This window comes from Kitasatospora sp. NPDC059722 (genome assembly GCF_042733235.1).
Classification (GTDB): domain Bacteria; phylum Actinomycetota; class Actinomycetes; order Streptomycetales; family Streptomycetaceae; genus Kitasatospora.
The window spans coordinates 1-56,372 of sequence record NZ_JBHWGD010000039.1 but is presented as its reverse complement, the minus strand read 5'-3'; the positions used below and the strand labels follow the sequence as shown (position 1 = coordinate 56,372).

50 protein-coding genes (1 of these 50 running past the window's edge) are annotated in these 56,372 nt (G+C 74.1%); 28 read left to right on the top strand and 22 right to left on the bottom strand.

Translation table 11 applies throughout. From position 1 onward, the window contains the following. The 4 genes from ACFV4F_RS24100 to ACFV4F_RS24085 all read right to left on the bottom strand — a co-directional run. Nucleotides 1-1,275, bottom strand: partial view of a hypothetical protein gene (locus tag ACFV4F_RS24100; RefSeq protein ID WP_380437447.1) — the 5' portion only. The gene continues 702 nt to the left of window position 1, outside the view; only the first 1,275 of its 1,977 coding nucleotides appear in the window; it begins with the start codon at nt 1,273-1,275; its stop codon lies off the left edge, out of view. Nucleotide 1,276: 1 nt separating this feature from the next. Beyond that, nucleotides 1,277-2,227: a hypothetical protein gene (locus ACFV4F_RS24095; RefSeq protein ID WP_380437449.1), complete on the bottom strand. Its 951-nt coding sequence runs from the start codon at nt 2,225-2,227 to the stop codon at nt 1,277-1,279. A gap of 202 nt (nt 2,228-2,429) precedes the next feature. Continuing rightward, nucleotides 2,430-3,032: a hypothetical protein gene (locus ACFV4F_RS24090; RefSeq protein ID WP_380505356.1), complete on the bottom strand. Its 603-nt coding sequence runs from the start codon at nt 3,030-3,032 to the stop codon at nt 2,430-2,432. 9 nt (nt 3,033-3,041) lie between these two features. Continuing rightward, on the bottom strand, nt 3,042-3,923 hold the full coding sequence (locus ACFV4F_RS24085) for a class I SAM-dependent methyltransferase (protein WP_380505353.1): 882 nt from the start codon (nt 3,921-3,923) through the stop codon (nt 3,042-3,044). A gap of 111 nt (nt 3,924-4,034) precedes the next feature. Between ACFV4F_RS24085 and ACFV4F_RS24080 the strand changes: the two genes are divergently transcribed. Beyond that, nucleotides 4,035-4,625 carry a DinB family protein gene (locus tag ACFV4F_RS24080; RefSeq protein WP_380505350.1) on the top strand — a complete coding sequence of 197 codons (591 nt, stop codon included), beginning with the start codon at nt 4,035-4,037 and terminating at the stop codon, nt 4,623-4,625. Nucleotides 4,626-4,947: 322 nt separating this feature from the next. Here ACFV4F_RS24080 and ACFV4F_RS24075 read toward each other — a convergent pair whose 3' ends face one another. Continuing rightward, on the bottom strand, nt 4,948-5,412 hold the full coding sequence (locus ACFV4F_RS24075; RefSeq protein ID WP_380505347.1) for a hypothetical protein: 465 nt from the start codon (nt 5,410-5,412) through the stop codon (nt 4,948-4,950). Nucleotides 5,413-5,546: 134 nt separating this feature from the next. Between ACFV4F_RS24075 and ACFV4F_RS24070 the strand changes: the two genes are divergently transcribed. The 4 genes from ACFV4F_RS24070 (at nt 5,547) to ACFV4F_RS24055 (ending at nt 9,512) form a co-directional block, all read left to right on the top strand. Continuing rightward, the gene (locus tag ACFV4F_RS24070; protein ID WP_380505344.1) at nt 5,547-6,545 is read left to right on the top strand and encodes a hypothetical protein; all 999 of its coding nucleotides are present in this window, start codon (nt 5,547-5,549) and stop codon (nt 6,543-6,545) included. 93 nt (nt 6,546-6,638) lie between these two features. Beyond that, on the top strand, nt 6,639-7,853 hold the full coding sequence (locus ACFV4F_RS24065) for an SUKH-4 family immunity protein (protein WP_380505341.1): 1,215 nt from the start codon (nt 6,639-6,641) through the stop codon (nt 7,851-7,853). Nucleotides 7,854-8,077: 224 nt separating this feature from the next. Further along, nucleotides 8,078-8,452, top strand: a complete 375-nt coding sequence (locus tag ACFV4F_RS24060) for a hypothetical protein (RefSeq protein ID WP_380437465.1) — start codon at nt 8,078-8,080, stop codon at nt 8,450-8,452. Nucleotides 8,453-8,750: 298 nt separating this feature from the next. Next, nucleotides 8,751-9,512 carry a MerR family transcriptional regulator gene (locus tag ACFV4F_RS24055; RefSeq protein ID WP_380505397.1) on the top strand — a complete coding sequence of 254 codons (762 nt, stop codon included), beginning with the start codon at nt 8,751-8,753 and terminating at the stop codon, nt 9,510-9,512. A gap of 123 nt (nt 9,513-9,635) precedes the next feature. Here the strand turns inward: ACFV4F_RS24055 and ACFV4F_RS24050 are convergent, their stop codons facing one another. Together ACFV4F_RS24050 and ACFV4F_RS24045 are read right to left on the bottom strand one after the other, a co-directional pair. Continuing rightward, on the bottom strand, nt 9,636-12,023 hold the full coding sequence (locus tag ACFV4F_RS24050; RefSeq protein WP_380505338.1) for an FtsX-like permease family protein: 2,388 nt from the start codon (nt 12,021-12,023) through the stop codon (nt 9,636-9,638). 100 nt (nt 12,024-12,123) lie between these two features. After that, entirely contained in the window at nt 12,124-12,837 is a 714-nt protein-coding gene (locus ACFV4F_RS24045; RefSeq protein WP_380505335.1) for an ABC transporter ATP-binding protein, read from the bottom strand. 238 nt (nt 12,838-13,075) lie between these two features. Between ACFV4F_RS24045 and ACFV4F_RS24040 the strand changes: the two genes are divergently transcribed. From ACFV4F_RS24040 to ACFV4F_RS24025, 4 genes are all read left to right on the top strand, one after another. After that, nucleotides 13,076-14,542, top strand: coding sequence for a histidine kinase (locus ACFV4F_RS24040; protein ID WP_380505333.1), 1,467 nt, complete (start codon nt 13,076-13,078; stop codon nt 14,540-14,542). Continuing rightward, entirely contained in the window at nt 14,494-15,153 is a 660-nt protein-coding gene (locus tag ACFV4F_RS24035) for a response regulator transcription factor (protein ID WP_380437475.1), read from the top strand. Before ACFV4F_RS24040 ends, ACFV4F_RS24035 begins: the two co-directional genes overlap by 49 nt. Nucleotides 15,154-15,606: 453 nt before the next feature. Further along, complete coding sequence (locus ACFV4F_RS24030; RefSeq protein WP_380496879.1) at nt 15,607-16,641, top strand: isopenicillin N synthase family dioxygenase; 1,035 nt, start codon at nt 15,607-15,609, stop codon at nt 16,639-16,641. Between the two features lie 230 nt (nt 16,642-16,871). Next, on the top strand, nt 16,872-17,627 hold the full coding sequence (locus ACFV4F_RS24025; RefSeq protein ID WP_380437477.1) for a MerR family transcriptional regulator: 756 nt from the start codon (nt 16,872-16,874) through the stop codon (nt 17,625-17,627). Between the two features lie 144 nt (nt 17,628-17,771). Here the strand turns inward: ACFV4F_RS24025 and ACFV4F_RS24020 are convergent, their stop codons facing one another. From ACFV4F_RS24020 to ACFV4F_RS24005, 4 genes are all read right to left on the bottom strand, one after another. Continuing rightward, nucleotides 17,772-19,949 (bottom strand): 3-hydroxyacyl-CoA dehydrogenase NAD-binding domain-containing protein, encoded by a 2,178-nt coding sequence (locus ACFV4F_RS24020; RefSeq protein ID WP_380496877.1) that lies wholly within the window; start codon nt 19,947-19,949, stop codon nt 17,772-17,774. A gap of 37 nt (nt 19,950-19,986) precedes the next feature. After that, nucleotides 19,987-21,201, bottom strand: coding sequence for an acetyl-CoA C-acetyltransferase (locus ACFV4F_RS24015; protein ID WP_380437481.1), 1,215 nt, complete (start codon nt 21,199-21,201; stop codon nt 19,987-19,989). Nucleotides 21,202-21,334: 133 nt separating this feature from the next. Continuing rightward, on the bottom strand, nt 21,335-22,477 hold the full coding sequence (locus tag ACFV4F_RS24010) for an acyl-CoA dehydrogenase family protein (protein WP_380437483.1): 1,143 nt from the start codon (nt 22,475-22,477) through the stop codon (nt 21,335-21,337). Nucleotides 22,478-22,479: 2 nt separating this feature from the next. Further along, nucleotides 22,480-23,658, bottom strand: coding sequence for a CaiB/BaiF CoA transferase family protein (locus tag ACFV4F_RS24005; RefSeq protein WP_380505329.1), 1,179 nt, complete (start codon nt 23,656-23,658; stop codon nt 22,480-22,482). Between the two features lie 341 nt (nt 23,659-23,999). On the opposite strand from ACFV4F_RS24005, the gene ACFV4F_RS24000 reads away from it, so the two are divergent. The 5 genes from ACFV4F_RS24000 (at nt 24,000) to ACFV4F_RS23980 (ending at nt 28,640) form a co-directional block, all read left to right on the top strand. After that, entirely contained in the window at nt 24,000-24,524 is a 525-nt protein-coding gene (locus ACFV4F_RS24000) for a GNAT family N-acetyltransferase (protein WP_380496873.1), read from the top strand. A gap of 174 nt (nt 24,525-24,698) precedes the next feature. Then, entirely contained in the window at nt 24,699-25,691 is a 993-nt protein-coding gene (locus tag ACFV4F_RS23995; protein WP_380437489.1) for a hypothetical protein, read from the top strand. A gap of 16 nt (nt 25,692-25,707) precedes the next feature. After that, entirely contained in the window at nt 25,708-26,979 is a 1,272-nt protein-coding gene (locus ACFV4F_RS23990) for a histidine kinase (RefSeq protein WP_380437491.1), read from the top strand. Nucleotides 26,980-27,164: 185 nt separating this feature from the next. Further along, a complete protein-coding gene (locus ACFV4F_RS23985) occupies nt 27,165-27,836 on the top strand; it encodes a response regulator (protein ID WP_380437493.1) in 672 nt (223 codons plus the stop codon). 150 nt (nt 27,837-27,986) lie between these two features. Beyond that, a complete protein-coding gene (locus ACFV4F_RS23980; RefSeq protein ID WP_380437495.1) occupies nt 27,987-28,640 on the top strand; it encodes a Pr6Pr family membrane protein in 654 nt (217 codons plus the stop codon). Between the two features lie 51 nt (nt 28,641-28,691). On the opposite strand, the gene ACFV4F_RS23975 is transcribed toward ACFV4F_RS23980, so the two are convergent. The 3 genes from ACFV4F_RS23975 to ACFV4F_RS23965 all read right to left on the bottom strand — a co-directional run bounded on the left by ACFV4F_RS23975 (nt 28,692) and on the right by ACFV4F_RS23965 (nt 31,109). Continuing rightward, nucleotides 28,692-29,066 (bottom strand): toxin Doc, encoded by a 375-nt coding sequence (locus tag ACFV4F_RS23975; protein WP_380437497.1) that lies wholly within the window; start codon nt 29,064-29,066, stop codon nt 28,692-28,694. A gap of 10 nt (nt 29,067-29,076) precedes the next feature. Further along, nucleotides 29,077-29,289 (bottom strand): hypothetical protein, encoded by a 213-nt coding sequence (locus tag ACFV4F_RS23970; protein WP_380437499.1) that lies wholly within the window; start codon nt 29,287-29,289, stop codon nt 29,077-29,079. 212 nt (nt 29,290-29,501) lie between these two features. Further along, nucleotides 29,502-31,109, bottom strand: a complete 1,608-nt coding sequence (locus ACFV4F_RS23965) for an ABC-F family ATP-binding cassette domain-containing protein (protein ID WP_380505325.1) — start codon at nt 31,107-31,109, stop codon at nt 29,502-29,504. A gap of 571 nt (nt 31,110-31,680) precedes the next feature. On the opposite strand from ACFV4F_RS23965, the gene ACFV4F_RS23960 reads away from it, so the two are divergent. The 4 genes from ACFV4F_RS23960 (at nt 31,681) to ACFV4F_RS23945 (ending at nt 36,251) form a co-directional block, all read left to right on the top strand. Further along, complete coding sequence (locus ACFV4F_RS23960; RefSeq protein ID WP_380437503.1) at nt 31,681-32,910, top strand: trypsin-like serine peptidase; 1,230 nt, start codon at nt 31,681-31,683, stop codon at nt 32,908-32,910. Nucleotides 32,911-33,083: 173 nt separating this feature from the next. Beyond that, nucleotides 33,084-34,739, top strand: coding sequence for an ABC-F family ATP-binding cassette domain-containing protein (locus tag ACFV4F_RS23955; protein WP_380437505.1), 1,656 nt, complete (start codon nt 33,084-33,086; stop codon nt 34,737-34,739). Between the two features lie 118 nt (nt 34,740-34,857). Further along, nucleotides 34,858-35,541, top strand: coding sequence for a nitroreductase family protein (locus ACFV4F_RS23950; protein ID WP_380437507.1), 684 nt, complete (start codon nt 34,858-34,860; stop codon nt 35,539-35,541). A 104-nt stretch (nt 35,542-35,645) separates the two neighbouring features. Further along, nucleotides 35,646-36,251, top strand: a complete 606-nt coding sequence (locus ACFV4F_RS23945) for a GNAT family N-acetyltransferase (RefSeq protein WP_380437509.1) — start codon at nt 35,646-35,648, stop codon at nt 36,249-36,251. Nucleotides 36,252-36,263: 12 nt separating this feature from the next. Here ACFV4F_RS23945 and ACFV4F_RS23940 read toward each other — a convergent pair whose 3' ends face one another. Beyond that, nucleotides 36,264-37,217 (bottom strand): aldo/keto reductase, encoded by a 954-nt coding sequence (locus ACFV4F_RS23940; RefSeq protein ID WP_380505322.1) that lies wholly within the window; start codon nt 37,215-37,217, stop codon nt 36,264-36,266. Nucleotides 37,218-37,599: 382 nt separating this feature from the next. Here ACFV4F_RS23940 and ACFV4F_RS23935 point away from each other — a divergent pair, with 382 nt between their 5' ends. The 3 genes from ACFV4F_RS23935 to ACFV4F_RS23925 all read left to right on the top strand — a co-directional run bounded on the left by ACFV4F_RS23935 (nt 37,600) and on the right by ACFV4F_RS23925 (nt 41,451). Next, a complete protein-coding gene (locus ACFV4F_RS23935) occupies nt 37,600-39,117 on the top strand; it encodes a carbohydrate binding domain-containing protein (protein WP_380505319.1) in 1,518 nt (505 codons plus the stop codon). Between the two features lie 183 nt (nt 39,118-39,300). Next, nucleotides 39,301-40,770 carry an SDR family oxidoreductase gene (locus ACFV4F_RS23930; RefSeq protein WP_380505317.1) on the top strand — a complete coding sequence of 490 codons (1,470 nt, stop codon included), beginning with the start codon at nt 39,301-39,303 and terminating at the stop codon, nt 40,768-40,770. A 48-nt stretch (nt 40,771-40,818) separates the two neighbouring features. Next, the gene (locus ACFV4F_RS23925; RefSeq protein WP_380505315.1) at nt 40,819-41,451 is read left to right on the top strand and encodes a GNAT family N-acetyltransferase; all 633 of its coding nucleotides are present in this window, start codon (nt 40,819-40,821) and stop codon (nt 41,449-41,451) included. 139 nt (nt 41,452-41,590) lie between these two features. Here the strand turns inward: ACFV4F_RS23925 and ACFV4F_RS23920 are convergent, their stop codons facing one another. Beyond that, nucleotides 41,591-42,334 carry an SDR family oxidoreductase gene (locus ACFV4F_RS23920; RefSeq protein WP_380437519.1) on the bottom strand — a complete coding sequence of 248 codons (744 nt, stop codon included), beginning with the start codon at nt 42,332-42,334 and terminating at the stop codon, nt 41,591-41,593. A 128-nt stretch (nt 42,335-42,462) separates the two neighbouring features. On the opposite strand from ACFV4F_RS23920, the gene ACFV4F_RS23915 reads away from it, so the two are divergent. Beyond that, nucleotides 42,463-43,068, top strand: a complete 606-nt coding sequence (locus ACFV4F_RS23915) for a TetR/AcrR family transcriptional regulator (RefSeq protein ID WP_380505312.1) — start codon at nt 42,463-42,465, stop codon at nt 43,066-43,068. Between the two features lie 159 nt (nt 43,069-43,227). Here ACFV4F_RS23915 and ACFV4F_RS23910 read toward each other — a convergent pair whose 3' ends face one another. The 6 genes from ACFV4F_RS23910 to ACFV4F_RS23885 all read right to left on the bottom strand — a co-directional run bounded on the left by ACFV4F_RS23910 (nt 43,228) and on the right by ACFV4F_RS23885 (nt 50,748). Next, a complete protein-coding gene (locus ACFV4F_RS23910) occupies nt 43,228-43,758 on the bottom strand; it encodes a hypothetical protein (protein WP_380505309.1) in 531 nt (176 codons plus the stop codon). A 79-nt stretch (nt 43,759-43,837) separates the two neighbouring features. After that, nucleotides 43,838-44,482 carry a class I SAM-dependent methyltransferase gene (locus ACFV4F_RS23905; RefSeq protein ID WP_380505306.1) on the bottom strand — a complete coding sequence of 215 codons (645 nt, stop codon included), beginning with the start codon at nt 44,480-44,482 and terminating at the stop codon, nt 43,838-43,840. A 103-nt stretch (nt 44,483-44,585) separates the two neighbouring features. After that, a complete protein-coding gene (locus ACFV4F_RS23900) occupies nt 44,586-46,433 on the bottom strand; it encodes a protein kinase (RefSeq protein WP_380505303.1) in 1,848 nt (615 codons plus the stop codon). A gap of 148 nt (nt 46,434-46,581) precedes the next feature. Beyond that, complete coding sequence (gene hemC / locus ACFV4F_RS23895) at nt 46,582-47,517, bottom strand: hydroxymethylbilane synthase (protein WP_380437529.1); 936 nt, start codon at nt 47,515-47,517, stop codon at nt 46,582-46,584. 122 nt (nt 47,518-47,639) lie between these two features. Next, the gene (locus ACFV4F_RS23890; protein WP_380505300.1) at nt 47,640-49,949 is read right to left on the bottom strand and encodes an ABC transporter permease; all 2,310 of its coding nucleotides are present in this window, start codon (nt 49,947-49,949) and stop codon (nt 47,640-47,642) included. Nucleotides 49,950-50,022: 73 nt separating this feature from the next. Then, nucleotides 50,023-50,748, bottom strand: coding sequence for an ABC transporter ATP-binding protein (locus ACFV4F_RS23885; RefSeq protein ID WP_380437533.1), 726 nt, complete (start codon nt 50,746-50,748; stop codon nt 50,023-50,025). Nucleotides 50,749-50,886: 138 nt separating this feature from the next. On the opposite strand from ACFV4F_RS23885, the gene ACFV4F_RS23880 reads away from it, so the two are divergent. The 6 genes from ACFV4F_RS23880 to ACFV4F_RS23855 all read left to right on the top strand — a co-directional run bounded on the left by ACFV4F_RS23880 (nt 50,887) and on the right by ACFV4F_RS23855 (nt 56,232). After that, complete coding sequence (locus ACFV4F_RS23880; protein ID WP_380437535.1) at nt 50,887-51,714, top strand: sensor histidine kinase; 828 nt, start codon at nt 50,887-50,889, stop codon at nt 51,712-51,714. 98 nt (nt 51,715-51,812) lie between these two features. Further along, nucleotides 51,813-52,427, top strand: a complete 615-nt coding sequence (locus tag ACFV4F_RS23875; RefSeq protein WP_380437572.1) for a response regulator — start codon at nt 51,813-51,815, stop codon at nt 52,425-52,427. A 188-nt stretch (nt 52,428-52,615) separates the two neighbouring features. Beyond that, the gene (locus ACFV4F_RS23870) at nt 52,616-53,821 is read left to right on the top strand and encodes a cytochrome P450 (protein WP_380437536.1); all 1,206 of its coding nucleotides are present in this window, start codon (nt 52,616-52,618) and stop codon (nt 53,819-53,821) included. A 121-nt stretch (nt 53,822-53,942) separates the two neighbouring features. Further along, nucleotides 53,943-55,103, top strand: coding sequence for a type III polyketide synthase (locus ACFV4F_RS23865; protein WP_380437538.1), 1,161 nt, complete (start codon nt 53,943-53,945; stop codon nt 55,101-55,103). Beyond that, nucleotides 55,100-55,690, top strand: coding sequence for an NUDIX domain-containing protein (locus tag ACFV4F_RS23860; protein WP_380498272.1), 591 nt, complete (start codon nt 55,100-55,102; stop codon nt 55,688-55,690). The genes ACFV4F_RS23865 and ACFV4F_RS23860 overlap by 4 nt, the downstream gene beginning before the upstream one ends. Nucleotides 55,691-55,788: 98 nt before the next feature. Then, the gene (locus tag ACFV4F_RS23855) at nt 55,789-56,232 is read left to right on the top strand and encodes an SHOCT domain-containing protein (protein ID WP_380505297.1); all 444 of its coding nucleotides are present in this window, start codon (nt 55,789-55,791) and stop codon (nt 56,230-56,232) included. Nucleotides 56,233-56,372: the final 140 nt, after the last annotated feature.

The following is a 56,372-nucleotide window of genomic DNA, read 5'->3' as shown; positions in this document are numbered from 1 at the left end:
GCCGCCCGGCCGAGGTCCGGAGCTGCCGCCGAAGCGAGCGCCGCCGGCGGCCGGAGCGTCAGCGGGACCGCCGGGCCTGGTTCCGGGGCCGGAGGTGCCATCGGGTCGGGCCCGAACGGCGGTGTGGCCGTCGGGTCCGGCCGCGCCGCTGTCCCGTCGGGGGTGGTCGGTGCCGGAGGTGCCATCGGGCCAGGTCCGGTCGGCGGCGTGGCCGGGTGCGGGGGTGAAGGCGCCAGCGCTCTGCCAGGCCTGGAGCTGCCAGCGGACCCGCTCGGCCAGTGCCGTCGCCGAAAGCCGGCCCTCGTGCCGCCACAGTCGCGACGCCGTCCGGCCGTCCGCGCACTCCACCTCGACGGCCACCCGCTGGCAGGTCAGTCCCGCCGCGGCCAGTCGCCGGTGCAGTTGCTCGGCCAGCGTGCGGGCGACGAACACCAGTGGTTCGGCCAGTGTCTCCGGCGGGTCGAAGCGCTGCTCGACGGCCAGGTCGGGCCCCTCTCCGCGCGGCACCAGCGGGCGCGGGTGGAGGCCCCGGGCGAGCCGGTGCGCGGCCGTCCCGGTGGGGCCGAACCGGTCCGCGACGGCCTCCGGCGGCAGCGCGGCGAACGCCCCGACGGTGGGCAGCCCGAGCCGCCCCAGCAGCTCCGCCAGGTCCTCGTCGCCGAGCGCGCTCACCGGGTACGGCGCGAGGAACTCCGCCGTCCGGCCGGCCGGCACCAGCACCCCGGCCCTGGCCGCCAGCACGGCGGCGAACAGGCCGTCCGCCACGCCGACCTGGGCGTGGGGGGCGGTGGCCGTCGCGGGTTCCGCGTCCCGGCGCACGGGTTCTGCGTCCCGACGCACGGGCACCGCGTCCCCACCGGGGACGGCGTCCGGGACCGGCTCCTCGGCCAGCGCCGCCGCGACCGCCGTCCGGACCTTCGACGCCAACGCCTCCTCGCCGCCGAAGTAGCGGCCCGGCCCCTTCACCGGGATGGCGCACAGGCCCGGACGGATCACCTCCACCCGGGGCGTGAACCCCGCCACCGCCGCGACCACCGGCTCGAACCGCCGTGTCTCCGCCTCCGGATCCCGGTCACGCAGCTCCAGCGCCGGGCAGAGCCGCTGCGCCAGCTTGAGCCGCTGCCCCTGCCGCACCCCGGCCGCCCGGGCTCCCGCCGAGCACGCGAGGATCCGCCCGCCCTCGGTCACCGCCACCGGGTCGTCGCCCGTGACGGCCACCACCGGCCAGTCCGGGCACCACACCACCAGCACGCGCGGCGTGCCTCCGCCCGCCATCTCACACCACCGCCACGCGCTCGGCGGCCTCGCCGACCTCGCCGATCTCGCCGATCTCGGCCGACTGCGCGACCTGCACGACCTGGGCAACCTTGGCAACCCGCGCAGCCTGAAGGGCAGCAACGGGCTCGGCGGGACGGCGGCGCCCGCGCGGGTGCACCTCCCCGAGCGGATGCACCGCCCCGGCGGCGCCGGACGCGCCAGGCAGGCGGCGCACACGTCCGAACGGCTCCGTCCCGACGACCGCTCCGGCCACCTCCCCCAGCGGGTGCACCCCGTCGGAGGCGTCGGCCGCGCCGTTTTCGAACGCGTCCGTCTCCCCTGCGCCCCCCGCGGGCTCGCCGACCGGGCGGGCCGCGCCGTGCTCGTCCGGGAGCCAGAGGCGGGCGGTGCGGCCGGGGGCGGCCGAGCCGCGGCCCTCGGCCACCACCTCCACCTGCCGCCCGGCGAGCTGCCCGTACCCGTCCCCCAGTCCGAACCAGCGCCCGGAGCGCACGCCCAGCCGCAGGGCAGCCCCCGGCCACGGTCCGGCCACCAGCAGCACGCAGCCGCTGCGCCGCAGGACCGCCGCCAGCCGGGCGGCCAGGCGGGGCGGGACGGGGCCGTCCGGGCGGAGCATCACCAGTTCGACGGCGCCGGCCAGCACCGACACCACCTCGGCCCAGTGCGGCCCGGGGTCGTCCGCGACCAGCAGTCGCCGCAGGTCCAGCCCGTACCCCTCGGCGGCGGCGAGCCCCAGGTCGGGCAGGCCGACGGCCGCCGCCCAGCCGCCTCCGGTGTCCTTCGCCCCGGCGGCGAGCGCCAGGAGCAGCCCGGCGTCCCCGCCCGCGACGGACACGGCGGTGCCCCGGCGCAGCCCGCCTTCCGGCAGCAGCTCCCGCAGGGCGGGCACCACCGGCAGCAGTCCCCGTTCGGCGGCCGTGGCCTCCGTCGGCGCAGCCGTCGGCACCACCGGTCGGAGCGTGGGCCGCCCTCCGGTGGATTCGAAAACGGGTTCGATAACGAGCACACCCCCAGGATCGAACATTCGTTCGCAAAGATTCAAGTCCGAATAGGCCACCCCATCCGTCACGCTCCGTATTGCCGGGGGCATGACAAGCAATGCCGAAAGGCGAGGTGAGAGCCGTGCGCACGGCCTCCGCGCCCTGCAAGCCTCAGATCGGGAGCCCGACGATCCCCCACCCGCGCCGCTCGGCCTCGCCGACCACTTCCCCCCACCCGGACAGCAGCCCCGCGAAGTCGTCGAAGCCCTCGATCCTGCCGCCGGGGGAGGCCGCGAGGCGGTCGTACGGCTCCCGCACCCTCGGCAGGACCGGGACGATCTCCCGCCAACGGCGGCTGAGGCGCGCCGTTTCAGTCGGGCCCCACGCGATCAGCGGCCCGGACCGCAGAACCGGGTCGTCGGGCGGGAAGACGCCGGCCTCCACCTGTTCGGTGTCGGCCTCGATCTCGGGACCCCACCAGATCAGCGCCCCGAGGAAGTCGTCCAGCAGCGCCCGCGGCTCGCGCCCCACGCCGCGCCGGGCGTGGTCCCAGCCGTCCGCGGCGCAGAAGTGCGACTTGTACGAGCCGCTGATGCCGTCGAACTCGAACCGTCCCAGCCACGACGGGCCCGGCTCGAACCACACCCAGCCGGCGTGGACGACGCGGTTGTCGTCCGGGTACGCCGCGTCCTGGAGTGCGTCCGCCCGGTCGTCCGGCGCGATGCCCATGAGGTGGTCCCAGTCGACGACCAGGACCGTGATGTCAACACCCATGCGGCGAGGCTAGGGCACGCCGACGGGCCGCCAGACGAACACCTCGGTGGCCGGCTGACGGACCGAGAAGCGGCCCGCCGCGGAGGCGCGGGCCAGGAGCCTGCGCAGGTCGGCCTCGAACGCCGCCCGCCCGGGGCCGAACAGGTGCGGCGCCGAGAAGGACATCGAGAACACCCCGGCCACCACGTCGTCCACCGTCCGCTCCAGCACCAGCCCGCCGGGGACGACCACGCGCTCCGGGCCCGCGAAGCCCGCCCGGGCGAGGACGGCGGACTCGTTGCCGGGAGTGCCAGCGGCCAGGAGGCCCCGGCCCGCGCGCCGGACCGGGCCCAGGTAGCGGCGGACGAGCTCGCCGATCGCCGCGTCGGGGACGGGCGGGTGCGGGAGGCCTTCGGCGGGGCGGGGGTCTTCCTTCGGGTTCGGCCCGTCGCCCGGCTTCAGGTCCGGCTTCAGGTCCGAGACGTGCACGAGCGCTCCGCCGGGACGCAGCATGCCGCGGACGGTCGCCGCCACCAGGTCGCGGTCCATCCAGTGGAAGGACTGGCCGAACGTCGCCACCGTGAACGTTCCCAGCCCGGCGGGAAGTTGCTCCGCACGGATTCGCAACCAGGTGCTGCGGCCGGCCACTTCGGCCGCCTTCGCCGCCCGACGGGCCGCGGCGATCATCCCGGCGTCCGGATCCACCCCGGCGACCTCCTCGAACCGGTGCGCCAGCAGCAGCGCCAACGTCCCCGGCCCGCAGCCCACGTCGAGCAGCCGCCCCCGGCCGTCCAGCCGCAGCACCCCGGCCAGCGCGTCCGCCAGGCCGGGCGCGTAGGGCAGCCTGCCGCGCTCGTAGTACGCGGCCGTGCCCGCGAACAGCGTCTCGTCCCACGTCCAGCCGTCGATCATGGCCGCCGCCTTCCAGGGTTCGCCCGCCTCGGATCCGCGGATGTGACGCTACGCCACATCCGTCCGGCGAAAACCGGTGGACAGCCCCGGGGCCGTCCACAGACTGGTCCCATGACCGCCACCGACCCCAAGGCCGATCTCCGCGTCTACCTCCAGGACGCCCGCGACGTCCTGCTCTGGAAGCTCGACGGCCTCTCCGAGTACGACCTCCGCCGCCCGCTCACCCCGACCGGCACCAACCTGCTCGGCCTCGTCAAGCACCTCACCGGCGCCGAGGCGCTCTACTTCGGCGACACCTTCGGCCGCCCCTTCCCCGAACCCGCCCCGCTCTGGATCACCGGCGCCGCCGAATCGAACGCCGACCTCTGGGCCAGGGCCGACGAGACCACGGAGGACGTCGTCGGGCGCTACCGCCGGGCCTGTGCGCACGCGGACGAGACGATCGAGGCGCTGCCCCTCGACGCGGTCGGCCAGGTGTCGTTCGGCGCACGGTCGAAGCAGACGCTCCACCGGGTCCTGGTCCACATGGTCTCCGAGACCCACCGGCACGCCGGCCACGCCGACCTCGTCCGCGAACTCGTCGACGGCGCCACCGGCCAGCGCCCCGACGGCGCCAACACGGCTCCGGGCGACGCCCCTTGGTGGGCCGCCCACCACGCCCGCGTGGAGCGCGCCGCGCGGGACGCCGCCGGGCTCAGCTGACCTCGGCGTCCGCAGCGAGCCTGAGACCGCTGGCGGCGAGGCGCCGGGCCGTGGCCACCCGCAGCAGCCGGCTGCCGAGCAGGCTGTACATGGCCAGATGGCTCTCGTCGATGCCGTCGTCGGCGCCAGTGCCGTGCCGGTGCTGGTGTCAACGCTCGTGCCGGTGTCAGCGCTCGTGCCGGTGTCGGCGTCGTCGGTCATGTGGCGCTCCATCAGTGGATATGGGTGCGGGTGTGCTCCCGCAGACCCCTCACCCTGATCGGGTACGAGACGGCCCGCAACGGGATTTGATGGGCCATGGCCTACGTCCGCCGAGCGCCGACTACACGTACCGGCGCGCCATCGCGACGAAAGCGTCGATCGACTCCCGGCTGCCGTCCCGCCGGGCGGTGACGTCCTGCCGGTCCACCGCCCGGTCGATCCTGCCGATCCGCTCGAAGGCCTCCCCGGCAACGGCCAGAAGCTCGGGCTCGTCAACGAGCAACTGGAGCTGGAACAGGGCCCGCTGCGCCCCGGAGCGCGTCTCGAACGACCGCTTGCGCAACTCGACCTCGTCCTCGACGTCACGCCCCTCGTGCACGCAGAACCAGTGGTGCAGTGCGGCCTGCCGGTACTCCACGAGCAGTCCGGCGTACGAGCCGAAGGTCTCCAGCCGCTCCTGCCGACCGCGCTCCAGGCGGGCGTTGTACTCCGTGCGGAGTGCGGCGCGCCGCTGGAAGACGTGCGTCACCGTCGACCCCAGGAGCGTGCCGAGCACCGCGATGATGCTCGTGACCATGGCATTCATGCCGCACATGCAACCAGACGCCCCAGGGGCACCGACCACGGAGGTGGACGGGGTTCACGGCACCCCGCTTGCGGGCAAGCCACCCTCCAGCCGTATCCCCAACCTCACGGGACAGAACACCTAAGCTTCCCGGCATGACGATGCAGGGCGTGGAACTGACCGCCCGCTGCGACGGGTGCGGGGGCACGGCTACGCGGTGGGTGCGGCAGTTCGTCCAGGAGCGGGGGCCTGGGCAGGGGCAAGGCCCGGACTGGGAGCTGTGGTGGGACTCCGAAGGGTCCTGCCGGGACTGCGGCGCCGCCTGGTGCGAGCACGCGGGGCCGGAGCCGGCGCCGGAGGCCGTCCGGGAGGCGCTGCTGACCGCGCACGGGCCGTTCCGGCTGCGGCCGGTCGGGGCTTCGGTCGATGCGGTGGCGGCACTGCGGGTGTTCCGGACCTTTCGGGCTTCCCCGGTGCTCCCGGAGGGCGACGGGGCCGTCCCGCTCGGTCGGGCGCGTGAACTGCTCGGCGAGTTCCGTGATTTCGGCCTGGTCGGGACGGAGGCTGAGATGACCGTCCTGGGTCTGCTGCTGCGGGATCACGGCGTTCCGGCCGAGGTGTCGATCGGCCCGGGGCGGGCGTACCGGTACGTAGGACCGCCGGAGTTGTGGGGTAGCAGCGGACCGGGTGGGCAACTGGTGCGGACGGAGCGCGAGTTCGCCGCCTGGGTGGGCGAACGGACCGCCGCGGAGCTCGCGGAACCGTTCACCTTCGTCGTCGACCTCGGCGGCTTCCTGCGCCTCGCCCCGCGCCGCAGTGAGCACGTGGTCTGCGCGGGCGGCGAGTTGGCGCTGAGCGCCGGGGAGGTCCGTTTCGAGCGGGGTGACGACACGGGCTTCGACGGCTGGACGGCGGAGGAGGTCAGCAACCAGTCCACCGGGTACTGTCCGGACGTCGTGTCCTGGCCTGCCGTCGCCGCGGCGCTGGAGCGGATCGGCGTGCGCCGCCCGGGCGGCTTCACGCACGGGATCGTGTTCCGGCGCTGCCCGGGCTGCCGGGGCGTCAACGTCGTCCGCGAGGGCTCCTTCGTGTGCGTGTTCTGCGACGGCGACCTGCCGGTCCGGTGGAACGTGGACGACGGATCACGGGTGTAGTGCGGGCCCGGTGCGGGGGTGTCGGCGACGGCCGTTAGGGTCGGGGGGGTCAGCCGGGGTGGTCGGGGGTCGTACGGGGAGGGTGGTGGGCTCGTGGGGTACGGGCTGGTGATGGCCGGGGAGCTTCCGGCCGGGGTGGTGCACACGGGGAGCCGGGAGTTCCTGGAGCGGGAGGGCCTGCCGCGGACGGGGGCGTTCCTGGACTTCGGGCGCTTCGGGGACGGGCCGCTGGAGTCGGTGGAGCTGTCGGCATCTGCGGAACCGTCCGCCTTGACGGAGGCCGCCGGGGCCCCGGCCGCTGGAGCCCAGGCGGCCGGGCCGCTGTTCGTGCTGGGCGAGACGGAGTACTGCGCACCGTTCGCGCGCGCCGGGAACACGGTGCTGCTGGACGGTGTCACCGGCGAGGTGTTCCTCGCGAAGCCGTCGGGCGAGCACCTGGACCGCGACCTCCTGGCCTCCGACCTGCCCGCGCTGGCCGCGATGGTGCGGGAGGTCGAGTCGGTGGCGGAGGCCGCCCGCCGGCCCGACGCCCTGGACGGGCGGCGCGGTCCGGCCGTCGTGGCCGAGGTGATGGCGGCGGCGGACCGCCGGCTGCGGGAGCTCGACCCCGGGCTGTTCGGCCGCTCGGACGTCCCGCCCGCGCACTGGGGCACGACGCTGCTGGTGCGGGCCCTGGGCTGGGGCGCGCTGCCCGGCGGCCCGGACGGGCCCGCGTACGAGATCGGCGCGGACCTGGTCGCGGAGATCGCGACGCTGACGGACGAGGGCCTGGTGCACCGCTACCGCCCCGAGGATCTGCCGCCCGGCCTCGTGCACGAGCCGACGCGCCGGCTGCTGACCGGGATCGGCCTGCCGCTGGGCGGGGCGATGTTCGGGGTGTCCGAGGAACCGCTGGTCACCATGGGCGAGGCGTACCCGGAGTACTTCGACGGCGAGGAGGAGCGCCCCTACCAGCGCGACTTCGTCGCCCTCGGGCACTGGCCGACGGACCTCGTGATCGCGCTGGACGGCGCGACCGGCCTGCTGGAGCTGCCCGACTGGTACGACGACGGCGAGCCCGAGGCCTACCTCAACCGCGACCTCTCCGCCCTGCTCTACTCGCTGTGGACGTACGAGCGCATGCGCGCCGAGTGGGAGCGCTGGGACTACGGCCTGGGCCGCGACACCTGGGCGGTGTTCGACCCGCAGTCGCTGCTGAGCACCGCCGTCGACGGCGTGGTCGAGGCCCTCGACCCGGAGGCGTTCGCGCCCGGGCGGTCGTGGCGGCTGCTCGCCGAGGACGCGCACATGGGCGGCCTGCTGGGGTGAACCCGGGCCTGGGGCGGCGGCTGGGGTGAACCCGGGCCTGGGGGGCCGCCGTCACGGGGTTCGCGGCCGCCCTGCGGGAGCGGCCCCGCGGCGGTGCGAACACGAAGGGTGGCCGCCCCGCCGCACGTCCTGCTCCGCGCCCTGCCACACGCTGCGCCGCACAATCCAAGGCGCGCCCTGCGGCGAACCGGTCGTGCCTGCTCGCAGGCCGGTACGCTGCCTCGGTGACGAACATCCGTACGGCGACCGCGCGAAGACGGGCGGTCCTGCTCGGCGTCGGCGCGGCGCTGTCGCTCGTCGGCGCGGGCGTCGTGTACGGGGTGCTGTACGCACGGTCACTGGACTTCGCGGAGCGCTGCGAGCGGGGCCTGGTGACCGGCAGCGGACAGCTGCTGGAGACGGGCGCCTCGTGGCTCCCGCCCGACGCGTGGTGCCGGTTCGAGGACGGGAGTGTGTCCACCACGCCGTTCTGGGCACTGCTGCTCTTCTACGCACTGCTGACGACGGCGGTGTGGGCCCTGACCGCCCTGGCGCGCGTCCGCCGTCCGCACCCGCTGCCCGGGGCTGAGTGGCAGGTGGGGCACGGGCGGGGCTGGTAGACGCCGACGGAGCTGGTAGGCGCGGACGGATTCCTCCTTCAAACGTTTTGGAGAACGTTTTTGACGTCTCGCCAGCTGCGCCGGTGGTGCGGCTCGGCAGGCGGTCCCCACACTCGTGCGGACGGCGGACCGCTCGAAGCGGCGCCCTGAAACGACGCCCTGAAACGACACCGCTGCCACGAAGAAGCGTCGCCGACTTGAAGTTGCCGCAACGGCAGCTCCTACCGTCGTGACCAGGGCCGGAGGAACCGGCCCGGGAACGGCGAACGTGCGGGAACACAACCTGGAGGAGGCGGCCATGGCCTGGCCGATCGCGGAGGTCGCCCGGATGTCGGGCGTCACCGCCCGGACCCTGCGGCACTACGACGAGATCGGGCTGCTGCCCCCGGCGTGGATCGGCTCCAACGGTCACCGCTACTACGAGGAGCGGCAGTTGCTGCAACTGCAGCAGATCCTCGTGCTGCGGGCGCTGGGCGTCGGGCTGACCGAGATCGCCCGGATCCTCGGCGAGCAGGTGGACGAGCTGGAGGCCCTGCGCGGCCACCACCACCGGCTGGTCGCCGAGCGGGACCGGCTGGACGGCCTGGCCACCACCGTCTCCCGCACGATCGCCGAACTGGAACGATCCAGGAAGGACGGCACACCCATGACCAGCATCAACCGCCCGGAGAACCTGTTCGAGGGCATCCAGCCCACGGACGTCGCGGAGAGCCTCCGCGACTTCCCCGAGCACGCGGAGGCCGCCTTGCGGGCGACCGCCACGATGTCCCCGGCCGAGGTCGAGGCCGGCCAGCGCGAACGGACCGCGCAGATGATCCGGCTCGCCGAGTTCATGACGGACGGCCTCCCGGCCGACGCCGAACCCGTGCAGACCAAGATCGACACGGAGTACCGGGCCCTCATCGCGCTCCGACCGGTCCCCGTCGAGGAGTACCTCGCGATCGCCCGGTCCTGCGTGGAGCACGAGCAGTGGCACGCCGTCTACGAGGCCGTCGCCCCTGACCTGGCCGCCTACCAGCGGGCCGCCATGGAGGCCTACGCGGCGGCGCGGCTCTCCTGAGCCGGTCCTGCGGGTAACAGCCGGTCGGGGCAGCCGGTGGCAGGCCACGGCCGCGGGACGCTGCTCGGGCCGGGCCGCCGCTCCGGCCGCCCCGAGCAGCGACCTCCCGGCCCAGCGGCGGCCTCACTCGGTGCGCAGCGCCGTGACCGTCCGGGTGCGGGCCGCCCAGGTCGCGGGCAGGAGGGCGCCGATCAGCGCCAGCACCAGGCCGCCGAGTATCAGCGGCCCCACCACCGAGGGGGCGAACACGGCCAGGTCCGCCTCGGGCACCCCGACCCCGGCGGCGCTCGCCGTGGCCGGCATCACCCAGTGGTGCACCAGGATCCCGATCGGCACTCCGACCAGCCCGGCCACCAGCCCGCTCCCGCAGACGGAGGTGAGCACCATGCCGACCGTCTGCCGGGGCGACATCCCGAGCGCCTTGAACACCCCGAGGTCGTGCACCCGTTCGCGGGTGTCCAGCAGCACCGTGTTGAGAACGCCGAGGCCGGCCACCGCGATCAGCAGCAGGGTCAGTGTCCCGGCCAGGGTGTTCATCGCGAGGACGACGAGGTTGAGGTGCGTCCCACCGGGCTCGGCGCCGAGGCCCAGTGGCCGGACGGCGGCGTCGAGCCCGTCCGCGTACGCCTTGGCATCGGTGCCGGCGGTGAGGTCGATGTGGTAGGCGATCGCTTCGGCGTGGACGGGCGAGCCCAGCGCGGTCGGCGCGGCCCGGTCGACGAAGACCAGTTCGTTGGTGGCCAGCACCTCACCGGTGATCCGAACCGGGGTGGAGCGCCCCTGGTCGGTGAGGGTGATGGTGTCGCCCACCTTCGCCTGGTTGGCCCGGAGGTAGCCGGAGCCGACCACCGCCTCGCCGGGGCCGTTGAACCAGCGGCCCGAGACCATCTGGTAGCCGCTCCAGGAGGCGTCGCCGGAGAAGGCCACCACTTCGGAGCGGGCGATGTTCCCGGCCACCGCGACCGAGGTCGGAACGGTGCTGTACCAGGCCCGGGTGCCGGGGCGGGTGTCGATCGCCCCGGCCACGGCCGCCTCGTCCACGTGGTCGGGGACCTTCACGGAGCCGTCGATCGGGGCCTCCACCACGACCTTGCCCGCGTGCTCGGCCGTCAGGCCCTCCTGGAAGCCGGTGAGCGAGAGCGTGAGGCCGACGCAGAGCGTGACCCCTGCGGTGCCGAGCACCACGGCGGCGGCGGTGGTCGCCGAGCGGCCAGGTCGGTTGAACGGACTCGCCAGCCCGAGGCTCAGGGCACGCGGCAGCGGCAGTCGGCCGATCAGCCGCTGGACCGCGGCCACCGGGCCCGAGCCCGCCGCACCGCCGCCGCGGGCCGTGGCCCGCTTGGCGCCCGGCGCCGTGCGGCCGACCGCGAGCGCCTCGACCGTGCGCAGCCGGCCGGCGCGCAGGGCGGGCACCAGTGCGGTGGCCACCACGGCGGCCAGGGCGACGGCCGGCACCGCGAGGTCCACCCAGAGCGGTATGCCGAGCAGGCCGCCGTGCAGGGCCTTGTGGGCCAGCCCGAGGACGGGGACGGAGAGCACGTTCCCGCCGAGCACGCCGAGCGCGGTGCCGATCCCGGCGGGGATCAGCGCCTGGCCGACGTAGGCGCGAGCCACTTGGGCCGGGGTGAAGCCGAGCGACTTGAGGATGCCGATCCGCCGGGTCGCCGCGCTGACGGCGCCACTGACCACCACCCCGATGATCAGCACCGACATGGCCAGGCCGAGCACCCCGAAGGCCGTCACGAACGGGACGAAGGTCGCCGCCGTCCGGTTGGCCTCCGCCTGGGCCGGTCGGTAGGAGGTGGCCGTGGTGAGCGCGCCGGGTGGCGCCGCGGCGACGAGCGCGGCGTGGTCCGCATCGACCTCGGCGTCGGTGGCGGCGTGGGCGAAGCGGTAGAGGTACTGCTGGGCGGGCACCGTACCGGGCGCGGTCAGCTCGGGGACCTGCCCGGGGGCGACCCAGCCGTCCGCGCTCCAGGAGACGGAGGAGGCGATGCCGACGACCTTGAGGGTCGGCCGGCCTGGCAGGTCGGGGAAGGCCATGCTGTCGCCGACGGCCAACGGCGAGTGGCCGTCCAGGAACACCACCTCACCGGGGCCCGCGACCCACCGGCCCATCAGCATGTGCAGGTCGTCCATCGGACCGCCCTGCTCCCGGCCAACCAGCGTCAGTGGCGGGAGCGGGCTCCCGGGCGGCGGGATCCGGGTGTCCGGCCCGGACCGCGCCTGCACCGTGACCGCCGGGTAGGGGCCGGCCGAGGCCGTCACACCGGGGACGTGCTCGGTCGCCGCGAGCTGCGCGGGAGTCGCCTTGGCCGGGTCGTACAGCACGTTCAGGTGTGCGCCGCGCTGGTCGGCGAAGGAGCGCTGGTAGGGCCCCTGCGCGGCGACCAGCAGCCCCATCGCGAGGATGCACGCCGTCACGGACATCATCGTGGTGAGGACCATGACGAGCGTCTGCACCCGCTTGCGCCCGACCCCGGCCCGAACCACCTTGCTCAGCGCACTCATGCGCCCACCTCCCTTCCGTCGGCAGGGGCGATCGCCCACCCGCGCCGTCCCGTTCTCCGTTCTCCTCCGGCCCCCGGTCGGGGGTGACCCCACCGCCGGCTCACCGCACACCTCCGGTGACGGGCGCCGCCGCGGTGTCCCGGACGAGTCGGCCGTCGAGCAGTTCGATCGTCCGGCTCGCGCAGGCGTCGGCGAGCGCGGTGTCGTGGGTGACCAACAGGATCGTCTGGCCCTCCGCGTTGAGTTCGGTGAGCAGGCTCCGGACGTCGGCGGCCGAGGCCGAGTCGAGCGCCCCCGTCGGCTCGTCGGCCAGCAGGAGCGGCGGACGGTTCATCAACGCCCGGGCCACCGCGACGCGCTGGCGCTCGCCGCCGGAGAGCCGGCCGGGGAAGGCGGTGGCGTGCCGGGCCACCCCGAGCCTCTCCAGCAGCTCACCGGCCCGGGCCCGGGCCTTCTCCCGCCGCATCCCGGCCAGTTGGGCCGGGAGCAGCACGTTGTCCTCGACGTTCAGGTCGTCCAGGAGGTTGAAGAACTGGAAGACCATGCCGATCCGCGTCCGTCGGTACTCGGCCAGCGCGGCCTCGCCGAGCTCGTGCACGGCGACGCCGTCCACCACCACGCCGCCCTCGCTGGGCCGGTCGAGCCCGGCGATCAGGTTGAGCAGCGTCGACTTGCCGCTGCCGGAGCGGCCGAGCACGGCCAGCGCCTCGCCGGCCCCCACCTCGAGGTCGAGCCCGGCCAGCGCGGCACGGGCGGCGTCGGATCGGTCGTACGTCTTGCCGACGCCGCGGATCTGGATGATCGGCGTACTCACGGGCCCTCCACTGCTCGGGGTCCGGCACCGGAAGGCCGGTGCCGACTGACGGAACACGACGCTACGAACCGGGGCCCGGGTCCGGACAGCTGTCTAGGCGGCATCTCTGAGGTGTATTCAGATACACCTGGTTTTCGGGGTTCAGACCTAGAGCGCCGCAGGTGGACGGCGCTGCAGACTGGCTGCCGACCGATCGACCGGGGGGCTTGCGGGCCGCCGTACGGAGAGGAGGCGCGGGATGAGGACCGATGCCGGGACGAACACGAACGTGGTGACGCGGGCCACCGCGCGGGCAGAGGGCGCCGTCGTGGCCGGCGTACGGGCGCTCTACGCGGTCACGCTGGGCGTGACCGGGCTGGTCTCGCTGGCGGCCGGGCCGGTCCTGCTGGCCGCCGCGCTGCTCGGCCCCGACGACTCGGGCGGGCGCTCGCCGGGCGGGCCGCTGATCCTGCTCGTGCCGCTCGGGCCGGTGGCCCTCTGGGCCCTCTGCTGGGCCACCGGGGGCGGGGGCCGGGCGGTCGGGGCCGCCCTGGCCGCACCGGGCGCGCTCGCGGTGATGGCCACCCACCTGTACGGCGGCGCGGCGCCCGGCGGCCGCTCCGGCTCGCTCTGGCTGGCCCCGGCGATGCTCGTGTTCGGAGTGCTCGGCGCGCGCTGGGTCGCGGCGGAGACCAGGCGCGTCGTCGGGAAGTGGAGCGGCCGCCCGGTCCCGGTGCCGTACCGCCGCGCCGCGGGCACCGACCCGTGGCAGCGGCTGCTGTCCGGCGGCTGGCTGACCGACCCGGCGACCTGGCGGGACCTCGCCTGGACGGCCCTCAGCGGGCTCGCCTACCTGTTCACCGCCGCGTTCGTCGTCCTCGCCCCGGTCTCGCTGGAGGTGCTGGGGCGCAACGGCCCCCTGGTCCACCTGGGAGTCGTCTACATGATGGGGCTCTGGGTCGCTCCGGTGGCCGCCCTCTGGGCCGCCCCTCCGGTCCTGCGGCTGCACGAGCGGGCCGCGCGCCTCCTGCTCGGGCCCTCCCGGCGGGCCGAACTAGCCCGCCAGGTCAGCCATCTGACCCGGACGAGGGCGGACACCATCGACGCCGGCGCCGCCGAGCTGCGCCGCATCGAGCGGGACCTGCACGACGGGGCCCAGGCCCGGCTGGTGGCGCTCGGCATGCTGCTGACCGTCGCCGACCAGCTGGTGGAGGACCCGGTGGCGCTGCGCCCCCTGCTGGCCGAGGCCCGGCTCTCCTCGGTCAAGGCGCTCGGCGAGCTGCGGGACCTGGTCCGCGGCATCCACCCGCCGGTGCTCGCGGACCGTGGCCTGGCCGACGCCGTCCAGGCCACGGCACTGGACCTGCCCCTGCCGGTCACCTTCGCCGGCGCACTGACCGGCCGCCCCCCGGCGCCGGTCGAGTCCGCCGCCTACTTCGCGGTCAGCGAGCTGCTGGCCAACGTGGTGAAACACGCGGGCGCCTCACACGTGTGGATCGAGATAGGGCACAGTGACGGGTTGCTGCGGATATCGGTGACCGACGACGGGCGCGGCGGCGCCGACCCGTCCCGGGGCACCGGCCTCAGCGGTACCGAACGCCGACTGGCCGCGTTCGACGGGGTGTTCGCGATCAGCAGCCCGCCGGGCGGTCCGACCATCGTGAACCTGGAGATCCCGTGCGCGTTGTCATCGCCGAAGACCTCTTCCTCCTCCGGGACGGGCTGACCCGATTGTTGGAAGCCAACGGCATGAAGGTCACGGCGGCCGTGGAGACGGGTGAGGACCTGCTCGCCGCGGTGGCCGCCGACCGGCCGGACATCGCCGTGGTCGACGTACGGCTCCCGCCCGGCTTCACCGACGAGGGGCTGCGCGCTGCCCTGGCGGCCCGTCAGGCCCACCCGGGGCTGCCCGTGCTGGTGCTCTCCCAGTTCGTCGAGCAGCTGTACGCCCGCGAGCTGCTGGCGGGCGGCAGCACCGGGGGCATCGGCTACCTGCTCAAGGACCGGGTGATGGACGGCGCCCAGTTCATCGACGCGGTACGGCGGGTCGCCCAGGGCGGCACCGCGATGGATCCGGAGGTGATCACCCGACTGCTCACCCACAACTCCTCGGCCGGCCCGGTCGCGACCCTCAGCCCGCGCGAGCGGCAGGTGCTCGCGCTGATGGCCGAGGGCCGCTCCAACGCCGCGATCGCCCAGCAACTGGTGATCACCGAGCGCGCGGTCGCCAAGCACACGGCGTCGATCTTCGTCCGGCTCGACCTCCAGCCCTCGGACGACGACAACCGGCGGGTGCTGGCCGTCCTCGCCTTCCTCAACAACGGGGAGAAGAACTGAACGACCGAGAAACGCACCACCGAGAACCCGACTGCCGGCGACCCGACTGCCGCCGATCCGACCGCCGGCGAGCCGACGACCAGATGTCCCACGACCGAGCACCGGGCGCCTGAGGACCGCCCGGCCGAGAGAACGGCTCCTTGACAAGAGCACAGAGAAGTAGAGAAGTGGGGACGAGCCCTCCGCGGCAGGGGGCTCGCCCGACACAGAACGGGTCATTTAGGCTGGTGACGTGCTCATCCTTGTTCGTCGTCGCCACGTGGACCTGCTCCGCGTGACGAGCATGTCCTGTCGACGCTCCGGCTGAACCTCGCGCCACCACCCTCAGGGCGGCCCCAACCGGGCCGCCACCACCACCCGGCACCCGGAGCACGCGCCGCACCAGGCCACCGCTCCGCCCTCCCCCGGTCGACCACCGGGACCGGCCGGGACGAGACCCAGCGGATGTCACCCATGACGCAGCAGCACACCCTGTCCCACCTCCAGTCACTCCCGGTGATCGACCTCTCGCTCGCCGACGGCGGTCCCGAGGACCGCCGCCGCCTGCACGACGAGCTCCGCGCCGCCGCCACCGGCGTCGGCTTCTTCCAGCTCGTCGGCCACGGCATAACCCCGGCCGAGACGGCCGCTCTCACCGAAGCGATGCGGGCCTTCTTCGCCCTCCCCGAGGCCGACCGGCTCGCCGTGAGCAACCTGAACTCCCCCCACTACCGCGGCTACACCCGCACCGGCGACGAGCGCACCGGCGGCAGCCAGGACTGGCGCGACCAGCTGGACATCGGTGCCGAGCTGCCCCCGCACGTCCCCGGCCGGGGCGAGCCGCCGTACTGGTGGCTGGAGGGTCCGAACCAGTGGCCCACGGCGCTTCCCGAGCTGCGCACCGCGGCCCTCGGGTGGATCGACCGCCTCGGCTCCGTCGCCCGCCGCCTGCTGCACGAACTCCTCACCGCGATCGGGGCCCGCCCCGACTTCTACGACGCCGCCTTCGCCGGCCACCCCCACCTGCGGCTCAAGCTCGTCCGCTACCCCGGCACCGCCCCGGACGGCGCCGGCCAGGGCGTCGGCGCGCACAAGGACTACGGCTTCATCACGCTGCTCCTCCAGGACACCGTCGGCGGGCTCCAGGTCGAGCGCCCGGACGGCACCTTCCTCGACATCCCGCCGCTGGAGGGCGCCTTCGTCGTCAACCTCGGCGAGCTGCTGGAGGTCGCCACCGACGGCTACCTCAAGGCCACCAGCCACCGCGTGGTCAGCCCGCCCGGAGCACACGAGCGCTACTCGGTGCCGTTCTTCTACAACCCCCGCCTCGACGCCCACATCGAGCCGCTCGACTTCCCGCTCGCGCACCACGCCCCCGGCGCGACCGAGGACCCGGACAACCCGCTGTTCGCCGAATTCGGGCAAAACGAGTGGAAGGGGTACACAAGGGCCCATCCTGAGGTCACCCGCCGCCACCACCCCGGCCTGGCGGAGACCGCCTCCCGCTGAACCGGCCGTCGCCCCGCCCCGCCGGTCGCGAGCCCCAGAGCGGCAACGTCCCAAAACAGCAGGGCCCGGAGCGGCAGTGTCCCGGATCGACAGTGATCCGGATCGCCAGTGATCCGGATCGACAGTGATCCGGATCGACAGCGCTCAAGGACGCGGTGGACCGGCGGGGCGGGCACTGTCACACTGCTGCTGTTACAGCACGAGTGTGCCAGCGCAGCGGGAGGCGGCGGATGGGGGAGCACGGGGCCGTGGCGGGTGAGGTCCGGCTGACGGTGGACGAGCTGGCGGCGCGGGCCGGGGTCACGGTGCGGACCGTCCGGTTCTACGGGACGAAGGGGCTGCTGCCGCCGCCCGAGTTGGGGCCGCGCCGCGTCGGGCTGTACGGCGTCACGCACCTGGACCGGCTGGGGCTGATCGAGGAGTTGCAGCGACAGGGGCTGACGCTGGCCGCGATCGAGCGCTACCTCGCCCGTCTGCCGGAGGACAGCACGCCGCTGGACCTCGCCATCCACCGCGCGCTGGTGGCCTCCTGGACCCCGGAGGCGGCCGAGGAGGTCGGACGGGAGCAGCTGGAACGCCGGGCCGGGCGCGAGCTGTCCGAGGAGCAGGTGGACCGGCTCCTCGCGATGGGGGCGCTGGAACGGACGGCCGACCCGGAGGTGTTCCGGGTGGATCCGGGGCTGCTCCCGCTGGGAGTGCGCATCCTGGACGTGCCGATCCCGCTGGAGACGCTGCTGGCCGCCCGGGCCGTGGTGCTGGAGCACAGCCGGGCCACGGCGCGGGAGTTGCACCGGCTCTTCCGGGAGACGGTGTGGAAGCCCTATCGGGAGAGCGAACCCGCACCGGACGATCTGGTGCGGATGAAGGCGCTGACCGACCACATCCAGCCGATGGTGGCACAAGCGCTCGTGACGGCGTTCCAGCGGTCGCTGCGCGAGGAGTTGGGTGAGGCCGTGCGTGACACGGCCCCACCCGCCCAGGACTGACGGATCCGTCGGCGCACCCGGGGGGCGCACCTCGGGAAGCGCCCGCGAGGCGGAGGACCTCCGCCTCAGGCAGCGCACCTCAGGCGGAGACCCCCGGCAGAGTCCTCAGCCGGAGACCCCTGGCAGAGTCCCCGGTCGGAGTCCTCAGTCGGAGAACGTCCGCCCCTCCGCCGCCATCCGCTCCAGCAGCGCGGGCGGCGCGAACCGCTCGCCGTAGGCAGCGGCGAGCTCGCGGGCCCGGGCCGCGAAGCCGGCCGGGCCGCCCTCGTAGCCGTTGATGTACTGGAACACACCGCCGGTCCAGGCCGGGAAGCCGATGCCGAGGATGGAGCCGACATTCGCGTCGGCGACGGAGGTCAGGACGCCCTCCTCCAGGCAGCGCACCGAGTCGAGCGCCTCGCTGAACAGCATGCGCTCCTTGAGGTCCTCGAAGGGCACCTCGGCGTCGGCGCGGGTGAAGTGCTCGCGCAGCCCCGGCCAGAGCCGCCCGCGCCGGCCGTCCTCGCCGTACTCGTAGAAGCCGGCGCCGCCGCTGCGGCCGGGGCGGCCGAACTCGTCGACCATACGGTCGACGACCGCGTCGGCCGGGTGCGGCGTCCAGGTGCCGCCGACCGCCTCGGTGGCGCGGCGGTACTCGTCGCGGATCTTGCGGGGCAGGGTGAGGGTGAGCTCGTCCATCAGCGAGAGCACCTTGGCGGGGTAGCCGGCCTGGGCCGCGGCCTGCTCGATGCTGGCGGGCTCGATGCCCTCCCCGACCATGGCGACGCCCTCGTTGAGGAACTGGCCGATCACCCGGGAGGTGAAGAAGCCGCGCGAGTCGTTGACGACGATCGGGGTCTTGTCGATCTGCCGGACGAGGTCGAAGGCGCGGGCGAGGGCCTCGTCGCCGGTCTGCGGACCGCGGATGATCTCTACCAGCCGCATCTTGTCGACCGGCGAGAAGAAGTGCAGGCCGATGAAGTCGCCCACGCGCTGCACGCCTTCGGCGAGCACGCCGATGGGCAGGGTGGAGGTGTTGGAGCAGAGCAGCGCGTCGGGGGCGACGACGCCCTCGATCTCCTGGAACACCTTGTGCTTGAGCTCGGTGTTCTCGAAGACGGCCTCGATCACCGCGTCGCAGCCGGCCAGGTCGGCCGGGTCGCCGGTGGGGGTGATCCGGGCGAGCAGCTCGTCGCGCTTGGCCTCGGTGGAGCGGCCCCGGGCGACGGCCTTGTCCAGCAGGCCCGCGCTGTAGGCCTTGCCGCGCTCGGCGGCCTCGACGCTGACGTCCTTGAGCACGACCTCGATGCCGGCCTTGGCGCACGCGTAGGCGATGCCCGCGCCCATCATGCCCGCGCCGAGCACGGCGACCTTGCGGACCGTCCGCTTCTCGACGTCCTTCGGGCGGCCGGCGCCCGAGTTGACGGCCTGCATGTCGAAGAACAGGGCCTGGATCATGTTCTTGCTGGTCTGTCCGCAGGCCAGCTCGGTGAAGTAGCGGGCCTCGATCACCATGGCCGTGTCGATGTCCACCTGGGAGCTCTCGACGGCGGCGGCGAGGATGTTGCGCGGGGCCGGGTAGGGCGCGCCGGCCAGCTGCTTGCGCAGGTTGGCCGGGAAGGCGGGCAGGTTGGCGGCGAGCGCCGGCGTCGACGGGGTGCCGCCGGGGATCTTGTAGCCCTTGACGTCCCAGGGCTGGACGGCGGTCGGGTTGGCCGCGATCCAGGCCCGCGCCTTCGCCGTCAGCTCCTCCGGGGTGGCGGCGAGTTCGTGGACGATGCCCTGCTCCAGCGCCTGCGCCGGGCGGTACTGGCGGCCCTGGAGCAGCACCTTGAGCAGGGCGTCGGCGATGCCGAACAGCCGCACCGTGCGGACCACCCCGCCGCCGCCCGGCAGCAGGCCGAGGGTCACCTCGGGCAGGCCGATCCGGCTGGCGGGGGTGTCCAGGGCGATCCGGTGGTGGCAGGCGAGCGCGATCTCCAGCCCGCCGCCGAGGGCGCTGCCGTTGACGGCCGCGACGACCGGCTTGCCGAGGGTCTCCAGGGTGCGCAGCGCGCGCTTGAGCCGCATCGACTTCTCGAAGACGGCGGCGGCGTCCTCGGGGCGGGCGGCGGAGAGCATCCGGAGGTCTCCCCCGGCGAAGAAGGTCTTCTTGCCCGAGGTGACGACGACGCCGCGCAGCTCGTCCGAGGCGGCGAGGCCGGCCAGCCGCTCGACGACGGTGTCGAAGTCGGCGGTGAAGGCGTCGTTCATGGTGTTGACGGACTGGGTGGGGTCGTCGAGGACGAGGGTGACCACGCCGTCCTGGTCCTGCTCCCAGCGGATGGTGGTGGTGTCGCTCATGAGGTCAGGGTCTCCGGGGATCCGAGGAACGGGGAGGTCAGATGCGCTCGACGACGGTGGCGATGCCCATGCCGCCGCCCACGCACAGGGTGACGAGGCCGTAGCGCAGGTCGCGCCGCTCCAGTTCGTCGATCACGGTGCCGATCAGCATCGCGCCGGTGGCGCCGAGCGGGTGGCCGAGCGCGATCGCGCCACCGTTGACGTTCACCTGGTCGTGGCGGAAGCCGAGTTCGCGGATGAAGCGCAGTGCGACGGCGGCGAAGGCCTCGTTGATCTCGACGAGGTCGATGTCGGCGGCGGTGAGCCCGGCCTTGGCGAGGGCCTTGCGGGTGGCCGGGGCGGGGCCGGTGAGCATGATGGTCGGCTCGGAGCCGGAGACGGCGGCGGAGACGATCCGGGCGCGGGGGCGCAGCCCGTACCGCTCGCCGACCTCGCGGTTGCCGATGGCGACCAGCGCGGCGCCGTCCACGATGCCGGAGGAGTTGCCGGCGTGGTGGACGTGGTCGATGGCCTCGACCCAGTGGTACTTCTGCAGCGCGACGGCGTCGAAGCCGCCGGCGTCGCCGATCTGGGCGAAGGAGGGCTTGAGGCCGGCCAGGGTCTCGACCGTGGTGCCGGGGCGGATGAACTCGTCGCGGTCCAGGACCACCAGGCCGTTGCGGTCGCGCACCGGGACGACCGAGCGGTCGAAGAGGCCGTCCGCCTGGGCCTTGGCGGCGCGGGCCTGGGACTCGGCGGCGAAGGCGTCGACATCGGTGCGCGAGAAGCCCTCGATGGTGGCGATCAGGTCGGCGCCGATGCCCTGCGGGGCGAAGTTGGTCTCGTAGGCCGTCATCGGGTCGGCGAACCAGGCGCCGCCATCGGAGGCCATCTTCACCCGGGACATGGACTCCACGCCGCCGGCCAGGATCAGGTCCTCCCAGCCGGAACGGACCTTGGCGGCGGCCAGGTTGACGGCCTCCAGGCCGGAGGCGCAGAAGCGGTTCTCCTGCACGCCGGCGACGGTGTCGGGCAGGCCGGCCGCGATGGCGGCGATCCGGGCGATGTCGGAGCCCTGGTCGCCGATCGGGCTGACGACGCCGAGCACGATGTCGTCGATCGCTGCCGGGTCCAGGTCGGGGAAGCGGCCGCGCAGCTCGTGGATCAGGCCGACGACCAGGTCGATCGGCTTGGTGCCGTGCAGCGAGCCGGTGGCCTTGCCCCGGCCGCGCGGGGTGCGGATCGCGTCGTAGACGTACGCTTCGGTGGTCACGGTGGGAACGCCTTTCGGGGCTTCAGGACTTCGGGACTTCAGAGCTTCGGGGCTTAGGGGCTTCGGGGCTTAGGGGCCGGAGGACGAGGAGAACCGGGAGAACCGGGAGGGCCGGAGGCCGGACGGAAGGGCGTCAGCCGAGGATGGAGCGGCCGACGATCTCCTTCATGATCTCGGTGGTGCCGCCGTAGATGGTCTGGATGCGCCCGTCGGTGAACGCCCGGGCGACCGGGAACTCACTCATGTACCCGTACCCGCCGTGCAGTTGGAGGCACCGGTCGGCGGTGCGCTTCTGCAGCTCGGTGGCCCACCACTTGGCCATCGAGGCGTCCGCCGGGGTGAGAGCGTAGCGATTGTGCTCGGTGATGCAGCGGTCGACGAACGCCCGGGTGACGGCGCACTCGGTGGCGAGCTCGGCGATCTCGAAGCGCACGTGCTGGAGCTTGGCGAGCGGACGGCCGAAGGCCTCGCGCTGCTTGACGTAGTCGGTGGTGATCTCGACCAGGTACTCGGCTCCGGCGATCGCGGCGACGGCGATCGCGAGGCGCTCCTGGGCGAGGTTCTGCATCAGGTGGACGAAGCCGCCGTTGAGCTCGCCGAGCAGGTTCTCCTTCGGCACCCGGACGTCCTCGAAGAACAGCTCGGCGGTGTCCTGGGACTTCTGGCCGATCTTGTCGAGGTTGCGGCCGCGCTCGAAGCCGGGCGTGCCGCGCTCGACAACGAGCAGGCTCAGGCCGTGCGCGCCGCCCTCGGGGGTGGTGCGGGCCACGACGATCACGAGGTCGGCGAGGATGCCGTTGGAGATGAAGGTCTTGGCGCCGTTGAGCAGGTAGTGGTCGCCCTGGTCGACCGCCTGGGTGCGGATGCCCTGGAGGTCGGAGCCGGTGCCGGGCTCGGTCATCGCGATCGCGGTGATGATCTCGCCGCTGCAGAAGCCGGGCAGCCAGCGGCGCTTCTGCTCCTCGGTGGCGAGCGAGGTGAGGTAGGGGCCGATGATGTCGTTGTGCAGCCCGATCGCCAGCCCGGGGACGCCCGCGCGCGCGAACTCCTCGGCCAGCACCGCGGCGTAGCGGAAGTCCGGGGCGCCACCGCCGCCGAACTCCTCCGGGGCGGCGATGCCGAGCAGCCCCTGCCGCCCGGCGGCGAGCCAGGCGGAGCGGTCGACGATGCCAGCCTTCTCCCAGCGGTCGTAGTGCGGCAGGACCTCCTTGGCGAGGAACGACCGGACGGTGTCCCGGAAGTCGTCGTGCTGCTCGGTGAAGATGTCGCGCTGCAACGCTACGCTCCTTGGTCTGCTGCGGAGTCGTCCGGGTCGGGGCTCAGGAGGGGCACGCCCCAGTCGCGGGCCACCTCGGCGGTGTGCGCGCCGGGCCTGGCCGGCGGGCGGCGCAGCGAGCCGGGGGTGGCGGAGAACCGCGGGGCGGGGGCGGGCTGGGTGACGCCGTCCGCCTCGACGTAGGTGCCGCGCGCCGTCAGGTGGGCGTCGGCGACGGCCTGGCGCAGCGTCAGGACGGGTTCCACGCAGGCGTCGGAGCCGGAGAAGACGGCCTCCCACTCGGCGCGGGTGCGGGTGGCGAAGCGTTCGGCGATCAGGGTGCGCAGTTCGGGCCAGCGGGCGAGGTCGTGCTGGCCGGGCACGTCCGGGCCGAGGCCGAGCAGGCGGGCGAACTCGGCGTAGAAGCGCGGCTCCAGCGCGCCGACGGCGAGGTGACCGCCGTCCGCCGCCCGGTAGACCGCGTAGAAGGGGGCGCCGCCGTCGAGCAGGTTCACGCCCCGGCGGTCCTGCCAGTGGCCGGCCGCGAGCAGGCCCCACAGCATGCTGCCGAGGTGCGCGGCGCCGTCCACGATCGCCGCGTCGACGACCTGGCCGGTGCCGGTGGCGCGGGCGTGGTGCAGGGCGGCGAGCAGGCCGACGACGAGGTAGAGCGAGCCGCCCGCATAGTCGCCGAGCAGGTTCGCGGGGATCCCGGGCGCCTCCTCGGCCCCGCCGGGGGCGGCGACCAGCCCGAGCACGCCGGCGACCGCCGCGTAGCCGATGTCGTGTCCGGCCTGCGCGGAGCGCGGCCCCTCCTGCCCCCAGCCGGTCATCCGGCCGTACACCAGCGCGGGGTTGCGCGCGAGGCAGGCGTCCGGGCCGACGCCGAGCCGCTCGGCGACCCCGGGCCGGTAGCCCTCGATCAGCAGGTCGGCCCGCTCGACGAGGTCGAGCACCCGGGCAGGCCCGTCCGGGGACTTGAGGTCGATCAGCACCGAGCGCTTGTTGCGGTTGGTGACGTCCCGCGCCGGGTCGATGCCGAGCGGCGAGGGGTCGGGCCGGTCCACCCGCACCACGTCGGCGCCGAGGTCCGCGAGCAACATGCCGGCGAACGGCCCGGGCCCGATCCCCGCGAGCTCGACCACCCGCACACCCGCCAACGGACCGCCACCCGAGGCTTGGAAACCACTGGTGTCACGCACTGGCTGCAGAACCCTTCGGGGTTTGACAGTAAAGCTGTAACACTCGCGATGATAGAGAAGCAACCCGCCGGTAACAAGACCTCGACACCCCAACCCTCCGTGCCGCGACGACCACGGAGAGTCCCTCCGCCCGCTGACGGCGCTACCCAATAACGTCTTCGCGCTGCGAGGGGCACCCCCTCCGCACCGGGAAAATGTGAGCCACCACGCAGGGGGAACCCGGACTTCACCACCCGGCCGGGGGCGAGGCGGTCGGATGTGAGCCGATTCCGTGAGGCGGACGACGGGGGTAATGGCCTAGGGTGCACTGGATCTATTACGGATGACACGGGGGAACCGTCATGACCGTTGCCGGACGCACGATCGTCACCGAGACCGGACGGCTGCTGCTGACGCGGCCGCAGGACGACGACGTGGAGGCGGTGTTCGCCGTTCACGGGGATCCGGAGACCAACCGGTACAACCCGCACGGGCCGCACCGGGAGCGCTCGGAGAGCCGGGCGATGCTGGACGGCTTCGTGGCGCAGTGGACGCGGGACGGGGTCGGGTACTGCACGGTGGCGACGCGCGAGGAGCCGGGGGTGGTGATCGGGTTCGCGGGGGTGTGCTTCCACACGCTGGACGCCGAGCCGGTGTTCAACCTCTACTACCGGTTCCGGCCCGCCGCCTGGGGGCTCGGGTACGCGGCCGAGGCGGCCCGGGCCGCGCTCGCGGAGGCCCTGCCCCGGTTCCCCGGCCTGCCGGTGACCGCGCTGATCCGTGCCGACAACCTGCCGTCGCGGCGGCTGGCCGAGCGGCTCGGGCTGGTCCCGGACCCGGACGGCAGGGTCGACCACGAGGAGCGCCTGATCCACCGGATGCCCTGAGACCCCACCCCGCCCCGCCCCACCCCGCCCCTTCACCTCCCCTCACCCTCCCTCTCCCCCTCCCCCTCCCCCTCCCCCTGGCGCAGGACCCCGTTGCCGGATCCCCCGCCAGGGGGAGGGGGATCGTTTCCAGGACCGACGTGCCGCCCCCGCCCCCGGCGCGACCGTAGGGGCATGAGGAACAAAGAGGATGTGGTGCGGGGCGTCGCGGCCGGAGTCGCGATGGCCTCGACGGTGCCCTACCTGACGCTCAAGTCGCTCTGGCTGAGCGGGTCCGAGGTCGGCGTGCGCGACCCGGGCTCCATGGACAAGCTCTGGCTGCTCAACCTCATCACCTTCGGGATGGACGCGATCGCCCTGGCACTCGCGCTCACCTTCGTCCGGCCGTGGGGCCGACGGGTGCGGGCCGGGCTGGTGGCGTTCCCGATGTGGGTGGCGACCGGGCTGCTCGGAACGATCCTGGTGGCCGTGCCGGTGACACTGATCGCCGGGCTGGTGCTCGGCCCGGAGCACCAGAACGCGGCGCAGCAGGCCGACGACGGCCTCGCGGGCTGGGTGTTCGGGCTGGTGTACGGCGGGTTCTCGGTGCAGGGCGTGGCACTGATCCTCGCCTTCGTCCTGTACGCCCGCCGGCGCTGGGCGGGCCTGCTGCACGACCGGATCGGCGACCTGCCGGACTCCCCCACGCTCGTCGTGCAGCGCGTCTTCGCGGGCGTGGCCGCGCTGCTCGGGCTGGGCGTCGCGGTGGTCCGGGCGTACTGGGCGGCGGGCGGGACGGTCGGGCTGCCGCTGCAGTGGGCCGAGGAGCGCAGCAGGTCGATCGCGACGATGGACGCGGTGACGGCGCTGATGGCGGTGGCCTCCGCCGGTGCCCTGCTGGTGCTGGTGTTCCGGATCGGGCCGGGGCGGCGGCTGCGGACACCGTTCGCGGTGGCGTGGACCGCGGCCGGGTCGGTCTTCGCCTGGGGCGCCTGGCAGTTGGTGGCGTTCGGAAGCACGACGACCGTCCCGGACCTGCCTCACGCGGTGCCCGGGCTGATGGTCCTGGTGGAGGCCGGGCAGGTCGTGGCCGGCCTGCTGGCCCTGGCGGCGGGCGCGATGGCGCTGACCGAACGGGCGGCGGCCGCCGCCGCAAGGCCGTCGCCTGCCGTAGAGTCGCGCGCGTGACCACGGGGGCGGGCAGGTGAAAACGGGCGCGCGGGCGCAGCGGCAGGGGCGGATCCGGCGGACGGCGGAGACGCTGTTCGGACGACGGGCACGGCTGCGCTGGGTGCACCTGGTACTCGGCGGCGCCCTGCTGATGCCGTACTGGCTGCTGTCGCAGGTACTGTTCGGGGCGCTCAACAACAACCAGTCCCACCTGCGCCAACTCCTGCTCCAGCTCCTCTCGGTGGGCACCTCGCTGCCGATGGCCGCCGTCACCGCCCTGCTGCCGACCGTCCGCACGCTGGAGAGCGCGGCGGCGCGGGCCCTGTGCACGCCCGACCGGCCCGAGGCGCTGGCCACCGGCCCGGCCCGGTCGTGGGCGGCCCGGCGCCGCGCGGCCGGCTGGTACGTGCTGCACCTGTTCCTCGGCGGGGTGGTCGCCGGGATGACGCTGGCCGGGGCGCCGTTCGCGGTCGTGCTCATCTTCGACTTCCCGGGGGTCAACGACCTCACCCACTACTGGGAGCGGGGCTTTCCCGGCTGGATGCTCACCGGCGTCGCCCTCGGCCTGGCCGTCCTGGCCCTGATCGCCGGCACCAACGCGGCGTGCGGCGCGCTGCTCGCCCGCTGGGCGCCCGTCCTGCTCGGCCCGACCCCCGAGGAACGGCTGGCCGTGGCCGAACGCCGGGCCGCCGTGCTCGCCCAGCGCAACCGGCTGGCCCGAGAACTGCACGACTCGGTCGGGCACGCGCTGAGCGCCGTCGGCATCCAGGCCTCGGCGGCGGCCAGGGTGCTGCGCAGCGACCCGGACTTCGCCGCCGAGGCGCTGGCCGCGATCGAGGAGACCGCGCGGGCCGCCGTCGCCGAACTCGACACCGTGCTCGGGCTGTTGCGCGAGGAGGAGACCGGAGACGGACCCGCCGGCCCCACCCTGACCGGGCTGGACGACCTGCTGCGCCAGCTCGCCCGCACCGGCGTGCGGGTCGACGCCGAGCTCTCCCCCGGCCTGGACCGGCTCCCGCCGGCGGTCTCCCGCGAGGCGTACCGGATCGTCCAGGAGGGCCTGACCAACGTGCTGCGGCACGCCGGGCCCGCGCCGGCCGCGCTGCGGGTGGCCCTGGCGGACGGCCGGGTGGACATCGAACTGACCAACCCCCTGGGCTCCGCGCGCCCCAGCCGCCCCGGCGGCGGGCGCGGGCTGCGCGGCATCGGGGAACGGGCGGCGGCGCTGCGCGGCGGCAGCGAGGCGGGGCCGACCGGGGACGGCACGGCGTGGCGGCTGGCCGTCTGGCTGCCCGCCGGCCGGTAGGAACGGATGGAACGCCGGCCGATCAGCCACCGGACACCGGACATCGACCACACACCCACCGGACGCCGACCGATGCGAACCGACACCGACCGACGCCGACCGAGCGCCACCCAGACGCCAACCGAACGCGAACCAACGCCGACCGAACGCCGACCGAACGCCAACCAACCGACGGGGAAGACGAGATGACGGGGAACATCCGCGTGGTGATCGCGGACGACGAACGGCTGGTCCGGATGGGCCTGCGGGTGGTGATCGACGCCGAGCCGGACCTCGACGTCGTCGGCGAGGCGGCGGACGGCGCCGAGGTCGTGCCACTGGTGCGCGAACTGCGGCCGGACGTCGTGCTCATGGACGTCCGGATGCCCGGCATCGACGGGATCCGGGCGACGGAACAGCTGGTCGGCGGGATGGCCGAGCCGCCGCGGATCCTCGTCGTGACCACCTTCGAGCACGACGACCACGTGTACGACGCGCTGCGGGCCGGTGCCGCCGGGTTCCTGCTGAAGCGGGCGCGGGCCGAGGAGATGGTGCAGGCGGTGCGGCTGGTCGCCCGCGGGGACTCGCTGCTGTTCCCGGCGGCCGTCCGGGAGCTCGCCCTGCGGCATGCGCCCGCGGCCGCCCGCGGCGCCGCCGCCCCGGACCGGGGGCCGATCGGGCGGCTGACCGAACGCGAGGCCCAGGTGCTGCGGCTGATGGCCACCGGGCTGAACAACGGGGAGATCGCGCGGGAGCTGGTCGTCAGCCAGGAGACGGTGAAGACCCACGTCGGCAGCGTGCTCGCGAAGCTCGGCGCCCGGGACCGCACCCAGGCGGTGATCGCGGCGTACGAGTCGGGATTCGTGCTCCCCGGCTGAGCCGCTCGGGGTTCGCGCTCCCCGGCTGAGCCGCTCAGCGCCCTCCACGCAGGAACGATTCTTTCATCCGGCCACTACCTGCGAGTAGAGTGCTTCGATCCCCTGCCCGTCCGATACCTCCCGTATCGCCTGAAACGAACTGGTGGCCGCATGTCAGTCCGGACCCGCCCGGCGCTGTGGTGGCGCATGGGCATCGCGCTGTCGGCATTCCTCGGTCTGACGCTCGGCAACGCGTCGCTCGTGTACTTCACCGTACAGAGCAACGTCATCGTGCTCGGCTACTTCATCGGCGCGGCCTACTGGATGCTCAAGCGCGGCACCGTGGACGCGCCCGCGCCCAGACTGCGCGGCGCCGCCACGCTGTACATCGTCATCACCGGGCTGGTCTCGCACATCCTGCTCCAGCACGGCGCCAACCCGCTGCCGGGGCTCGTCGACGGGCCGGACAAGCTGGCGCACTGGTCGTCGTTCTTCCTGCACTACGTGACGCCGTTGATGGTGGTCGCCGACTGGCTGCTGCTCAAGCCCCGCAACGCCTCCGCGTGGCGGGACATCCCGCTCTGGCTGGCCTTCCCGCTCGGGTACGCGGCGATCGTGCTCACCCGCAACGCGCTGTTCGCCGACTTCCCGCTGAAGTACCCGTACTTCTTCTTCGACCCGACGACCAAGGGATACGGCTACGTGTGGGGTCAGATCGGCATGCTGACGGTCGAGTTCGTCGTGCTCGGCGCGGCCGTGGTCGGCCTGGACCGGCTGGGCACGCTGGTCGCGGGCAAGCTGCGGCCCGCCGCCACCGAGGCGTAGCACCGAACCCCGGCGGCCGGTCGATCACTCGTGGGATCCGCCCACGCGTGCTCAGATCCGCCAGGAGCGGATCCGGTCGGCCGCCGTGTAGACGTCCGCCCGGCCCTCGGCGACGTCCCGGGCCAGCTCCACCAGCGCCCCGTACGGAGGGTCGACGCCCTCGCCGGCGGCATGCATGTACGCGGCCGTGGTCATGCAGGCGTACAGGTTGTTGCGCACCGGGAGCGGCCGCAGCAGGACGATCGTGTGCATAAGCGTCGCGGCGCACCACGCGGCGTCGGCCTCGTGCCCGAGCTGCGCGGTGTTGACCCGGTGCCGGGCGACGGCGGCCTGGAGCGCCGAGTAGTCCCGCACGCTGAGGTCCTCCGGCGAGGCGTGCTCCTGAACGTCCAGCAGCCAGCGCAGATCGACGTGCAACACCGTCACGCCCGCCCCCTCACGCGGCGGGCGCGTCCTCCGGGAACGCCGCGTCGAACTCCGCGCGGTGCTCCTTCCAGAAGGACACCGCGTGATCGACGAAGACCCGCCGCTGCTGCTCCCGCACGCTCAGGTCGTGCACGTACGCCTTGACACTCTTCCCGTCCGCGGCCGCCGCCGCCCGGATCGCGGCGAGCTCGTGCTCGGTGTACTCGATGTTGAGCGCTGGCATGACCCCGATGCTACTGGCTCCCAAGGCAGTTGAACACCGGACCGCACCACGGCGCGGAAGGACGGCTTCGACGGTCCGGGCGTCCCGCCGGACCCGCGGGTGCCGGTGTTCACCCCCGACGAGCGGGCCGGGCTCAAGGACTCGGCCCTGAGCCCGGCCCGCCGGGTGCTGTCGGACGAGGAACAACATCGGTGGGAGGCAGCAGGCAACGGCTACATCGGGGCCACCGCCCTCAGCTCCCCGTCCAGCTCCAGCCACCGCGTGAGACCGAGGCCGCGCAGGAACGGCAGGTCGTGGCTGGCCACGATCAGCGCGCCCTGGTAGGCGGCGAGCGCCTGGGTGAGCTGGCGGACGCTGGCGAGGTCCAGGTTGTTGGTCGGCTCGTCGAGCAGCAGGAGCTGCGGCGGCGGGTCGGCCAGCAGCAGGGCGGCCAGGGTGGCCCGGAACCGCTCGCCGCCGGAGAGCGTGACGGCCGGCTGGTCGGCCCGCCCGCCGCGGAACAGGAAGCGGGCGAGCCGGGCGCGGATCGCGTTGTCCCCGGCGGCGGGGGCGAACCGCTTGACGTTCTGCGCGACGGTGAGCCCGTCGTCCAGCAGGTCGAGCCGCTGGGGCAGGTGGCGCAGCGGCACCGGCGTGGTGACCTCCCCGGCCGGCGGGGCGAGTTCGCCCGCGATGGTGCGCAGCAGGGTGGTCTTGCCGCTGCCGTTGCCCCCGACCAGCGCGATCCGCTCGGGGCCGCGCAGGTCGAGGTCGGCGGTGGCGCCGTTGGGCAGCCGGACCTTCTGCAGGGTGAGCACGGTGCGACCGGCCGGGACGGCGGTGCGCGGGAGGTCGATCCGGATCTCGGCGTCGTCGCGGACCGCCTCCTCGGCGGCGGTGAGCCGCTGCTTGGCCTCCTCCAGCCGCTCGGTGTGCATGCCGGTGAGCCGGCCCGCCGTCTCCTGGCCCTGGCGTTTGAGCATGCCGGCGAAGATGTGCGGGTCGTTGCGGGTGACCGAGCGCTTCTTGCCGTAGCTGGCGCTGCGGTCGAGCCGGATGCGGGCGTCGGCGAGGTCCCGCTTCTGGCGCTGGACGTCGGCCTCGGCGTTGCGCAGGAGCCGCTCGGCCGTCTCCTGCTGGGCGGCGAGCGTGCGCTCGTACTCGGTGAAGTTGCCGCCGTACCAGGTGATCCGGCCGTCGCGCAGGTCGGCGATCTGGTCGACGTGTTCGAGCAGTTCGCGGTCGTGGCTGACGATCAGCATGACGCCGCGCCAGCCGGCCACCGTCTCGTAGAGCCGCTCGCGGGCGGCACAGTCGAGGTTGTTGGTGGGCTCGTCGAGCAGGAGGACGTCGGGGCGGCGCATCAGCAGGGCGGCCAGCCGCAGCAACACGGCCTCGCCGCCGGAGAGTTCGCCGGTGGTGCGGTCGAGGTCGAGCCGCTGGAGGCCGAGCTTGTCGAGGGTGGCGCGGGCGCGCTCCTCGACGTCCCAGTCGTCTCCGACGGCGTCGAAGTGGTGCTGGGCGGTGTCGCCGGACTCGATGGCGTGCAGGGCCTCGCGGGCGGCCCGGACGCCGAGCGCCTCGTCCACGCGCAGGGCGGTGTCGAGCGTCAGCCCCTGCGGCAGGTAGCCGAGTTCGCCCGCGACGCGGACGGTGCCGCCGGAGGGCGTGAGGTCCCCGGCGATCAGCCGCAGCAGCGTGGACTTGCCGGCGCCGTTGAGCCCGATCAGGCCGGTGCGGCCGGGGCCGACGGCGAGCTGGAAGCCGTCGAGGACGGACTTGCCGTCGGGCCACTCGAAGTCGAGGTCGGTGCAGAGGACGGCGGTGGTGGGTTGTGCCATGGTCGGCCTCCCGGTTGGTTGCTGGTGGAGAAACGGGGTGAGCAACACGGGGAGACACCGCGGGTGCGGAAGGGCGCGAAAGGGCTCGGCGGAAAACGGCGGGAAGCGGCGGAGAACGGCAGAACGCGGCGGAGGACAGCTGAGAAGAACGCCGCACGAGCCGTGGGGAACCACAGGGGCCGTGACCGAGGTCGCACACCATGACGCACACCGCGCGGCGAAGCGGCCTGCGCGGCGGGGCGGTGTCCTGGGACCTCAGTAGTTCAACGGCCTGCTCCTGTTCGGGTGACTGACGGACACGACGCTACGGACCCCGCACACCGCTCCGCAACCGAATTTCCGTACGCCCCGCGGACCGGCGTCGGAGCCGCGGGACCGGCGCCGGCGAAGGCGGCAATGCCGAGGTGCCGATCCGGTGCCGATCCCGTGACAGCCTCGTCGCAGTCGGGGGCGGACGTGAGAAAGCCCTTATGCGGCATGGCAGACTCCTCACCTGCCATACCTGCGGCCCTCGCGGCCGTACCCGCGGATCGGGCCGTATGGCGTTCATTCACAGGGGGAACAGAACACGATGTCATCGATATCCCGGACCACCCGTGCCGCCCTGGGCGCCTCCGTCGTCGCGCTGACGATGGTGCTGGCCTCGGCGTGCGGCCCGGACAACAGCGACAGCTCGACCGGGGCGCAGACCGCGGCGCCCACCACCGCTGCCGCGGCGGGCGACACGGCCAAGCCGGGCGCCGCGCCGATCAAGCTCCCGACGGTCGACGAGATCAAGAAGTGGAAGCCCGAGGACTGGGAGAAGTGGGCCCAGGCCAACGTCATCACCCCGGCCGTCAAGGGCTACTGGGACCTGCAGAAGATCCTTAAGGCGAAGCCGGTCAAGCCGGGCCTGGGCAACCAGCCCACCGGCCAGCCGACCGCCCCGGCCCCGACCGGCGCCGCGCCGGCGCCGGCCCAGCCGACCTCGCAGGCCCCGGTCCAGCCGCCGGCCGACGGCGGCAACGACCCGAAGCCGGCCCTGGTCCAGATGAAGCCGGTCCAGCACCCGTTCGCGAAGAACCTGAACGTCAACGGGAAGCTGTTCTTCATGGACGGCACCCAGGAGTACGTCTGCTCCGGCACCGTGATCTCCGACCCGGCCAACCCGGGCAAGAGCAACCTGGTGTGGACCGCGAGCCACTGCCTGCACGGCGGCAAGGGCGGCAAGTCGCACACCGACATCGTCTTCGCCCCGGCCTTCAACAGCAACGGCGTGCTCAGCGGCGGCAAGCAGGGCTCGCTGGCGCAGGCCGAGCCGTTCGGCGAGTGGGGCGCCACCGCCGGCATCGTGTCGCCGACCTGGGCCGGTGAGGCCGACCCGGAGAGCGGTGGCCCGTGGAGCCAGTACGACTTCGGCATCGTCCGGGTCGCCAACCCGGACGGCGGCGGCAAGTCGCTGGAGGAGACGGTCGGCGGCTCCGTGCCGGTCTGGTTCAACGCCCCGCGCGACCAGATCACCGCGGTCAGCAGCTACGGCTACCCGGCCGCCAAGCCGTTCGACGGCATGGAGCTGGACCACTGCGACGGCCCGAAGCCGGCGCGCCGCACCATCGACCCGTCCCGCCCGGCCATGCTGACCTCCGGCTGCAACGGCACCGGCGGTGACAGCGGCGGCGGCTGGTTCGCGATGAAGGACGGCAAGCAGGTGCTGGTCTCGGACACCTCCATCGGTGGCGAGGACAACACCTGGGAGGCCGGGCCGTACCTGGACGACGTCGCGGCCAAGGCGCTGGACTACATCTCGAAGAAGACGAAGTAGCACCACGAAGCAGCACCGCGCAGGAGCACCACGAAGCAGCACCGCGCGGGAGCAAGCCGAGCGCCTGAACGCATGAACGTCCAGGCGAGTGAGCACCGGGGCCGTGGCTGGGAACAGCCGCGGCCCCGGTGTTTTCCGCCCGGGGCCCGCGGCTCCGTAGAATCGGCCCCATCATGAGCGCCACACTCGTAGTCAAGGACCTCAGCGCCGGCCACGGCGAACGCACCCTCTTCTCCGGCCTGGACCTGGTCGTCGCCCCCGGCGACGTGATCGGCCTGGTCGGCGTGAACGGCGCCGGCAAGTCGACCCTGCTGCGGCTGCTGGCCGGGCTGGACACCCCCGAGGCGGGCTCGCTGCGGCTCAGCCCGGCGAGCGCCAACGTCGGCCACCTGCCGCAGGAGCCGGAGCGGCGCGAGGGCGAGTCGGTGCGCGACTTCCTGGCCCGGCGCACCGGCGTCGCGGCCGCGCAGGCCGAGCTGGACGCGGCCACCGAGGGCCTGGTCGAGGGCCGCCCGGGCGCCGACGACGCGTACGCGACCAGCCTGGACCGCTGGCTCGACCTCGGCGGCGCCGACCTGGAGGAGCGCGCCGAGGAGGTCGCCGACTCGCTCGGCCTGAAGGTCTCGCTCGACCTGCCGATGACGGCGCTGTCCGGCGGCCAGGCCGCCCGGGCCGGCCTCGCCTCGCTACTGCTCTCCCGCTACGACGTCTTCCTGCTCGACGAGCCCACCAACGACCTCGACCTGGACGGCCTGGAGCGGCTGGAGGCCTTCGTGAAGGGCCTGCGCGCCGGCACCGTGCTGATCAGCCACGACCGCGAGTTCCTGGCCCGGACGGTCACCAAGGTGCTGGAGCTGGACCTGCACCAGCAGCAGGTCAACCTGTACGGCGGCGGCTACGAGGCGTACCTGGAGGAGCGGGCGGTGGCCCGCCGGCACGCCCGCGAGGAGTACGAGGAGTACGCCGACACCAGGTCCTCGCTGGAGGCGCGCGCCCAGATGCAGCGCAACTGGATGGAGCACGGCGTCCGCAACGCCCGCCGCAAGAGCGGCGACAACGACAAGAACGCCAAGGCGAAGCGCACCGAGTCCACCGAGAAGCAGGCCTCCAAGGCCCGGCAGACGCAGCGGATGATCGAGCGGCTGGACGTGGTCGAGGAGCCGCGCAAGGAGTGGGAGCTGCGGATGGAGATCGCCACCGCGCCGCGCTCCGGCTCCGTCGTCGCCACCCTGCGCGCGGCCGTCGCCCGCCGCGGCGACTTCTCCTTCGGCCCGGTGGACCTGCAGATCGACTGGGCCGACCGGGTCGCGATCACCGGCGCCAACGGCGCGGGCAAGTCCACGCTGCTGGCCGCCCTCCTCGGCCGGCTCGAACTCGACGGCGGCAGCGCCGTGCTGGGCTCGGGCGTCGTGGTCGGCGAGGTCGACCAGGCGCGCGGGCACATCTTCAAGAACGAGCACAGCCTGGGCGGGGAGCCGCTGGTGGAGGCGTTCTCCGCCGCCGTGCCGGAGCTGTCGCCGGAGGACGTGCGCACGCTGCTCGCCAAGTTCGGCCTCAAGGCGGTGCACGTGCTGCGCCCGGCCGCCACCCTCTCCCCCGGCGAGCGCACGCGCGCCGCGCTGGCGCTGCTCCAGGCGCGCGGGGTCAACCTGCTCGTGCTGGACGAGCCCACCAACCACCTGGACCTGCCCGCGATCGAGCAGCTGGAGTCCGCGCTCGCGTCGTACACCGGCACGCTGCTGCTGGTCACGCACGACCGGCGGATGCTGGACACCGTCACGGTGAACCGGCGCCTGGAGGTCCGGGACGGACGGGTGCACGAGCTGTAGCAGCTGCACGTCCGGGCCGGGCGCAGCACGGCGCGCACGACACGCGGCACTTGGCGGTTCCGCCGGGATTGGTCTCGACCTCTTCCCGGCGGAACCGTCATGTGCTGTGCTGTCCGCCATGGTTGAGAGTGCAGAGAGCGCAGTGGCGGAGACGGCCCACCCGACCGTCCCGCACACCCCGATGACCGTGCCGGCCCACGAGGCCGAGGCCCGCAGCAGGTCGTTCCACGACGTGATGGCGCAGCGCCGCACCGTCCGCGACTACTCCACCCGCCCGATCCCGGACGGCGTGGTCGAGTGGGCGGTCCGCACCGCCAACACCGCGCCCAGCGGCGCGCACGTGCAGCCGTGGCGGTTCGTGGTGATCACCGACCCGGAGCGCAAGCGGCGGCTGCGCGAGGCCGCCGAGGCGGAGGAGCGCGAGTTCTACGCGCACCGGGCCTCGGAGGAGTGGCTGACGGCGCTGGCGCCGATCGGCACCGACTGGCACAAGCCGTTCCTGGAGGACGCGCCGGCGGTGATCGTCGTGTTCGAGGTGCACAAGGGGCCGGGCTCGCCGCGCCCGTACTACACGAAGGAGTCGGTGGGCATCGCGGTCGGGCTGCTGCTGGCCACGCTGCACCAGGCCGGACTGGCCACGCTGACCCACACGCCGAGCCCGATGAAGTTCCTGAACGAGGTGTGCGAGCGCCCGGCGGAGGAGCGCGCCGCGTACGTGATCCCGGTCGGCTACCCGGCCGAGGGGGCGCGCGTGCCGGACCTGCGGCGCAAGGAGCTCGACGAGGTGCTCGTGCGGCTCTGAGCGCTCCCGCGACCGCGGGGCCGCGGACGTCCGCCTCCCGCGTGCTTCCGGTCCACGGCGGACGCCGCTGGTGACAGGTCCTGGCCAAGGACATAATCGCCGTCATGAGCGACGCACAGCCACGGTCCTGTGACCACCACCCGGCGGCGCCGGGCGAGGCCACCGCCGGCCGGCCCCCGGAGCTGCTGCGGCTGGCCGGCGGCGTCTCGCTGCACCGTCGGCTCAGCACGCACACGGCCGCGCTCACCAAGGCCGTCCGCGCCAACCTGGACCACCTGCGGCCCTGGCTGGAGTGGGCGGCCGAGGCGCCGAGCCGGGCCAGGACGGCCCGGCTGACCAGGGCCGGAACGGCGGCCTGGGACGCCGGCACCGACTTCATGTACCTGGTCGGACTGGACGCCGAACCCGGCAGCGTGATCGGCGCGTTCGGCCTGCACGGCCGGATCGGCCCCGGCGCGCTGGAGATCGGCTACTGGGTGAGCGCCCGGCACGTCGGCCGCGGCATCGCGACCACCGGGGCCGGGGCGCTGACCTCGGCCGCGCTGGCGCTGCCCGGGATCGCCCGGGTGGAGATCCGCTGCGACCAGGCGAACGGCGCCAGCGCGGCCGTCCCGCGCAAGCTCGGCTACCGGCTGGAGCGGATCGCCGACGCCGCCGTCCGGGCCCCGGCGGAGACCGGACGGCAGCAGGTGTGGGTCAAGGAGCGGTAGGACCCGGGCCGCTCAGTAGCGCCCGCCGGTCGCCGACGGGATCGCGTCCAGCTCGGCGAGGTCCGCCGCGGAGAGCACGACGTCGGCCGCGCCGGCGTTGTCCACCAGGTAGCGCGGGGTCCGGGTGCCCGGGATCGGGAAGACGTACCGGCCCTGCGCCAGCGTCCAGGCCAGCGCGACCTGCGCGGGCGTCGCGCCGATCCGCTCGGCGACCTCCCTGACCTTCGCGACCAGCGCCAGGTTCGCCTTGAGCGCGTCCTGCTGGAAGCGCGGCAGCCGGCGGCGGAAGTCGTCGGCGGGCAGCTCGTCGAAGGAGGAGATGCTGCCGGTCAGGAAGCCGCGGCCGAGCGGCGAGAACGGCAGGAACGCGATGCCCTGCTCCTCGGTGTACGGCAGGACGTCGGCCAGGGCGTCCCGGGTCCAGAGCGAGAGCTCGGACTGCACGGAGGCCACCGGGTGCACCGACTGAGCCCGCTTGATCTCCTCGACGGTCGCCTCGGACAGGCCGATCCGCCGCGCCTTGCCGGCCTGGACGACCTCGGCGAAGGCGCCCCAGGTCTCCTCGATCGGGACGGCCGGGTCGACCCGGTGCAGCTGGTAGAGGTCGACGTGGTCGGTGCCGAGACGGCGCAGGCTCTCGTCGATCGAGCGCCGCACGTGCTCGGGGCGCCCGTTGCGGTCCCCCTGGCCGCTGCCGCCCGGGACGATGCCGACCTTGGTGGCGAGGAACGCGCGCTCGCGGTACGGGCCTGCGAGGGCGGCGCCGACCACCTCCTCGTTGGTGTAGGGCCCGTACATGTCGGCCGTGTCGATCAGCGTGACGCCGAGGTCCAGCGCCTGGCGGATCACCTGGACGGACTTCTCGTCGTCCCGGTTCCCCACGTCGTAGGCGTGGGTCATCCCCATGCAGCCGAGGCCGAGGACGCCGATCTCCGGGCCGTTGAGTCCGAACGGGGCGGTGCGCATGATGACGGTTCTCCGATCTGGTGGCTCAGTTCCGGTGGCCCGGTTCCCGTGGCCCGGCGGGCCGACCTGCTCAGCGGGCCAACGGGGAACAGCCTCCACCTTGGAGTGCACTCGAGGTCAAGCGCGGCACGGTTCCGGGCCCGTGCGGAACCGTGCGGAACCGTCTCCTTAAACGCGTCCTAAAACCTGCTCACGGCGGGCCCCCGGGACCGGGGAAGTGCTTGACGTGCACAGCTGGTCTAGTCCAGTTTGATCCTCAGCACCCCACGCAGCTCCCCCGCACACACAGCTCCCCCGCACCGGACCACGCCCCCAGTCGGCCGCCCGCCCGCGCCCCCACCTGTGCGGCACGAGCGGCCCACCGTCCCCGAGAGGCACCCCCATGCCCACCGCGCCCCACGACGCCCCCGCGCACCGCCGGTCCCCGGGCCGCACCAAGCTGTTGAGCCTCGCCGCGGCCACCGCGCTCGCGGCCGGCGGCCTCGCCGCCCTCGCCGGGAACGCCGGCGCCGCCGACACCAACCTGCTCGCCAACGCCGGCTTCGAGAGCGGCTCGCTGAACCCGTGGAGCTGTTCCGCCGGTACCGGAAGCGTCGTCAACTCCGGTGCCCACGGCGGCACCTACGCGCTCAAGGGCGCGGCGAGCGCGAGCGACACCGCGCAGTGCGGACAGACCGTCAGCGTGCAGCCCAACACGACGTACTCGCTGAGCGCCTGGGTGCAGGGCCAGTACGTGTACCTCGGCGCCACCGGCAACGGCGTCACGGACCCGGCCACCTGGACCCCCGGCGGCACCGGCTGGCAGCAGCTGTCGACCGGTTTCACCACCGGCCCGAGCACCACCAGCGTCACCGTCTACCTGCACGGCTGGTACGGGCAGGGCGCCTACCTCGCCGACGACGTCACCCTCACCGGCCCCGGCGGCGGAGGACCCAGCCCGACCGCCACGCCGACCGTGACGCCCACCGGCACCCCGACGGGCACCCCGACCGGCGGACCGGGCACCCCGCCGCCGAACGTCGCCCTCCCGGTCGCCCCCTACATCGACATGGGCGCCTGGCCCACGCCGTCCATGCCCGACATGGCCAAGGCCGGCAACCTCAAGGGCTACACGATGGGCTTCGTGACCGGTGTCGGCTGCAAGGCCAGCTGGTTCAACGCCTACGACCCGCGCACCGGCTGGGCCAAGGACCAGGTGGACGCGCTGCGCGCGGCCGGCGGCGACGTCAAGCTCTCCTTCGGCGGCGCGAGCGGCACCGAACTCGCCGCCGCCTGCACCACCGTGGACTCGCTGTTCGCCGAGTACGACGCCGTGGTGAAGGCCTACAACCTGCGCTACGTCGACTTCGACATCGAGGGCGCGGCGATCGCCGACACCGCCTCCAACGACCGCCGCTCGGCCGCGCTCGCCAAGCTCCAGCAGGCCAACCCGGGCCTCAAGGTGTCGTTCACCCTGCCAGTCCTGCCGGAGGGCCTGACCTCCGACGGCGTCGCCATCGTCAAGTCGGCCCGGGACGCGGGCGTGAGCGTCGACCTGGTGAACATCATGGCGATGGACTACTACCGCTCCGGCACCGACTACGGCAACGCCGCCGTCCAGGCCGCGCAGGCCCTGTTCGGCCAGCTCAAGGCGCTGTACCCGGCGAAGACCGACGCGCAGCTGTGGGCCGCGGTCGGCGTGACCCCGATGATCGGCGAGAACGACGACCACCAGGTCTACAACCAGGCGGCCGCCCAGCAGTTGGTGACCTTCGCCCAGCAGAACCACCTCGGCCTGCTGGCCTTCTGGGACGCCACCCGGGACGCCGACGCGTGCACCGGCGGTTCGCTGTCCAAGTGCACCAACATCCCGCAGCAGCCGTACGAGTTCGCCAAGATCTTCGCGAAGTACGCGGGCTGACCAGGGGATTCCCTGCGGCGGGGGGGGGGGGGGGGGGGCGGGGCCCCCCCCCCCCCGCCCCCCCCCCGCCGTTCGCACCCCACCGTTCGCACCCGGCCGGCTCGCACCCCGGTTTATTGAGGTCACATCACATGCGACCCTCCGTTACAGTCCGACCCACGGCACGACCACAAGGGGGCGGACATGACGGTCCGGACGATTCGAACGGAAGACCACCAGCACGACCGGGCCACCGGCCGCGCCGCCGCGGGCGCCGCTGCCGGCAGCGCCGCGGAGACCGTCACCGCCGAGGAACTCGCCGCGCTCGGCCGCACCCTGCGCCGCCTGCGCGACCTGCCGCCCCACGACCGCACCCGCCTGCACGCCGAGCGACAGCTCAGCTCCTTCGTGATGGAGAGCCGCAAGCGCCGCCGCCAGGAGGCCAAGCAGGCCGTCCGGGACGCCGACGCCGCCCTGCTCGCCACCACCGCGACCGGCGCCCTCGACCGGCGCGAGGACGCCCCGCTCGCCCCGGCCGGCGGGGAGCCGGCCGGCCGGCCCGTCGGGGAGCTGCGCACACCGCGCCGGTGCTACGTCTGCAAACAGCAGTACCGCGAGGTCGACGGCTTCTACCACATGCTCTGCCCGGACTGCGCCGCCGACAACACCGCCCGGCGCGGCCTCCGCACCGACCTGCGCGGGCGCCGCGCGCTGCTCACCGGTGGCCGGGTCAAGATCGGCTTCCAGCTCGCGCTCATGCTGCTGCGCGACGGCGCCGAGCTGACGGTCACCACCCGCTTCCCGCACGACACCGTCCGCCGCTTCCGCGCCGCCGAGGGCAGCGCGCAGTGGTGGGAGCGGCTCACCGTCGTCGGGATAGACCTGCGCGACCCGCGCCAGGTCCTCGGGCTCACCGAGCAACTGCGCTCCGACGGACGGCCGTTGGACATCCTGATCAACAACGCCGCGCAGACCCTGCGCCGCCCGCCCGAGTCGTACGCGCTGCTCGCCGCCGGGGAGCACGACGCCCTGCCCGCCGCCGACCGCCGCACCGTCGCGCACGCCCCGGGCTTCCGGCCGATGCCCGCGCTCACCGCCGCCTGGCCCGCCGCGGAGCTCGACCCCGCCCCGGCCGCGGCGCACGGGCTGCTCACCCTGCCCGACGAGGCCGGCCTGCTGCCCGACCTCGCCCCCGGCAACTCGTGGTCCGCCCGGCTCGGCGAGCTCGACCCGGCGGAGGTGCTGGAGACGCAGCTGGTCAACGCGCTGGCCCCGGCCCTGCTCTGCGACCGCCTGCTCCCCCTCCTGCTCGCCTCCCCGCACCCGCGCCGCTACGTCGTCAACGTGACCGCCGTCGAGGGCCGCTTCGCCGTCGCCAACAAGACCGGCGGCCACCCGCACACCAACATGGCCAAGGCCGCCCTCAACATGCTCACCCGCACGAGCGCCGCCGAACTCGCCCGCCAGGGCGTGCACATGTGCGCCGTCGACACCGGCTGGATCACCGACGAGAACCCGGCCCCGAAGAAGGCCCGGATCGCCGACCGGGGCTTCCGCACGCCCCTCGACATCGTCGACGGCGCCGCCCGCGTCTACGACCCGATCGTCCGGGGCGAGTCCGGCTCCCCGGTGTCGGGGGTGTTCCTCAAGGACTACCGGGAGGCCGCGTGGTGACCCCGGGATAGGCTGCGGCGATCAGGATCGCCGCATCGGGGGGAACGCATGGCGCCGGACAACGAACTGACGCACGCCTGGGTGCACGGGCTGGCCGCGGCCCGCCGCTGCCCGACGCCGGTCGAGGTGCCGTGGGGGCTGCGGGTCGACGTCGGACGCGGCAGGGAGTCCGTGCGGCACGTCCTGCTGCGGACCGACGAGCGGAGCGTCCGGGCCGCCGCGGCCGCCGCCGACCGGCCGTACGTGCGGATCAAGGGGTTCGTCGAGCCGGAGGCGGCCCTCGGCCTGCTCGGCCCGGCCTGGGAGCGCAACGCCGACGAGCTGATGATGACGACCGTGCTGCGCCGGGAGGAGGTCCGCCTGCCCGCCGGCTACACGGCGGAGGTCGAGCGCGGCAACGGCGTGGCGTACGCCCGACTCCTCACCCCGGACGGCGAGTTCGCGGCCGGCGGCCACACCGGGGTGCACGGCGCGCTCGCGGTGTTCGACCGCTTCGAGACCGACGGGGCCCACCGGCGCCGCGGGCTCGGCAGCGCGGTGATGCGGCTGCTGACCGACGCCGCCCTCGACGCGGGCGCGGAGACGGCCGCCCTCGGCGCGACGGAGGAGGGGCGGGCGCTGTACGCCTCGCTCGGCTGGGAACTGCGGGGCCTCATGGCCGGGTTCGTCCGCCGCACCTGACCGGCGCACCCGGCCTCCGCACCCGACCGGCACACCCGGCCTCCGCACCCGGCCTCCGCACCCGACCGGCACACTCGACGAACACCCCCACGAGCCACACCTCAGCGACGCACCCGCGCGCCACACCCGAGCCGCCGTCTCAGCGGCCGGTGGCCAGGTTGGCGCCGCCGGTGCAGTCGAGGACCACGCCCGTCACGAAGGTGTTGGCCGCGAGCATGTGGATCGCGCGGGCCACGTCCTCCGGACGGCCGACCCGCCCGACCGGCGTGGTGGCGGCGAGGCCGTCGAACAGCGCCTTGCGCTGCTCCTCGGGCACGCGCTCCCACCACGGGGTGTCGACCACGCCGGGCGACACCGCGTTGACCCGCAGCGGCGCGAGCTCGACCGCCAGCGGCGGCACCATCGCCTCCAGCGCGCCGTTGATGGCGGCCAGTCCGGCGGTGCCCGGGATCGCGGCGCGCGCCGAGGCGGCGGTGATCAGCGTGACGGAGCCGTCCGCCCGAAGGTGCGGCAGGGCCGCCTGGAGGACCCGGACCTGCGGCCAGAACTTGGCGTCGAACCCGTGCGCGAGGTCGGCCAGGTCGAGCCGGGCGAACGGTCCGGAGCCGGCCGCACCGCTGACGGCGAGGACCAGGTGGTCGACGGTGCCGCCCCCGGCGAAGAAGGCCGCGACGGCGGCGGTGTCCGTCGCGTCGACCGACGCGCCGGTGGCCTTGCCGCCGATCCGCGCGACGGCCGCGTCGAGGCGCCCGCGGTCCCGTCCGGTGATCACGACCTCCGCGCCGTCGGCGGCGAACGCGGTGGCCGCGGCCTCGCCGATGCCCGAGCTGCCGCCCATCACGACGACGCGCTGTCCGGCGAAGAGGTCCGACGTGGTGTTCATGGTGGTGCTTCCTTCCGGCTTGTCGAGACTGTCCGTTCCGGTAATGATGATTGTCGAGACTGTTAGTCTTGTCAATGGAGGACCCAGACAGCTGGAGCCGGGACGACCGCAGGACGAGAGGACGACCGATGAACGCGACGGACCCCCAGCCGGGCGCCGCCCGCCCGCACACCGGACGCCGCCGCAACGAGGCCGCCCACCGGGCCATCCTCGACGCGGCCCTGCGCCTCCTCGCCGAGTCCGACGGCACGCCCGTGACCATCGACGCCATCGCCCGCACCGCCGGCGTCGGCAAGCAGACCGTCTACCGCTGGTGGCCCTCCAAGGGCGCCGTCCTCCTGGACGCCCTCTCCGACCGCGCCGACCAGGACGTCGCGGGCCCCGACACCGGAGACCTCCGCGCCGACCTGCGCGCCTTCGTCGCCACCACCTTCGACGCCGCCCAGCAGGACACCACCGCCTCCGCCCTGCGCACCCTCGTCCGCGAGGCCGCCCGCGACCCCCACCTGGCCGACCTGATGCAGACCTTCACCGCCACCCGCCGGACCGCCCTGCGCGAGCTCCTCGCCCGCGGGCGCGAGCGCGGCCAGCTCCGCGGGGACGCCGACCTCGACCTGATCGTCGACCAGGTCTACGGCGTCTTCTGGTACCGGTTCCTGCTCGGCCACGCGCCCCTGGACGCCGACGCCGCCGACCGGCTCGCCGCATCGCTGGTCGCCGGGGCGGCGCAGTAGCGGCCCCGGCGAACGACGCGTGCGCAGGAAGTCGGCCGATCCGACGTCCTGCGCACACCACCCCGGCGGCCACCACCCCGGTGGCCAGCACCCCGGCGGCCAGTACTCTGGTGGCCAGTACTCCGGCGGCCGGTACCCCGGTGGCCGGCGCCCCGGCGGTTACCGGACGCCCACGGGCCGGCGGCGGCGGTAGTACGCGAAGGCCAGGGCCAGCACGATCGGGCCCCACAGCATCGCCGGGCCGACGCACACCCGGGCCAGCGCCAGCCACCAGCCGTTCCGGTAGCCGACCTCGTCGACCACACCGGTCCACGCGAGCGGCTGGAGGTCGAACAGCCCCACCAGGACCAGCCCGCCCACCACGGCGGGCCCGGCGGCCGCGAGCGGCGGCACCCGGCGGCCCGCGAGGAACGGCACCCAGCGCGGGAAGACCTCGCCCCACCCCGCGACCAGACCGAGGGTCAGCAGGCAGAGCGCCTCGGTGAGCACGCTCAGCCCGACCACGTAGCCCGGCGCCCACCAGGGCATCGGCGGCCGTCTCGGGTCGATCGTGCCCATCTCGAAGCCGGCCGCGAAGGGGAGCCGCCACAGACAGTGCGGCAGCACGACGAACGGGAGGGCCTTCGCCAGCCACAAGGCCCAACGCTGCACGGGTCGTTCGGTGTCGCCCAGGGGAATCGTGATCGCCATGGCTCCACTCTCGCGGCGCCCCCGGGCCCGGACGTCGTCCACCCGGCCGAACCCGGCCGGACCCCCTCCCCCACGAGAGCTATCCGGCGTCCGCCAGGAGGCAGACGTACGAACGATCCGCGCGCGACGGATGCGGCTGCTCCACGCGCGTGGTGACGGTGAATCCGTCGAGCGTGAGCAGCTCGACGAGCCGCGGGACGGGCACCAGATGGGACTCGTACGACACCGGGTGCCCGTACCCCTCGGCCGGCCGCAGATGGACGTCCCCCACGTGGCCGCCGAGCAGCAGCCGACCCCCGGGGCGGAGCACGCGCCGGAACTCGCGGAACAGCGCGGGCAGTTGTGCGGGCGGCGTGTGATGGACGGAGTACCAGGCCAGGATGCCGCCGAGACCGCCGTCCGCGGCCTCCAGCGCTCCCATCGAGCCCCGCACGAACCGGAGTCCGGGGTGCGCGAGCCGGGCGAGCCGGACCATCTCGTCCGACACGTCCACCCCGAACACGTCGAGCCCGAGCCCGGCCAGGTACGCCGCCACCCGCCCGGGCCCGCACCCCAGATCCGCCACCGGCCCACCGCCCGAGGACCGGACGAGCTCGGCGAAGGCGGCCAGCATCGCGCGCGAGACCGGGTCCAACTCCTCGGGCGGGATGACGAGTCGGACGTAGTCGGTGGCGACGGCGTTGTAGGACGCGCGGACGGCGGCGAGGTGGGCGGGTTCGGTCATGCGCCCGATCCTGCCGCGCGACAGCCGACAGGAGAAAGCACAAGTCCAGGCCGGACCGTTTCGGTTCGAGCGTGCTGGGGCCGGACGGCCGGCTGACGGGCGCTCACTGCACGGTCAGGTACCGCTGCTCGCTCGATCCGCTGACGCAGACCAACGCGCCGCAGTTGGAACCGTTCGAGGTGAAGACGCTCCACAGGTACGTGCCCGGGCTCGTCGGGACCCAGGTGTACGACGTCGCGGCCTGCCACGGGAGGTTCTGCCACGTGCCGTTCGGGAGGAGCAGGTCCACCTGGGAGCTGGTGCCGGATGCCGCCCAGGACAGCTGGACGGGCTGCCCGGCACGGACCACCGCCCGGGAGGCGGGGAACACCAGGATCGGCGCGGAGGGGACGTGCGCCAGCTGGTTCACCGAGCTGCCGCCCGGGGGCTTGACGTACAGGTAGCGGACGCCGCTCATGCCGCTGGCGGCCTTCTGGGAGGCGCTGGTCGCGCTGTCCACGGCCCACTGGTAGAGGCCCGGAGTGGTCGGCGTGAAGGTGCAGTCGGCGGAGGTCAACGAGCCGGAGACGCGCCACTGGCCGTCGCCGGCCTTGGTGAGGACCCTGGTCACCGCACCGGTCTTGGTCCAGCTGAGGGTGACCGGGACGCCTTGTTCGACGGTGGCGTTGTCGGCCGGGACGGCGAGGGCCGGGATGCCCGGCAGGTCGGCCGGCGGGCTCGGGGGGCCCGTCGTCTCGGCCGGGCCCGGGCCTCCCGCGTTGCCGTTGACCCCGCCGTTGACGCAGTCGGGCGGCCTGCCGTCGTCGGTCGCGACGACGAAGCCGTTGCCGAGGTCGTGCGTGTCGCGCGTGTCGGGGGTGTCGCGCTGGAGGTACAGCGGCACGGCGACGGCCGCGGCGACGAGCGCGAGGACCGCGGGGAGCAGCAGCCACGGCCTGGCCCGGCGTCGACCCCCGCCGGGCGGTGGCACGTTGGAGAACACGGTCGGCGTCCGGCCGACCGCGGGCGGCGGCACGGGCGGGGCGGTGACGGGCGGTGCGGCGAGCGGCGGAGCCGCGGGCGGCGGCGGGGCGGCCGCCGGCTCCACCCACGGCGTGTCCGGGACGGCGGGCCGCGCCCGCAGCGGTTCCGGCAGCCACGAACCGCTCGCCCCGCCGTACTCGGGCGGCCCGAGTACGGCGACGAGCTGGGCGGGGGCCGGCCGGCCGACCGGGTGGCGGGCCAGGCAGGAGGCGACGACGGGCCGCAGCTGCTCGGGCACGCCGGACAGGTCGGGCTCGCTGTGCATGATCCGGTAGAGCAGGACCTGCGGGTCCCCGGTGCCCCAGGGCGAGCAGCCGGCCGCGTGGCAGAGCACCCGGCCGAGCGCGAACACGTCGGCGGCGGGGCCGACCACGCCGCCCGCGATCTGCTCGGGGGCCATGTAGCCGGGCGTGCCGAGCACGACCTGGGTGCGGGTGATGGAGGCGCCGTCCAGGGCCCGGGCGATGCCGAAGTCGATGACCCGCGGGCCGTCCTCGCTCAGCAGGACGTTGGAGGGCTTGAGGTCCCGGTGCACCAGGCCGGCCCGGTGGATCGCCTCCAGCGCCTCGGCCAGGCCGGCGCCGAGCACCCGCAGCGCCGGTTCGGGCAGTGGTCCGTGCGCGGCGACGGCCGCCTCCAGGGAGGGCCCGGCGATGTGCGCGGTGACCAGCCACGGCGGGTCACCGTCCGGGTCGGCGTCGACGACCTGCGCGGTGTGGAAGCCGCCGACCCGCCGGACGGCTTCCAGTTCGCGGGTGAAGCGGCGGCGGAACTCCGGGTCCGTCGCCAGGTCCCAGTGGACGCACTTCACCGCGACCAGCCGTCCGCCCGGGGACCGCCCCAGGTAGACGACCCCCATCCCGCCACTGCCGAGCCGGGCCAGCAGCCGGTACCGGCCGCCGACCGTCGTCGGATCGGTGGGTCTCAAGGCCTCCACGTCCACCCCCGGCGTGTCCGCACGTTCGTCCGATTGATCGTCAACTCCCCTACGGTGCACCCGCATCATGGCAGGTGTCACTCGTATGGAAAAGCTGTCACCGTTCCGTGAAGAAGATCGGCCGGGCGGCGCGGGGGCCTCAGTGCGGGATCGCCGCGATCAGCTCGTGGGCGCCCTGCCGCTTGAGGGCCAGGGCCGTCGAGGTGCCGAGGTCCTCGGGGGTGAGCGCGCCGGCCCACTCGTGGGCGTCCAGCACCTGCTTGCCGTCCGGGCTGAAGACCCGTCCGCGCATCGACAGGCGGCCGTCCGGCTCGGCGTGCGCGTAGCCGGCGATCGGGCTGTTGCAGTGGCCCTGGAGGACGTGCAGGAACATCCGCTCGGCGGTGGCCTCGCGCCAGGTGTCGTGATGGCCGAGCGCGGCGACCGCGGCGATCGTGGCCTCGTCGTCCTCGCGGCACTGCAGGACGAGGATGCCCGCGCCGATCGGCGGGCACATCGCGTCGACGCCGAGGACCTCGGTGACGCGCGCCGACTCGCCGATCCGCTCCAGCCCGGAGACGGCCAGCAGCAGCGCGTCCGCCTCGCCCGCGGCGAGCTTGGCGAGCCGGCTGTTGGCGTTGCCGCGGATCGGCACGCACACCAGGTGCGGGTGGGAGGCGGCGAGCTGGGCGACCCGGCGGACGGAGGAGGTGCCGATCCGGGTGCCGGGCGGCAGCTCGTCGAGGGTCAGGCCGCCGGGGTGGACGAGGGCGTCGCGGATGTCGTCGCGGCGCAGGTAGGCGGCGAAGACGGTGCCGGCGGGCAGCGGGCGGTCGGCGGGCACGTCCTTGAGGCAGTGCACGGCGACGTCGGCCTCCCCGGCGAGCAGCGCGGCGTCCACCTCCTTGGTGAACGCGCCCTTGCCGCCGAGCCGGGCGAGGTCGCCCGTCCACCGGTCGCCGGAGGTGGTCACCGGCACCACCTCGGTGCGCAACCCCGGGTGCGCGACGGCGAGTTCGGCGCGGACGCGCTCGACCTGGGCGAGTGCCATGGGCGAGGAGCGGGAGACGATGCGGATCAGCTCAGCGGTGGCCATGGCGCGATGATAGGCGCCCGCGCGCGACCTCGGTGACGGCGTCTCAAGTGCCGCAATCCGGAGGAAGCCCGCGGGCGCCCGGTCCCCGCCCCTACTCGTTGTGGAGCACCTCGGCGATGTCCCTACTCGTTGTGGAGCACCTCGGCGATCGGCAGCCGGGCCGCCGCACGGGCCGGGACGAGCGCGCCGAGGACGGCGATCGCGACGCCCGCCAGGGCGAGGCCGGCCAGCAGCGGGGCGCCCCAGACGTCGATCGTCCGCTCGGGGAAGTCGATGAGCCGGACGTTCTCCACGATCAGCCGGTGCACCAGGATCCCGACCGGGATGCCGATGATCCCGCTGGCCACGCCCTGCCAGGCCACCGAGGTGACCGTCATGGCGACGACCTGCCGGGGCGTCATGCCGATCGACTTCAGCGTGCCGAGGTCGCGGCGGCGTTCGCGGATGGTGAGCAGCAGGGTGTTGAAGACGCCGAGCGCGGCGACGACGGACAGCAGGACGGTGAACGTCGTGCTGAAGGTCCGGATCGCGACGATGCCCCCGTCCGATCCCGCCGCGTAGACCGAGGGCGAGAGGCTCGGGTCGGCGGCCGTGACCGCCTTCAGGTACGCCTCGGCGTCGGTGCCGTCGGCGAGCCGCACGTCGTACTCGACCACGTGCGGGTCGGGGGTGAGCAGGGCCCTGGTGGCGTCGTTGGAGGAGATCGCGTTGGCGTTGCCCTCGTTCTCCTCGCCGACGATGGTGACGGTGGTCCGTGCGCCGTCCAGGACCAGGGTGAGCCGGTCGCCGAGCTTGACCCCGTGCTGGTCGAGGAAGCCCGGACCGGCCTCGATCTCGTTCGGCCCGGTCGCCGGGCGGCCCTCGACCGCCTGGAGCCGCCGCTGGTCGACCGCGTCGTCGCCGCCGTAGAAGTCGGCGAAGACGAGCTGGGGCTGGCCGAGGACGCCGAGCCGGACCAGCCCGCGGACGGAGACCCGCTCGGCGCCGGGGGTGGCGCGGAGCATCGCCTCGGTCTGCTCGGGGGTCAGCCGGGGCTCGGTCCCGCTGCCGGAGAAGCCGGCGGTCGCCACGACGACGTGGGTCTTGCGGTCGGGCGTGGGCAGGGTCCTGGCCAGGGTGCTGCTCACCCCGGTGGTCACGGTGACGGTGACCACGCCGAGCACGATCGCCGCCATGGTCAGCGCGGTGCGGGCGGGGCGGGCGAAGGGCTGGCCGAGGCCGAGGCTGACGGCGCGCGGCAGCCGGGTGCCGCTCAGCCACCGCTGGATCCCGAGCCCGCGGCCGTTGCGCGGCGCGCTGCCGGCCGAGATCGCCTGGGCGGCGGACAGCCGGTGGGCGCGCGAGGCGGGCACGAGGGCGGCGAGGGCGACCAGCAGCGGGACGCCGATCACGGTGGCGGCGGGCAGCCACCCGGCCGGCTCGATCACCGCGGTGCCGGTCGAGATCCCGCTGAAGGCGGCCCGGAGGATCGGGTACGACGCCGCCCAGCCCGCCGCCGTGCCGAGGACGGTGCCGACGACCGCGGGCACCGAGACCATGGTCAGGTAGACCACCACCACCTGGCGCGGGGTGAACCCGATCGACTTCAGCACGCCGATGTGCCGGTAGCCGGAGACCACCGCGCCGCTCACCACGTTGCCGACGATCAGCGCGGCGACGACCAGGCCGAGCACGCCGAAGACCGTCATCAGCGGCAGGTAGGCGTCGGCGCCCACCGAGAAGGCCCGCTTGAGCACCAGGTAGGACTGCGCGCTGGCGACGGCGTCCTTCGGCAGGCCCTCGGTGGCACCGGCGAGCGAAGCGGTGAGCTGCTGCTCGGTGGCCGCGTCGGTGAAGCGGTAGAGCATCTGCCGCCCGGTGGGGTGCAGGGCGGCCGCCTGTTCGGGGGTGACCCAGCCGCCGGCGGACTGGCTCATGCCGGTCGCGAAGCCGACGACGGTGAGCTTCAGCCCGGTGCTGGTGGTGAGCGGCGTGCCGACGTACTTCGCCGCGGCGCCCCCGGCCGGGTTGTTCACCACCACCTCGCCGGGTGCGTCGGCCCAGCGGCCGGCCAGCAGTCGCACCCGGTCCACCGGGCCGGCCCGGTCGGCCCGGCCGACCAGGGTCAGCGGGCCCCGCGCGTGGCCGATCCACTCGGTGGGGATTTCCACCACGGCCTGGTCGAAGGGCCCGGCGGCCGCCTCGACGCCCGGCCGGTGGGCGGTGGCGGCCAGTTGCTCCGGCGAGGCCTCGGCCGGGTCGAAGAGGGCGGTGACGTGCGCGCCGCGCTCGGCCTCGAAGGCGGTGTCGAACGGCGCCCGGGCGGCGCTGATCACCGCGAGGGCGAGCAGCACGGTCGCGGTGGAGCAGAAGACGACCAGGCCGATCACGACGGTCTGCACCCGGCGGCGCTTCACCGCCGCCCGGGAGGCCCGCCACACGGCTCCACTCATGCGCCCACCCCGCTCCGCTCGGCAGCCGATGACCGGCGCACGCACCTCATGTCCGTTCGCTCGCTCTGCTCGTTCACGACGACGCCTCCAGCGAGCGCTCCCGCGCCACCCGGCCGTCCGCCATCTCCACCAGCCGACTGGCGCAGCGCGCGGCCAGGTCGGGGTCGTGGGTGACGATCAGCAGGGTCTGCCCGATCTGGTTGAGGTCGATCAGCAGGTCCATCACCTGCTCGCCCGAGCGGCTGTCCAGGGCGCCGGTCGGCTCGTCCGCGAGCAGCAGCGCCGGGCGGTTCATCAGGGCCCGGGCGACGGCGACGCGCTGGCGCTCGCCGCCGCTGAGGGTGGCCGGGTAGGTGTCCTTGCGGTGGGCGACGCCGAGTTCGTCGAGCAGTTCCAGGGCCCGGCGGCGCGCCTGCTTGGCGGTGGTGCCGGTCAACTGGGCGGCGAGGGCGACGTTGTCGAGGGCCGGCAGGTCGTCGATGAGGTTGAAGAACTGGAAGATCATGCCGACGTGGCGGCGCCGGAACAGCGCGAGTCCGGTCTCGTCCAGCCGCCCGAGGTCCTGGCCGTGCACCCGGACAGTGCCCGAGGTCGGCCGGTCCAGGCCGGCGACCATGTTCAGCAGGGTGGACTTGCCGCAGCCCGAGGGGCCCATCACGGCCACCGCCTCGCCCGGCCGGATCGTCAGGTCGACCCCGTCCAGGGCCCGCGCGTCGCCGAACTCCTTGTGCACCCCGGACAGCTCGACGACGGCCTGCGCGCCGCCGGGTCCGGACGTCCCGTCGTGAACGTTTCTCATGGACGACGACGGTAGGCGGGCGGCCCGGGCACCGCGTCCCACCTGGGGTGTAACCGTCGGGGGCGGTAGTACCGGGGATGTACGGGACCGGCACCCCCGGATGATGCGGATCACGCCCCGGGCTGGGAAGCTGGCGGTGTGTGGGGAACGGGGTGGCAGTGGGCGGCGCTCGCCGCGGCGGGCGGATCGGCCGGCGCGGCCGGCTGGCTGGGCGTGGCGCTCGCGCGGGCGCGGCGGCTGCACCGGGCGGCGGTCGGGGAGCGCGGCTGGCTGCTGGAGCGCGAGCGGGAGAGCGCCGCGCGGACCGCGGTCGACGCCGAACGGGCGCGCATCGCCGCCGAGTTGCACGACATCGTCAGCCACAACGTGAGCGTGATGGTGGTGCAGGCGGGCGCCGCGCGCGAGGTCCTCGCCACCATGCCCGAGGAGGCCGCCGCCGCGATGGCCGCCGTGGAGGCCGCCGGCCGCGACACCATGACCGAACTGCGCCACCTGCTCGGCCTGCTCGCCCCGGCGGCGGACGGCTCCGAGGAGGAGGACCCGGACGGCTTCGCGCCGCAGCCGAGCCTCGCCCGGCTCGGCCCGCTCATCGACCGCTTCGCCTTCGCCGGCCTGCCGGTGGAGGTCCGCGTCTCCGGCGAGCCGCGCCCGCTGCCCGGGGGCATCGACGTGACGGCGTACCGGATCATCCAGGAGGCGCTCACCAACGCGCTCAAGCACGGGGACGGGGTGACGGCGGACGTGACCGTGCGCTACGCGGACCACTACCTGCGGGTCGAGGTGCTCAACCGCGGGCCCAGCGTGCTCTCCGGCGGCACGGCGCCCGCCAGGGCGGCCGACGGCGCCGGGCGCGGGCTGCTCGGCCTGCGCGAGCGCGTCGCCGTGTACGGCGGGGACTTCGACGCCCGGCGCCGGCTGGGCGGCGGCTTCCGGGTCCGCGCGCGCATCCCGCTGGACCGGCCGTGAGCGCCCCGTCCCCGGAGGAGGCGGTGGCCGGGGGCGCCGAGCGCCGCCCGCGCGTCGTGATCGCCGACGACCAGGAGCTCGTCCGCACCGGCTTCCGCATGATCCTCACCGCGCGCGGCATCGACGTGGTCGCCGAGGCCGCCGACGGCGCCGGGGCGGTGGCCGCCGCCGTCGCGCACCGGCCGGACGTCGCGCTCCTCGACATCCGGATGCCCGGCACGGACGGCCTGGAGGCGGCCCGCCGGATCCTCGCGCTGGTGCCCGGCTGCCGGGTCGTCATGCTGACCACCTTCGACCTCGACCACTACGTGTACGCGGCCCTGGCCGCCGGGGCGAGCGGCTTCCTCCTCAAGGACGTCACCTCCGCCCACCTCGCCGCCGCCGTCCGCCTCGTGGCCACCGGCGACGCCCTCCTCGCGCCCTCCATCACCCGCCGCCTCGTCGAGCGCTTCGCCTCCGGCACGGCCCCCGCCGACGCGGGCGCCGCCACCGTGCACCGGGACCTCGCACCGCTCACGCCCCGCGAGGTGGAGGTGCTCACCCTGATGGGCCGCGGACTGTCCAACGGCGAGCTGGCGCGCGAACTGACGCTCAGCGAATCGACGGTGAAGACGCACGTGGCCCGGATCTTCGCCAAACTCGACCTGCGCGACCGGGCCCAGGCCGTGGTCCTCGCGTACGAGACCGGCCTGGTCACCCCAAGGGGGCGGTGAGCGGGCCGGGTTGCGAACCGTCGCGCTCAACTCCCGTGATTCGCACGAAAATCATCTATCTAACTCGTTCGAGGTAACTGGCTTCCTCCACCACATTTTTGCCAGCCCATGGGGGAACATCTGCATGTCCGCGCCCGGACGGGTCATCCCCCTCCGGGCGGCATCACCCTCAGCCTTTGGATCGGCCCGTGACTACCTCCGCCCCCGTGTGGGACTGCCCCTTCAACCACACCGAAGGCCTGGAGTTCGACCCCCTCCTCAAGCGGCTGCTCGCCGAGGCCCCGGTCGCCCGGATCCGGCTGCCGCACGGCGAGGGCGAGGCCTGGCTGGCCACCCGCTACGAGGACGTCCGGACCGTCACCACCGACCGCCGCTTCAGCCGCGCCGCCGGCATCGGGCGGGACCTCCCCCGCATGACGCCCGCCCCGATCGCCCAGGCCGAGGCGATCAACCTGATGGACCCGCCCGCCCACAACCGGCTGCGCCGCCTCGTCGCCCAGGGCTTCACCAACCGCCAGGTCGAGCGGATGCGGGCGCACACCCAGCGGATCGTCGACGGGTACCTCGACGAGATGGCCGAACACGGCGCCCCCGCCGACCTCGTGCACTTCCTCTCCTCCCGGCTCCCGCTCACCACCATCTGCGAGATGCTCGACATCCCCGAGCAGGACCGCGCCGAACTGCGCGGCCACGCCGTCGCGATGATGGCCATGAGCCCGGACGGCCGCGAGGGCCAGGAGCGCGCCAAGGCCGCGCTGCGCGCCTACTTCACCGAGCTGACCGCCGCCCGCCGCCGCGCCCCCGGCGAGGACCTGATCAGTGCCCTCGCCACCGCCCGCGACGGCGACGAACTGCTGGACGACGACGAGCTCGCCGTCATGGCGATGGTGCTCCTGGTCACCGGCCACGACACCAGCACCTACCAGCTCAGCAACATCACCTACACCCTGCTCACCCACCCCGAGCAGCTCGCCAAGCTCCGCGCCCAGCCCGACCTCCTGCCCCGCGCCCTGGAGGAGCTGCTGCGCTTCATCCCGTTCCGCCAGGGCGTCGGCATCGCCCGGGTCGCCACCGAGGACGTCGAACTGGGCGGGGTGCTCGTCCGGGCCGGCGAGCCGGTGCACGTCTCCTACCTGGCCGCCAACCGCGACCCGGCGTTCTACGAGCGGCCCGACGAGCTCGACCTCGACCGCGGCGCGCCCACCCACATGACCTTCGGGTACGGCCAGCACCACTGCCTCGGCGCCCACCTGGCCCGGATGGAGCTCCAGGTCGCCATCGGCACGCTGCTGCGGCGGTTCCCCGGGCTGCGCCTGGCCGTGCCGCCGGCCGAGCTCGACTGGCGGACGGGCTCCATCTGGCGCTACCCGCGGGTCCTGCCGCTCGCCTGGTGACCCGCCGCGCCACCGCGCCCGTCCGTCCACCGCCACCACCACCGGGCACCGGCCGCCCCGCGCGCCGGGCCCGGCCGCCCGTCGGCCCACCCACGGGCCACCCAGGGGAGACCGCGTACCCATGGCAACACTCTGCCGCCCCGCCATCGCCGTGCCCGAGCACGTCATCACCCTCGACGAGACCCTCGACCTGGCCCGCGCGATGCACGCCGGCCACCCCCAACTCGGCCTCGCGCTACGGCTGATCGAGAACACCGGCGTGCGGACCCGGCACCTGGTCCAGCCCATCGAGCAGACCCTGCGCCACCCCGGCTTCACCGCCCGCAACGCCGTCTACGAGCGGGAGGCCAAGCGCCGCGTCCCCGAGGTGGTCGAAGCGGCCCTGCGCAACGCCCAGTTGGGCGCCCAGGACATCGACCTCCTGATCTACGTGTCGTGCACCGGCTTCATGATGCCGTCGATGACCGCCTGGCTCATCAACACCATGGGCCTGCGCCCGGACACCCGCCAGATGCCGATCGCCCAGCTCGGCTGCGCGGCCGGCGGCGCCGCCGTCAACCGCGCGCACGACTTCTGCCGCGCCTACCCGGGCGCCAACGTGCTCATCGTCGCCTGCGAGTTCTGCTCGCTGTGCTACCAGCCGACCGACCTCGGCGTCGGCTCGCTGCTCTCCAACGGCCTCTTCGGGGACGCCGTCGCCGCCGTGGTGATGCGCGGGCACGGCGGCACCGGGGTGTCGGTCGAGCGCAACGGCTCGCACCTCGTCCCGGACACCGAGAACTGGATCTCCTACGGGGTCAGGGACACCGGCTTCCACTTCCAGCTCGACCGGCGCGTGCCCGGCACGATGGAGATGCTCGCACCCGCCCTGCGCGGCCTGGCCGGCGAGCACGGCTGGGACGTGTCGGGGCTCGGCTTCTACATCGTCCACGCCGGGGGCCCGCGCATCCTCGACGACCTGTGCCACTTCCTCAACCTCGAACCGGCGATGTTCCGTTACAGCCGGGCCACGCTGACCGAGCGCGGCAACATCGCGAGCGCCGTCGTCTTCGACGCCCTCGCCCGGCTGTTCGCCGACGGCGGCGCGGCCGACGGCACCCACGGGCTGATCGCCGGCTTCGGCCCCGGCATCACCGCCGAGATCTCGCTGGGGAGTTGGGTGTCCGCGCCGCGCGGCGTCGCGCAGCCCCGGCGGCCGCGCGCCATCGCCACCGCCGACCTCTCTCGCGTCCACCCCGGTGTCCCCCGCCGTTTCCCGGCCGGCACTACGATCACCGAATGACCGATACCACGGACCGCACCGACACCGCCCCCTCCGCCAGAGCCGCCGAACTCGCCGCGCTCTTCCCCGCGTTGCACGCGCCGCAGTACTGGGCCTGGGGGAGGTACGACGCGCAGTTCTCGACCGAGCTGCCGCCGGACGGCCTGGTGACCAACATCCACCTGGTGGGCTTCGCGGACGGCGGCGTGGTGCTCTGCCGGGACGACCGGGACCACTGGTTCCTGCCCGGCGGCACGCGCGAACAGGACGAGACCGTCGCCGACTGCCTGCGGCGCGAGCTCAGGGAGGAGGCGGGCGCCCGGCTGCTCGGCGAGCCCGCCTGGCTCGGCGCGCACCGCTGCCGCACGGACGACCCGACGCCCTACCGGCCCTGGCAGCCGCACCCGGAGAAGGCGTGGCTGTGGGGCTGGGCGGAGGTCGCGCTGGACTCCGCGCCGACCAACCCCTCGGACGGCGAGCAGGTCGTCGAGGTCCGCGCACTGCCGGCGGCCGAGGCGCAGCGGCTCCTGGTGGACTCGCACGAGGCCTGGTGGGGCGAGCTGATCGGGCTCGCGGTGGAGCTGCGGCGGCGGGCGGGGCTCGGCTGAGACCGCGTCCCGCAGCGGTATTCCCACCCCGGGCGAAGATCACCGGAACGGCCCAGCAGCAGTGCGCACCGTCCATTTTGCGATGATATGACTCGGCCATGGACACCTCTTCGTTGGCCGCCTCGCTGGCCGTGGACTACCCGGTGCTCAACATCTTCTGGACGATGCTGGAGCTGTTCCTCTGGGTGCTCTGGTTCTTCCTGCTGTTCAAGATCATCACGGACATCTTCCGCAGCCACGACCTGAGCGGCTGGGGCAAGGCCGGCTGGCTGGTCCTGGTGATCATCCTGCCGCTGATCGGCGTGCTCGCCTACCTGATCGCGCGCGGCGAGGGCATGGGGAAACGGGACGTCGCCCAGGCACAGCAGGCCGAGGCAGCCGTCCAGGCGTACATCCGGGACGCGGCCGGGACCTCCGGGGCCCCGGCGGACGGCGCCGGGCGCAGCCACGTCGACGACCTGGCGACGCTGGCGGACCTGAAGGACAAGGGCCTCATCTCCGCCGAGGAGTACCAGCGGGCCAAGGACAAGCTCCTGGTGTGAGCATGCGACCGGCGTGAGCGTGTGACCGGCGTGAGCGGAAACGGCGGAACGGCCGGGGCCGGCGGGGGCGGGGGGGGGGGTGGGCGGCGCCGCCCCCGCCCGCCGGCCGGGGGGCGACAGGGGGCGGCTCTCTCTCGCAG

Bases quoted from the DNA above. Each gene is read 5' to 3' on its own strand.
- ACFV4F_RS23920 (WP_380437519.1), bottom strand. From the start codon at position 42,334: ATGAACACCACGTCGGACCTCTTCGCCGGACAGCGCGTCGTCGTGATG.
- ACFV4F_RS23995 (WP_380437489.1), top strand. From the start codon at position 24,699: ATGAGGAACAAAGAGGATGTGGTGCGGGGCGTCGCGGCCGGAGTCGCG.
- ACFV4F_RS24025 (WP_380437477.1), top strand. From the start codon at position 16,872: ATGGGGGAGCACGGGGCCGTGGCGGGTGAGGTCCGGCTGACGGTGGAC.
- ACFV4F_RS24075 (WP_380505347.1), bottom strand. From the start codon at position 5,412: ATGAATGCCATGGTCACGAGCATCATCGCGGTGCTCGGCACGCTCCTG.
- ACFV4F_RS24070 (WP_380505344.1), top strand. From the start codon at position 5,547: ATGACGATGCAGGGCGTGGAACTGACCGCCCGCTGCGACGGGTGCGGG.
- ACFV4F_RS23935 (WP_380505319.1), top strand. From the start codon at position 37,600: ATGCCCACCGCGCCCCACGACGCCCCCGCGCACCGCCGGTCCCCGGGC.
- ACFV4F_RS23985 (WP_380437493.1), top strand. From the start codon at position 27,165: ATGACGGGGAACATCCGCGTGGTGATCGCGGACGACGAACGGCTGGTC.
- ACFV4F_RS24020 (WP_380496877.1), bottom strand. From the start codon at position 19,949: ATGAGCGACACCACCACCATCCGCTGGGAGCAGGACCAGGACGGCGTG.
- ACFV4F_RS23905 (WP_380505306.1), bottom strand. From the start codon at position 44,482: ATGACCGAACCCGCCCACCTCGCCGCCGTCCGCGCGTCCTACAACGCC.
- ACFV4F_RS24080 (WP_380505350.1), top strand. From the start codon at position 4,035: ATGACCGCCACCGACCCCAAGGCCGATCTCCGCGTCTACCTCCAGGAC.
- hemC (WP_380437529.1), bottom strand. From the start codon at position 47,517: ATGGCCACCGCTGAGCTGATCCGCATCGTCTCCCGCTCCTCGCCCATG.
- ACFV4F_RS23885 (WP_380437533.1), bottom strand. From the start codon at position 50,748: ATGAGAAACGTTCACGACGGGACGTCCGGACCCGGCGGCGCGCAGGCC.
- ACFV4F_RS24055 (WP_380505397.1), top strand. From the start codon at position 8,751: ATGGCCTGGCCGATCGCGGAGGTCGCCCGGATGTCGGGCGTCACCGCC.
- ACFV4F_RS23960 (WP_380437503.1), top strand. From the start codon at position 31,681: ATGTCATCGATATCCCGGACCACCCGTGCCGCCCTGGGCGCCTCCGTC.
- ACFV4F_RS23970 (WP_380437499.1), bottom strand. From the start codon at position 29,289: ATGCCAGCGCTCAACATCGAGTACACCGAGCACGAGCTCGCCGCGATC.
- ACFV4F_RS24085 (WP_380505353.1), bottom strand. From the start codon at position 3,923: ATGATCGACGGCTGGACGTGGGACGAGACGCTGTTCGCGGGCACGGCC.
- ACFV4F_RS23955 (WP_380437505.1), top strand. From the start codon at position 33,084: ATGAGCGCCACACTCGTAGTCAAGGACCTCAGCGCCGGCCACGGCGAA.
- ACFV4F_RS23965 (WP_380505325.1), bottom strand. From the start codon at position 31,109: ATGGCACAACCCACCACCGCCGTCCTCTGCACCGACCTCGACTTCGAG.
- ACFV4F_RS23950 (WP_380437507.1), top strand. From the start codon at position 34,858: ATGGTTGAGAGTGCAGAGAGCGCAGTGGCGGAGACGGCCCACCCGACC.
- ACFV4F_RS24040 (WP_380505333.1), top strand. From the start codon at position 13,076: ATGAGGACCGATGCCGGGACGAACACGAACGTGGTGACGCGGGCCACC.
- ACFV4F_RS23945 (WP_380437509.1), top strand. From the start codon at position 35,646: ATGAGCGACGCACAGCCACGGTCCTGTGACCACCACCCGGCGGCGCCG.
- ACFV4F_RS23940 (WP_380505322.1), bottom strand. From the start codon at position 37,217: ATGCGCACCGCCCCGTTCGGACTCAACGGCCCGGAGATCGGCGTCCTC.
- ACFV4F_RS23855 (WP_380505297.1), top strand. From the start codon at position 55,789: ATGGACACCTCTTCGTTGGCCGCCTCGCTGGCCGTGGACTACCCGGTG.
- ACFV4F_RS23930 (WP_380505317.1), top strand. From the start codon at position 39,301: ATGACGGTCCGGACGATTCGAACGGAAGACCACCAGCACGACCGGGCC.
- ACFV4F_RS23890 (WP_380505300.1), bottom strand. From the start codon at position 49,949: ATGAGTGGAGCCGTGTGGCGGGCCTCCCGGGCGGCGGTGAAGCGCCGC.
- ACFV4F_RS24030 (WP_380496879.1), top strand. From the start codon at position 15,607: ATGACGCAGCAGCACACCCTGTCCCACCTCCAGTCACTCCCGGTGATC.
- ACFV4F_RS24050 (WP_380505338.1), bottom strand. From the start codon at position 12,023: ATGAGTGCGCTGAGCAAGGTGGTTCGGGCCGGGGTCGGGCGCAAGCGG.
- ACFV4F_RS23915 (WP_380505312.1), top strand. From the start codon at position 42,463: ATGAACGCGACGGACCCCCAGCCGGGCGCCGCCCGCCCGCACACCGGA.
- ACFV4F_RS23910 (WP_380505309.1), bottom strand. From the start codon at position 43,758: ATGGCGATCACGATTCCCCTGGGCGACACCGAACGACCCGTGCAGCGT.
- ACFV4F_RS24000 (WP_380496873.1), top strand. From the start codon at position 24,000: ATGACCGTTGCCGGACGCACGATCGTCACCGAGACCGGACGGCTGCTG.
- ACFV4F_RS23980 (WP_380437495.1), top strand. From the start codon at position 27,987: ATGTCAGTCCGGACCCGCCCGGCGCTGTGGTGGCGCATGGGCATCGCG.
- ACFV4F_RS24090 (WP_380505356.1), bottom strand. From the start codon at position 3,032: ATGGGTGTTGACATCACGGTCCTGGTCGTCGACTGGGACCACCTCATG.
- ACFV4F_RS23875 (WP_380437572.1), top strand. From the start codon at position 51,813: ATGATCCTCACCGCGCGCGGCATCGACGTGGTCGCCGAGGCCGCCGAC.
- ACFV4F_RS23925 (WP_380505315.1), top strand. From the start codon at position 40,819: ATGGCGCCGGACAACGAACTGACGCACGCCTGGGTGCACGGGCTGGCC.
- ACFV4F_RS23860 (WP_380498272.1), top strand. From the start codon at position 55,100: ATGACCGATACCACGGACCGCACCGACACCGCCCCCTCCGCCAGAGCC.
- ACFV4F_RS23865 (WP_380437538.1), top strand. From the start codon at position 53,943: ATGGCAACACTCTGCCGCCCCGCCATCGCCGTGCCCGAGCACGTCATC.